The organism is Sutcliffiella deserti (assembly GCF_020037475.1).
Classification (GTDB): Bacteria; Bacillota; Bacilli; order Bacillales; family Bacillaceae_I; genus Sutcliffiella_A; species Sutcliffiella_A deserti.
In genome coordinates this window covers 403,701-461,371 of the sequence record NZ_JAIQDB010000001.1, presented here as the reverse complement: position 1 = coordinate 461,371, position 57,671 = coordinate 403,701, and the positions used below count along the sequence as shown (strand labels likewise).

59 protein-coding genes (2 of these 59 cut by a window edge) are annotated in these 57,671 nt (G+C 37.4%); 49 read left to right on the top strand and 10 right to left on the bottom strand.

Annotated features, from left to right (window positions below; genetic code table 11):
- On the top strand, window positions 1–219 hold the 3' portion of the coding sequence (gene pyc / locus K9B36_RS02215; RefSeq protein ID WP_223700366.1) for a pyruvate carboxylase. The gene continues 3,225 nt to the left of window position 1, outside the view; only the last 219 of its 3,444 coding nucleotides appear in the window; its start codon lies beyond the left edge, outside the window; the stop codon is at window positions 217–219.
- A gap of 241 nt (window positions 220–460) precedes the next feature.
- Here the strand turns inward: pyc and K9B36_RS02210 are convergent, their stop codons facing one another.
- Window positions 461–1,378 carry a COX15/CtaA family protein gene (locus tag K9B36_RS02210; RefSeq protein ID WP_223700365.1) on the bottom strand — a complete coding sequence of 306 codons (918 nt, stop codon included), beginning with the start codon at window positions 1,376–1,378 and terminating at the stop codon, window positions 461–463.
- Window positions 1,379–1,876: 498 nt separating this feature from the next.
- Here K9B36_RS02210 and cyoE point away from each other — a divergent pair, with 498 nt between their 5' ends.
- The 7 genes from cyoE (at window position 1,877) to K9B36_RS02175 (ending at window position 9,059) form a co-directional block, all read left to right on the top strand.
- Window positions 1,877–2,800 (top strand): heme o synthase, encoded by a 924-nt coding sequence (gene cyoE, locus K9B36_RS02205; RefSeq protein WP_223700364.1) that lies wholly within the window; start codon window positions 1,877–1,879, stop codon window positions 2,798–2,800.
- Between the two features lie 429 nt (window positions 2,801–3,229).
- Entirely contained in the window at window positions 3,230–4,276 is a 1,047-nt protein-coding gene (coxB, locus tag K9B36_RS02200) for a cytochrome c oxidase subunit II (RefSeq protein WP_223700363.1), read from the top strand.
- Window positions 4,277–4,301: 25 nt separating this feature from the next.
- Window positions 4,302–6,173, top strand: coding sequence for a cytochrome c oxidase subunit I (ctaD, locus tag K9B36_RS02195; protein WP_317889850.1), 1,872 nt, complete (start codon window positions 4,302–4,304; stop codon window positions 6,171–6,173).
- Window positions 6,173–6,793 (top strand): cytochrome (ubi)quinol oxidase subunit III, encoded by a 621-nt coding sequence (locus tag K9B36_RS02190; protein ID WP_223700362.1) that lies wholly within the window; start codon window positions 6,173–6,175, stop codon window positions 6,791–6,793. Before ctaD ends, K9B36_RS02190 begins: the two co-directional genes overlap by 1 nt.
- A gap of 6 nt (window positions 6,794–6,799) precedes the next feature.
- Window positions 6,800–7,129 carry a cytochrome c oxidase subunit IVB gene (gene ctaF / locus K9B36_RS02185; protein WP_223700361.1) on the top strand — a complete coding sequence of 110 codons (330 nt, stop codon included), beginning with the start codon at window positions 6,800–6,802 and terminating at the stop codon, window positions 7,127–7,129.
- 436 nt (window positions 7,130–7,565) lie between these two features.
- Window positions 7,566–8,480, top strand: a complete 915-nt coding sequence (gene ctaG / locus K9B36_RS02180) for a cytochrome c oxidase assembly factor CtaG (RefSeq protein ID WP_223700360.1) — start codon at window positions 7,566–7,568, stop codon at window positions 8,478–8,480.
- A 108-nt stretch (window positions 8,481–8,588) separates the two neighbouring features.
- Window positions 8,589–9,059, top strand: coding sequence for a DUF420 domain-containing protein (locus K9B36_RS02175; RefSeq protein WP_223700359.1), 471 nt, complete (start codon window positions 8,589–8,591; stop codon window positions 9,057–9,059).
- Between the two features lie 68 nt (window positions 9,060–9,127).
- Here the strand turns inward: K9B36_RS02175 and ytvI are convergent, their stop codons facing one another.
- Window positions 9,128–10,186, bottom strand: a complete 1,059-nt coding sequence (gene ytvI / locus K9B36_RS02170) for a sporulation integral membrane protein YtvI (protein ID WP_223700358.1) — start codon at window positions 10,184–10,186, stop codon at window positions 9,128–9,130.
- A 200-nt stretch (window positions 10,187–10,386) separates the two neighbouring features.
- Here ytvI and K9B36_RS02165 point away from each other — a divergent pair, with 200 nt between their 5' ends.
- A complete protein-coding gene (locus K9B36_RS02165) occupies window positions 10,387–10,719 on the top strand; it encodes an Asp23/Gls24 family envelope stress response protein (RefSeq protein WP_223700357.1) in 333 nt (110 codons plus the stop codon).
- Between the two features lie 352 nt (window positions 10,720–11,071).
- Here the strand turns inward: K9B36_RS02165 and K9B36_RS02160 are convergent, their stop codons facing one another.
- Window positions 11,072–11,428, bottom strand: coding sequence for a YugN family protein (locus tag K9B36_RS02160; RefSeq protein WP_223700356.1), 357 nt, complete (start codon window positions 11,426–11,428; stop codon window positions 11,072–11,074).
- Between the two features lie 290 nt (window positions 11,429–11,718).
- Here K9B36_RS02160 and K9B36_RS02155 point away from each other — a divergent pair, with 290 nt between their 5' ends.
- Window positions 11,719–12,132: a CBS domain-containing protein gene (locus K9B36_RS02155; RefSeq protein WP_223700355.1), complete on the top strand. Its 414-nt coding sequence runs from the start codon at window positions 11,719–11,721 to the stop codon at window positions 12,130–12,132.
- Between the two features lie 319 nt (window positions 12,133–12,451).
- Entirely contained in the window at window positions 12,452–13,504 is a 1,053-nt protein-coding gene (locus K9B36_RS02150) for a CAP domain-containing protein (protein ID WP_223700354.1), read from the top strand.
- A gap of 236 nt (window positions 13,505–13,740) precedes the next feature.
- Here K9B36_RS02150 and K9B36_RS02145 read toward each other — a convergent pair whose 3' ends face one another.
- On the bottom strand, window positions 13,741–14,106 hold the full coding sequence (locus tag K9B36_RS02145) for a hypothetical protein (RefSeq protein ID WP_223700353.1): 366 nt from the start codon (window positions 14,104–14,106) through the stop codon (window positions 13,741–13,743).
- A 16-nt stretch (window positions 14,107–14,122) separates the two neighbouring features.
- Complete coding sequence (locus K9B36_RS02140) at window positions 14,123–14,608, bottom strand: PaaI family thioesterase (protein WP_223700352.1); 486 nt, start codon at window positions 14,606–14,608, stop codon at window positions 14,123–14,125.
- Window positions 14,609–14,743: 135 nt separating this feature from the next.
- Here K9B36_RS02140 and ylbD point away from each other — a divergent pair, with 135 nt between their 5' ends.
- From ylbD to K9B36_RS02120, 4 genes are all read left to right on the top strand, one after another.
- Window positions 14,744–15,142, top strand: a complete 399-nt coding sequence (gene ylbD / locus K9B36_RS02135; RefSeq protein ID WP_223700351.1) for a YlbD family protein — start codon at window positions 14,744–14,746, stop codon at window positions 15,140–15,142.
- A gap of 15 nt (window positions 15,143–15,157) precedes the next feature.
- Window positions 15,158–15,397 carry a YlbE-like family protein gene (locus K9B36_RS02130; RefSeq protein WP_223700350.1) on the top strand — a complete coding sequence of 80 codons (240 nt, stop codon included), beginning with the start codon at window positions 15,158–15,160 and terminating at the stop codon, window positions 15,395–15,397.
- 167 nt (window positions 15,398–15,564) lie between these two features.
- A complete protein-coding gene (locus K9B36_RS02125) occupies window positions 15,565–15,996 on the top strand; it encodes a DUF2846 domain-containing protein (RefSeq protein WP_223700349.1) in 432 nt (143 codons plus the stop codon).
- 71 nt (window positions 15,997–16,067) lie between these two features.
- Entirely contained in the window at window positions 16,068–16,517 is a 450-nt protein-coding gene (locus K9B36_RS02120; protein ID WP_223700348.1) for a YlbF family regulator, read from the top strand.
- 35 nt (window positions 16,518–16,552) lie between these two features.
- On the opposite strand, the gene K9B36_RS02115 is transcribed toward K9B36_RS02120, so the two are convergent.
- Window positions 16,553–16,891, bottom strand: a complete 339-nt coding sequence (locus K9B36_RS02115) for a hypothetical protein (protein ID WP_223700347.1) — start codon at window positions 16,889–16,891, stop codon at window positions 16,553–16,555.
- A gap of 310 nt (window positions 16,892–17,201) precedes the next feature.
- On the opposite strand from K9B36_RS02115, the gene K9B36_RS02110 reads away from it, so the two are divergent.
- Complete coding sequence (locus K9B36_RS02110; protein WP_223700346.1) at window positions 17,202–17,477, top strand: YlbG family protein; 276 nt, start codon at window positions 17,202–17,204, stop codon at window positions 17,475–17,477.
- Window positions 17,478–17,569: 92 nt separating this feature from the next.
- On the opposite strand, the gene K9B36_RS02105 is transcribed toward K9B36_RS02110, so the two are convergent.
- Window positions 17,570–17,959 carry a DUF7147 family protein gene (locus K9B36_RS02105; protein WP_223700345.1) on the bottom strand — a complete coding sequence of 130 codons (390 nt, stop codon included), beginning with the start codon at window positions 17,957–17,959 and terminating at the stop codon, window positions 17,570–17,572.
- A gap of 123 nt (window positions 17,960–18,082) precedes the next feature.
- Between K9B36_RS02105 and K9B36_RS02100 the strand changes: the two genes are divergently transcribed.
- The 3 genes from K9B36_RS02100 (at window position 18,083) to coaD (ending at window position 19,836) form a co-directional block, all read left to right on the top strand.
- Window positions 18,083–18,403, top strand: a complete 321-nt coding sequence (locus K9B36_RS02100; RefSeq protein WP_223700344.1) for a hypothetical protein — start codon at window positions 18,083–18,085, stop codon at window positions 18,401–18,403.
- Between the two features lie 370 nt (window positions 18,404–18,773).
- Window positions 18,774–19,346 (top strand): 16S rRNA (guanine(966)-N(2))-methyltransferase RsmD, encoded by a 573-nt coding sequence (rsmD, locus tag K9B36_RS02095; RefSeq protein WP_223700343.1) that lies wholly within the window; start codon window positions 18,774–18,776, stop codon window positions 19,344–19,346.
- A 1-nt stretch (window position 19,347) separates the two neighbouring features.
- Window positions 19,348–19,836: a pantetheine-phosphate adenylyltransferase gene (coaD, locus tag K9B36_RS02090; protein ID WP_223700342.1), complete on the top strand. Its 489-nt coding sequence runs from the start codon at window positions 19,348–19,350 to the stop codon at window positions 19,834–19,836.
- A 192-nt stretch (window positions 19,837–20,028) separates the two neighbouring features.
- Here coaD and ylbJ read toward each other — a convergent pair whose 3' ends face one another.
- On the bottom strand, window positions 20,029–21,264 hold the full coding sequence (gene ylbJ, locus K9B36_RS02085; protein WP_223700341.1) for a sporulation integral membrane protein YlbJ: 1,236 nt from the start codon (window positions 21,262–21,264) through the stop codon (window positions 20,029–20,031).
- 305 nt (window positions 21,265–21,569) lie between these two features.
- On the opposite strand from ylbJ, the gene K9B36_RS02080 reads away from it, so the two are divergent.
- Together K9B36_RS02080 and K9B36_RS02075 are read left to right on the top strand one after the other, a co-directional pair.
- On the top strand, window positions 21,570–22,367 hold the full coding sequence (locus K9B36_RS02080; RefSeq protein ID WP_223700340.1) for a patatin-like phospholipase family protein: 798 nt from the start codon (window positions 21,570–21,572) through the stop codon (window positions 22,365–22,367).
- A complete protein-coding gene (locus K9B36_RS02075) occupies window positions 22,357–23,376 on the top strand; it encodes a SepM family pheromone-processing serine protease (RefSeq protein ID WP_223700339.1) in 1,020 nt (339 codons plus the stop codon). The genes K9B36_RS02080 and K9B36_RS02075 overlap by 11 nt, the downstream gene beginning before the upstream one ends.
- A 35-nt stretch (window positions 23,377–23,411) precedes the next feature.
- Here K9B36_RS02075 and K9B36_RS02070 read toward each other — a convergent pair whose 3' ends face one another.
- Entirely contained in the window at window positions 23,412–24,656 is a 1,245-nt protein-coding gene (locus K9B36_RS02070; RefSeq protein ID WP_223700338.1) for a nucleotidyltransferase, read from the bottom strand.
- A 162-nt stretch (window positions 24,657–24,818) separates the two neighbouring features.
- On the opposite strand from K9B36_RS02070, the gene K9B36_RS02065 reads away from it, so the two are divergent.
- The 5 genes from K9B36_RS02065 (at window position 24,819) to K9B36_RS02045 (ending at window position 28,742) form a co-directional block, all read left to right on the top strand.
- On the top strand, window positions 24,819–25,334 hold the full coding sequence (locus K9B36_RS02065; protein ID WP_223700337.1) for a YceD family protein: 516 nt from the start codon (window positions 24,819–24,821) through the stop codon (window positions 25,332–25,334).
- A 44-nt stretch (window positions 25,335–25,378) separates the two neighbouring features.
- Window positions 25,379–25,552, top strand: coding sequence for a 50S ribosomal protein L32 (rpmF, locus tag K9B36_RS02060; RefSeq protein WP_223700336.1), 174 nt, complete (start codon window positions 25,379–25,381; stop codon window positions 25,550–25,552).
- Between the two features lie 1,169 nt (window positions 25,553–26,721).
- The gene (locus tag K9B36_RS02055) at window positions 26,722–27,501 is read left to right on the top strand and encodes an enoyl-CoA hydratase/isomerase family protein (protein WP_223700335.1); all 780 of its coding nucleotides are present in this window, start codon (window positions 26,722–26,724) and stop codon (window positions 27,499–27,501) included.
- A 93-nt stretch (window positions 27,502–27,594) separates the two neighbouring features.
- Complete coding sequence (locus K9B36_RS02050; protein ID WP_223700334.1) at window positions 27,595–28,209, top strand: RsfA family transcriptional regulator; 615 nt, start codon at window positions 27,595–27,597, stop codon at window positions 28,207–28,209.
- A gap of 119 nt (window positions 28,210–28,328) precedes the next feature.
- Entirely contained in the window at window positions 28,329–28,742 is a 414-nt protein-coding gene (locus K9B36_RS02045) for a thiol-disulfide oxidoreductase DCC family protein (RefSeq protein WP_223700333.1), read from the top strand.
- A 434-nt stretch (window positions 28,743–29,176) separates the two neighbouring features.
- Here K9B36_RS02045 and K9B36_RS02040 read toward each other — a convergent pair whose 3' ends face one another.
- Window positions 29,177–29,674 carry an N-acetyltransferase gene (locus K9B36_RS02040; protein ID WP_223700332.1) on the bottom strand — a complete coding sequence of 166 codons (498 nt, stop codon included), beginning with the start codon at window positions 29,672–29,674 and terminating at the stop codon, window positions 29,177–29,179.
- A gap of 298 nt (window positions 29,675–29,972) precedes the next feature.
- On the opposite strand from K9B36_RS02040, the gene K9B36_RS02035 reads away from it, so the two are divergent.
- The 23 genes from K9B36_RS02035 to spoIIGA all read left to right on the top strand — a co-directional run.
- Window positions 29,973–31,319: an acetyl-CoA carboxylase biotin carboxylase subunit gene (locus tag K9B36_RS02035; RefSeq protein WP_223700331.1), complete on the top strand. Its 1,347-nt coding sequence runs from the start codon at window positions 29,973–29,975 to the stop codon at window positions 31,317–31,319.
- Window positions 31,320–31,521: 202 nt separating this feature from the next.
- Window positions 31,522–31,734 (top strand): acetyl-CoA carboxylase biotin carboxyl carrier protein subunit, encoded by a 213-nt coding sequence (locus K9B36_RS02030; protein WP_223700330.1) that lies wholly within the window; start codon window positions 31,522–31,524, stop codon window positions 31,732–31,734.
- Between the two features lie 34 nt (window positions 31,735–31,768).
- Window positions 31,769–33,310, top strand: a complete 1,542-nt coding sequence (locus tag K9B36_RS02025; RefSeq protein ID WP_223700329.1) for an acyl-CoA carboxylase subunit beta — start codon at window positions 31,769–31,771, stop codon at window positions 33,308–33,310.
- 169 nt (window positions 33,311–33,479) lie between these two features.
- Window positions 33,480–34,580 carry a 2-dehydropantoate 2-reductase gene (locus K9B36_RS02020; RefSeq protein ID WP_223700328.1) on the top strand — a complete coding sequence of 367 codons (1,101 nt, stop codon included), beginning with the start codon at window positions 33,480–33,482 and terminating at the stop codon, window positions 34,578–34,580.
- 43 nt (window positions 34,581–34,623) lie between these two features.
- Window positions 34,624–35,013, top strand: coding sequence for a DUF3397 domain-containing protein (locus K9B36_RS02015; RefSeq protein ID WP_223700327.1), 390 nt, complete (start codon window positions 34,624–34,626; stop codon window positions 35,011–35,013).
- A gap of 104 nt (window positions 35,014–35,117) precedes the next feature.
- Complete coding sequence (gene bshC / locus K9B36_RS02010; RefSeq protein WP_223700326.1) at window positions 35,118–36,746, top strand: bacillithiol biosynthesis cysteine-adding enzyme BshC; 1,629 nt, start codon at window positions 35,118–35,120, stop codon at window positions 36,744–36,746.
- A 573-nt stretch (window positions 36,747–37,319) separates the two neighbouring features.
- Window positions 37,320–37,751: a division/cell wall cluster transcriptional repressor MraZ gene (mraZ, locus tag K9B36_RS02005; RefSeq protein WP_223700325.1), complete on the top strand. Its 432-nt coding sequence runs from the start codon at window positions 37,320–37,322 to the stop codon at window positions 37,749–37,751.
- A 215-nt stretch (window positions 37,752–37,966) separates the two neighbouring features.
- On the top strand, window positions 37,967–38,908 hold the full coding sequence (rsmH, locus tag K9B36_RS02000; protein ID WP_223700324.1) for a 16S rRNA (cytosine(1402)-N(4))-methyltransferase RsmH: 942 nt from the start codon (window positions 37,967–37,969) through the stop codon (window positions 38,906–38,908).
- Window positions 38,909–38,937: 29 nt separating this feature from the next.
- Window positions 38,938–39,297 carry a cell division protein FtsL gene (gene ftsL, locus K9B36_RS01995; protein WP_223700323.1) on the top strand — a complete coding sequence of 120 codons (360 nt, stop codon included), beginning with the start codon at window positions 38,938–38,940 and terminating at the stop codon, window positions 39,295–39,297.
- 5 nt (window positions 39,298–39,302) lie between these two features.
- A complete protein-coding gene (locus tag K9B36_RS01990) occupies window positions 39,303–41,522 on the top strand; it encodes a penicillin-binding protein (protein WP_223700322.1) in 2,220 nt (739 codons plus the stop codon).
- Window positions 41,523–41,873: 351 nt separating this feature from the next.
- A complete protein-coding gene (locus K9B36_RS01985; RefSeq protein ID WP_223700321.1) occupies window positions 41,874–43,814 on the top strand; it encodes a stage V sporulation protein D in 1,941 nt (646 codons plus the stop codon).
- A gap of 271 nt (window positions 43,815–44,085) precedes the next feature.
- The gene (locus tag K9B36_RS01980; RefSeq protein ID WP_223700320.1) at window positions 44,086–45,555 is read left to right on the top strand and encodes a UDP-N-acetylmuramoyl-L-alanyl-D-glutamate--2,6-diaminopimelate ligase; all 1,470 of its coding nucleotides are present in this window, start codon (window positions 44,086–44,088) and stop codon (window positions 45,553–45,555) included.
- Between the two features lie 365 nt (window positions 45,556–45,920).
- Window positions 45,921–46,895, top strand: coding sequence for a phospho-N-acetylmuramoyl-pentapeptide-transferase (gene mraY / locus K9B36_RS01975; RefSeq protein WP_223700319.1), 975 nt, complete (start codon window positions 45,921–45,923; stop codon window positions 46,893–46,895).
- 1 nt (window position 46,896) lies between these two features.
- Window positions 46,897–48,246, top strand: a complete 1,350-nt coding sequence (gene murD / locus K9B36_RS01970; protein ID WP_223700318.1) for a UDP-N-acetylmuramoyl-L-alanine--D-glutamate ligase — start codon at window positions 46,897–46,899, stop codon at window positions 48,244–48,246.
- Window positions 48,247–48,406: 160 nt separating this feature from the next.
- On the top strand, window positions 48,407–49,507 hold the full coding sequence (gene spoVE / locus K9B36_RS01965) for a stage V sporulation protein E (protein ID WP_223700317.1): 1,101 nt from the start codon (window positions 48,407–48,409) through the stop codon (window positions 49,505–49,507).
- An 869-nt stretch (window positions 49,508–50,376) separates the two neighbouring features.
- Window positions 50,377–51,285: a UDP-N-acetylmuramate dehydrogenase gene (murB, locus tag K9B36_RS01960; RefSeq protein ID WP_223700316.1), complete on the top strand. Its 909-nt coding sequence runs from the start codon at window positions 50,377–50,379 to the stop codon at window positions 51,283–51,285.
- A gap of 106 nt (window positions 51,286–51,391) precedes the next feature.
- On the top strand, window positions 51,392–52,174 hold the full coding sequence (locus K9B36_RS01955) for a cell division protein FtsQ/DivIB (RefSeq protein WP_223700315.1): 783 nt from the start codon (window positions 51,392–51,394) through the stop codon (window positions 52,172–52,174).
- Window positions 52,158–52,844 (top strand): DUF881 domain-containing protein, encoded by a 687-nt coding sequence (locus K9B36_RS01950; protein WP_223700314.1) that lies wholly within the window; start codon window positions 52,158–52,160, stop codon window positions 52,842–52,844. The genes K9B36_RS01955 and K9B36_RS01950 overlap by 17 nt, the downstream gene beginning before the upstream one ends.
- Window positions 52,845–52,885: 41 nt before the next feature.
- On the top strand, window positions 52,886–53,602 hold the full coding sequence (locus K9B36_RS01945) for a DUF881 domain-containing protein (RefSeq protein WP_223700313.1): 717 nt from the start codon (window positions 52,886–52,888) through the stop codon (window positions 53,600–53,602).
- Window position 53,603: 1 nt separating this feature from the next.
- Window positions 53,604–53,972: a small basic family protein gene (locus tag K9B36_RS01940; RefSeq protein WP_223700312.1), complete on the top strand. Its 369-nt coding sequence runs from the start codon at window positions 53,604–53,606 to the stop codon at window positions 53,970–53,972.
- Window positions 53,973–54,077: 105 nt separating this feature from the next.
- Window positions 54,078–55,367, top strand: coding sequence for a cell division protein FtsA (ftsA, locus tag K9B36_RS01935; RefSeq protein ID WP_223700311.1), 1,290 nt, complete (start codon window positions 54,078–54,080; stop codon window positions 55,365–55,367).
- Between the two features lie 47 nt (window positions 55,368–55,414).
- Window positions 55,415–56,569, top strand: a complete 1,155-nt coding sequence (ftsZ, locus tag K9B36_RS01930; protein ID WP_223700310.1) for a cell division protein FtsZ — start codon at window positions 55,415–55,417, stop codon at window positions 56,567–56,569.
- A 530-nt stretch (window positions 56,570–57,099) separates the two neighbouring features.
- Window positions 57,100–57,671, top strand: the 5' portion of a protein-coding gene (gene spoIIGA / locus K9B36_RS01925) for a sigma-E processing peptidase SpoIIGA (RefSeq protein WP_223700309.1). It continues 358 nt past the right edge of the window; only the first 572 of its 930 coding nucleotides appear in the window; its start codon is at window positions 57,100–57,102; its stop codon lies off the right edge, out of view.

Below are 57,671 nucleotides of genomic sequence, written 5' to 3'. Positions count from 1 at the left end.
CCTGCACATATTGGAGCAACTATGCCTGGAACGGTAATTAAGCTTCTTGTAGAAAAAGGAGAAAAAGTTTCTAAAGGCGATCATCTCATGATTACAGAGGCAATGAAAATGGAGACAACAGTCCAAGCACCATTTAGCGGGACTGTAAAAGACATTTACGCTACTGCTGGCGAGGCGATAGCTACAGGTGATCTTTTAATAGAAGTGGATCGGATTTAAAAGGTAGTTTTAAGAAGACCCGAAAAGCTTATTAGTCTTTTCGGGTTTTTTTATAGAACCCATAAAAAAAGGCGAGGCCCTCTCCGATATGGAGAGGGCCTCGCCTTTTTTATTGGCTGAATTCGCAACAATTGTTTCTTTTTCTTAAGAGGGTACCAGGGTACCTTTCGTTACAATTGTTGCTGTTGTGCTCTTTACCTGTAAAATTCAGAAGTTATTCTAAATCTTGAGAAGAGCCTTTTTATTTGATTTTATGTTTATTAATTTTATTTCTCGATACAAGCATTAATAGATAGCTAAGTACTCCAAATAAACAGGAAATAATTAGAGCATGTAATAATGATATGAAAATATTCAATTTTGTAACTACAACTAGAGCGCCAGTTGTCGCTTGAAGTAATACAAGACTTGCGCTTATGAGCCATCCCTTATAGATGACAGGTTGGTGCTTGTACTTTTTGAAAGCCAGAATCGCTACATAAATAATCCATACTACAATTAATCCTGCAGCAGCACGGTGGCCCATTTGTATCCATTCATGCATTTGTGTTGGTATTCCAAGACCGTTTCGTGTACATGCTGGCCAACTAGGGCATGCTAAGCTTGCACCAACATGTCGAACAAGTGCGCCACTATATACTACAAGATAACAGTAGGTAATAATCCCGATAATATGAAAAGACATTCTACGGTCTATTATTAGGGATTCGGCATCAAATCGCTTGTCTGCTTCAAATATTAAAAGAGTAAGCAAAAACACAGATGCGAACGACACAAGAGATATTCCAAAGTGAAGAGCCAAAACGGCGGAGGATTGTGACCAAATTACAGCTGCCGCCCCAATTAGAGCTTGTAAAAGTAGTACAACAAAAGCAAGAATAGCTAAAAATTTCGTCTCTCTTTTATGTCCAATCACTCTCCAAGACCAAACAGCTAAAACAAGAACCATTATAGCTGCTATTCCTGATACAATGCGGTGGCTTAACTCTACTATAAGTGCGAAATCTATCGTGCTAGGAATTAATTCTCCATGACATAATGGCCAGGATCTTCCACAACCCATACCTGAGTCTGTTTTTGTTACCAGTGCACCTCCGATTAATACAAAAAGCATAACAATAGAAGTACAAACGGCGAACCACTTTAATAATTTATACAATTGATTCACCTTCTTAAAAAGAATTTATTACTCCCTTATATAAAAGTAGTAGTAGAAATGGTAAAATAGTAAACGTCCTCACAATACTACACAATCTCTGGTATATTGACAATATCCTTCGAAATTTACCAAGGGTTAAAAAACTATAGTAGAAAAGGTTGAATATTGTAGTGGAGTTTGCTAGAAATATATAAAGGATACCTTATGGTTCCTGCTTTTTGTAATAGCAAGCAGTAACATGTTTCATTATATAACGAATTTGCAACTGGTGGTAACATTCTACTTAGGTGACACAAATTATTCATATTTTCTTCAAATAAATTCACAATGTTTTAGGTAAATATGATTTAATATACAGAGAGAATGTTAGCAAACATCTTAATGTTTTCTAATAAAAAAAATGAAAGTGTACCTTAGTGGAAACGGATTCATAGCCGTTGCTAACATGTTTAAAATAGTGTTTTTAAATCTGCTCCAAGGTTCAAAGGAGGAATATAAATGGCAAATCTGAGGACGTTGGATCAAGCCTCTGCTTCCTTACCAAAAGATCTAGAAGTAAATTCTGCTTGGAAAGACTTCTTGGCTCTTATAAAAATAGGAATAGTGAATTCCAATTTTATTACAACTTTTACTGGTTTATGGTTAGCTCTATACTTTACCCAAAGTGGGTTTATAGCAAATATAGATATTGTTCTTCTTACCATTATTGGTTCCTCACTTGTTATAGCAGGATCCTGCAGCCTGAACAATTATATCGATCGAGATATCGATCATCTAATGACACGAACAAAAAATCGTCCTACTGTAACTGGTAGAATGAATCCCAAAGGGGCATTGTATCTAGGCATTGGATTGACAGTAGTAGGAACTATACTCTTGGCTCTAACAACCATTACAGCTGCAGTAATAGGTTTGATTGGCGCTTTCACTTATGTAGTCCTTTATTCCTTGTGGTCTAAGAGAAAAAATACTCTTAATACAGTGGTAGGAAGTATTTCTGGGGCAGTGCCACCTTTAATTGGTTGGGCAGCTGTAGATCCTAGTCTTTCCTTGATAGCATGGATCTTGTTCTTCATTATGTTTATCTGGCAAATTCCACATTTCCTAGCTATTGCGATCCGTCGCTGTGAAGAATACCGTAACGCAGGTATTCCAATGCTACCTGTAGTTCATGGTTTTAATATCACTAGAAGACAGATGCTTGTCTGGGTAGTATGCTTATTGCCTTTACCATTTTACTTATATGATTTAGGGTTAATCTTAGTAATAATTGCCACAATTTTAAATTTAGGGTGGCTGGCTTTAAGTATTGCAGGATTTAAGATGAAGGACCATATGAGATGGGCAACTTTAATGTTTGTATACTCCCTGAATTATCTGACGATACTCTTTGTCTCTATGATTGTAGTTACTATTTTTTAAAGCAGAGATAAACTAAAAACAATTTAGGGTTTGAATCATAAGGTTCAAGGGTGAAAGAAGGCAACCTGTGGTATAGTAACATATGGTAGGTGAACATCAATTACTGCAAAGAATATTATATTTTGCCTTTGTCCGCTCCTTGTGCGCATAAGTCATTTTCCGACAGATGTTTGGATAAAACCTCTGTCGGAAAATGCCTTATGCATATCAAGGCGGACATAGGTTTTTGTATTATTTCCTTTGTTGAATTGAAGTGGTGACACTTCAACCTAGATATTGCAGCTTGCTTGTAACGACATTTGTAATTCGAAGTTTGCAAGCCGCTAATGCATTTTAGGTTATGATTAGATTCTTTCTTTTCGGTTTGAAGGAATTTATCAATACATTCTACTTTACTTACTAAATATGAAAGAGGGGTTTGATTAAGCTATGAAGAAATGGCTACCAAATTGGCGAATTTTATCGCTGTTTAGTGTAATGACGCTATTCCTAGCAGGCTGTGGAAAACCATACCTATCTGTACTTCAACCGGTTGGTGAGGTAGCAGATATGCAAAAATCACTAATCTTGTTAAGTTCAGCAATTATGATTCTTGTAGTAGTGGTTGTTACCATTATTTTCGTTTACGTTGTTGTGAAGTTCCGTCAACGTGATGGAGAAGAAGAGCGCATTCCTAAGCAAGTTGAAGGAAGCCACAAATTAGAAATTACATGGACTGTTATCCCGATTTTATTATTACTTATCTTAGCAGTTCCAACTGTGTCTTACACTTTCCATTTAGCAGATGTAAAGGAAATGGATAATCAAGAGTCAGATGCTCTTGTTGTTGACGTTACTGCACATTTGTACTGGTGGGAATTCGAATATCCAGGACATGGAGTAGTAACAAGTCAAGATTTATATGTACCTACAGATGAGAAGATATACTTTAACCTTCAGGCTAGTGACGTTAAGCACTCATTCTGGATTCCATCTGCTGGAGGGAAATTGGATACGAACACGGATAACGTGAACCGTTTCTGGTTAGAGTTTGACTCAAGTCGTGTTGGTCAAGCAGAAAACCTTTTCTATGGAAAATGCGCAGAGCTATGTGGTCCTTCACATGCCTTGATGGATTTTAAAGTGAAAACATTACCTCGTGAAGAGTTTGATCAATGGATTGAGAGCATGCAAAATGTGGAACATTCCGCTGAATCTGCCTTAGCACAAGATGGGGAAGAAATCTTTGCTCAAAGCTGTTTACAATGTCACGCAATTTCAGGAGATCAGTCAACTGTAGGTCCTAACTTGGCTAACTATGGTGACAGAGAAATGGTTGCAGGTATCAAACCGAACACAGCTGACAATATTAAATCCTGGTTAGAAGATCCTGAAAAAATAAAACCAGGGAATAAAATGACTAATAACTACGGCAAATTAGATGAAACAGAAATTGATGCGCTTGTAGAATACTTACTTGAATTAAAAGTAGACTAGATTTTTTTGAAAGGGAGGTTACATTGTGAGTACGTTAGCACAAAAAAAAGGATTTGGCGCGACTGTATGGGATTACCTAACAACAGTTGACCATAAGAAAATCGCCATCCTTTACTTAATGGCCGGTGGATTCTTCTTTATCGTCGGTGGTTTGGAAGCGATGATTATTCGTATCCAATTAGCGATTCCTAATAATGAACTTATTTCAGCGGGTTTTTATAATGAAATCCTTACAATGCATGGGACAACCATGATATTCCTTGCAGCAATGCCACTATTATTTGCATTTATGAACGCTGCTGTTCCTTTGCAAATTGGTGCGCGTGACGTTGCTTTTCCTTTTATTAATGCACTAGGTTTTTGGTTATTCTTCTTTGGGGGAGTATTCTTAAACTTAAGCTGGTTTTTAGGTGGAGCACCTGATGCAGGTTGGACTTCATATGCCTCCTTATCATTGGCATCGCCTGGTCATGGAATTGACTTTTATGTTCTAGGTTTACAAATATCAGGTATCGGTACATTAATCGGTGGTATCAACTTCCTTGTTACCATTATTAATATGCGTGCCCCTGGTATGACTTATATGCGTATGCCTTTATTTACTTGGTCTACGTTTGTAGCTTCGGCACTTATTCTTTTTGCCTTTCCTCCATTAACAGTTGGATTAGCTTTAATGATGTTCGACCGTATGTTCGGTTCCGCATTTTTTGATCCAGCACTTGGCGGTAATACAGTAATCTGGGAACATTTATTCTGGATATTTGGTCACCCAGAGGTATATATCTTGATTTTACCAGCATTCGGTATTTTCTCTGATGTATTCTCTACTTTTTCTAAGAAACGACTGTTTGGTTATTCCTCCATGGTATTTGCAACAGTTTTAATCGGGTTCTTAGGATTCATGGTATGGGCTCACCACATGTTTACAACAGGTCTTGGCCCAATTGCGAATGCGATTTTTGCTGTAGCAACAATGGCTATTGCCGTACCAACCGGTATTAAAATCTTTAACTGGCTTTTCACAATGTGGGGCGGTCAACTGAAAATCACGGTTGCAATGCTATGGGCGATTGCTTTCATTCCTTCCTTTACTCTTGGAGGAGTAACTGGAGTAATGCTTGCATCTGCAGCAGCTGACTATCAGTATCACGATTCTTACTTTGTAGTAGCCCATTTCCACTACGTAATTGTTGGTGGAGTAGTATTTGGTCTATTTTCAGGTTTACATTACTGGTATCCAAAAATATTTGGTAAAATGTTAGATGAGACTTTGGGGAAATATACTTTCTGGTTATTCTTCTTTGGATTCCATTTAACATTCTTTATCCAGCATTTCTTAGGTTTAATGGGGATGCCTCGTCGGGTATTTACATTCCAAGCAGAACAAGGTTGGGATTTATCTAACTTAATCAGTACTATTGGTGCCTTTTTAATGGCTATTGCTACAATTATTCTTTTAATCAATATCGTTAAAACGCATATGAGCAAGCAAACTGTAGCTGGGGATGCATGGGGTTACGGCCGTACTTTAGAATGGTCCATTCCATCACCACCACCAGAATACAACTTTAAACAAACTCCACTTGTTCGCGGACTAGATCCTTTATGGATTGAGAAGATGGAAGGCAAGAAGGGAATGACTCCTGCAGAACCACTCGGAGACATCCATATGCCTAATGGTTCCATCCTTCCATTCATCATTTCAGCCGGATTATTTGTATCAGCATTTGGAGTTATGTACAGAACAGATTATGTTTGGGGATTGCCTGTAATGATTATCGGTTTATTGATTACATTTGGCGCAATGTTCTTCCGTTCAGTTCTTGATGATCATGGATACCATATTCATAAAGAAGACCTTTTAGCTGAAGATGACGACAAGGGGGCGAAGTTATAATGCATAGTGAAGAGAAATTAACTGCAGAAACTTTTCCTGCATCGCCTGAAAGGGCGACCCTTGAAGGGAAAAATAAATTTTTAGGATTTTGGCTCTTCCTTGGAGGAGAAACTGTCCTATTTGCTTCTCTATTTGCAACTTACCTTGCTTTAAAAGATTCTACAGCAGGAACATCTCCTTCACAGGAAATTTTCGATTTGCCGCTTGTATTTGCGGCAACAATGATTCTTTTGACAAGTTCTTTAACAAGTGTGTATGCGATGTATCACATGAAAAACTTTAACTACAAGAAAATGCAACTGTGGATGGGGATCACTTGGTTACTTGGATTATCGTTCCTAATCCTAGAAATTTACGAGTTCTACCATTATATTACTCATTATGGACACACATTTACTAGCAGTGCATTTGGTTCCGCATTTTATACTTTAGTAGGTACTCACGGTGCCCACGTAATCTTTGGTCTATTATGGATCGGTACTCTCTTAATCCGTAACATGAAACGTGGATTGGACTTGCACAACGCTCCTAAGTTCTATGTAGCTTCACTTTACTGGCACTTTATCGACGTTGTATGGTTATTCATCTTTACAGTAGTATACTTAATGGGATTGGTGTGATGACTGATGGCAAATCAAACTAATACTGGAAATCCAAAAGTAGATTTAGCATATCGTCGTAAAAAGAACAAGGAAGAGATGAAATATCAGGTTGTATCATTTGTAATGATGATCTTCCTTACGCTTTTAGCCTTTTTAGCGGTTGGAGCGGACATGTCCAAATTGTTTATCGTACCATTTATCATTTTATTAGCGGTGGTACAATGTGTTTTCCAACTTTATTATTTCATGCACATGAATCATAAAGGGCATGAAGCCGCATCTCTATTCTTATTCTCTGGACTAGCGGTTGGGTTAATAACAGTTCTAGCTTTTACGACAATTATTTGGTGGTAATATGTAAGCGGCAGCCTATTGGCTGCCGCTTTTCATTCGTTTTGGAAGGTATAGTATGTTTCAGTCGTGGAAATATCCACTAAGATAGCAGCGTCGGAGCTACAGGAGCCAAAGACTAACCCACTTTTCCTTTACCTTCTTAGTAAGCTTGAGATTAATGAATCACTAGCACTCTTCGTGTTTTCTTTCTTTCGATTTCGTACTGCTCAGTAGTTAGTACGTCTCTAAGCGAGCGCCGTGTACTTTTTTTTGTAGTTGTTTATAGGACTGTAAAGATACCGGCCCTTATCAACACCATTTGTCTAAATTACGACAATTAGCTACCTTCACCTTTACATCATCCCATCTCACATTGAAGGGGATCTTTTGCTGTAGTATAATATTTGTATGTACATTAGTTGATTCAATCAAGCATTACTAAAAATGAGGTGAATAAATGATAGGCAACCTTGATATGTTTGGATTTCAGGCATTATGGAGTCCTTTTATGCTGATCACAACGATAATAATAATTTCTTTGTATCTCTATATTACAGGAAATGGCCGCAAGCATTTTTCTGATACCGAAGAAATATCTAATAAGCAACGGACCTTTTTTATCGTTAGTTTGATTCTTTTCTATCTTGTAAAAGGATCGCCTATCGACTTGCTGAGTCATTTAATGTTAAGTGCCCATATGACTCAAATGGCTATTCTATACTTAGTGTTACCACCATTATTATTGATGGGCATGCCTGCATGGCTTTTACGAAAAGTAATAAATATGCCTATAATTAAGCCTGTTTTCAGGTTTTTCTCCAAACCTCTTATCGCTCTGGTAGTATTTAATGCTATCTTTTCGCTATATCATATACCAGTAGTATTTGATATTGTGAAAGTGGACATGACTCTTCATACAGCTTATACAACCATAATGTTTCTAGCAGCATTCATTATGTGGTGGCCACTTGTTAACCCTCTGCCAGAGGAACAGCGATTGTCAGGTATAAAGAAAATCGGATATATTATGGCTGATGGTATTTTATTGACACCTGCATGTGCTTTAATCATTTTTGCTACAGAACCCCTATATGCTACTTACTCAGAATTAACCGCATGGCTAGCAGCGTTAGAGTTATGTGTGCCAGCTGGTACATTGGCTGGGCTGGATCTAGGCGGTCCTGAATTGTTTAATGCTCTTCCACTTGTTGAAGATCAACAACTAGGCGGTATTATTATGAAAATCATTCAAGAGGTTATGTATGGCAGTATACTAGCATATGTATTCTTCCAGTGGGCACGTAAAGAACGTGAGAATGATGAACTTGAATTAGCACAAGCACAAGAAATGAATCCAAAACTTGTAGATTAATCTAAAGAGAAAACAGCAACAAATTTTGGTTGCTGTTTTCTTATGCAGGATTATTATTGCAAGCTTTCTAAAGAACATTTAACGAAGAACGTTTGAGAGGAGAAAACAATGGAAGGCTACACAGTCCCTATCTTACCAACTATAAGTACTATCTTTATAGTACTAAGTGCAATATTTGTCGCAATTGGCTGGTATTTGATTAGTAAAAGGAAAATCGAAGCTCATAAAAAAACGATGTTTGTTGCAGCAATTTTTGCGATTATATTTTTCATTATCTATTCTTCTAGAACTATCTTTGTAGGAAATACCAGTTTTGGTGGTCCTGATAGTATTAAAATATATTACACTCTCTTTTTAATTTTTCATATTACACTAGCAACAATTGGAGCAGTGATGGGTATTATAAGTCTTTGGACAGGTTATAAGAATAATCTTGCTAAGCACCGCAAATTGGGTCCTATTACAAGTGTTATCTGGTTTGCTACCGCAATTACAGGAGTAGCCGTATACTCATTACTCTATATAATTTATCAAGGTGGAGAGACCACATCAGTGTTCCGAGCGATATTAGGTTTTTAAAGTTATCTTTTGTTGAAATTTATCTTAGATAAGAATAAAAGGTGTTTGGATTTTCATCCAAACACCTTTTATATTTTGAAATTTGTTTTTATAATACCTGCTTCTCGGGCAGAATTAAATGCGATGAGAATGAGGGGACCTACTATAAACCCTAGTATACCGAGCAGCTTAAGTCCAAGGTACATTGCAATAAGAGTTGCCAGTGGTGATAAACCAATATGAGTTCCCATCACTTTCGGTTCAACAGTCCGACGTATGATTAATAATACAATTGCCAAAACAGCAAGCTGCGTTCCAATTCCTATCCCACCGGTAATTAAGTGAAATATTGCCCATGGTCCTAGAATTACGATGGAACCGATAATTGGGATAAAGTCAATAATCCAAATGACAAAGGCCATAATTAATGCTTTTTCAGGTGCTATTATTAGTAAACCAATGAAAGATACAACAAAAATGACTATACTAACTAAAAACTGTGCTTTAAAAAACCCAAATACTACATAGGATAATCTAGAGGTCATAAATTTAACTTTATCTGCTGTAGATTCCTTTAAGTGTGAGTATACTCCTAACTTTAATCGCGGCATGTCGATAAGGAATAAGAATAACGCAATTAGATAAACAATAAAACTTACTAAATAGTTAGGAATATCAGTAAAAAGGTTTTTTACATTTTGTATATTAAAAAGGTCCGTTAAGAATATCCGTAAGTCATAAAGAAATTGCTCAATTTGATTACTAATTTCCTCAACTACTTCAGGTGGTAGATCTTCAGATGCATTCGTCAGGTTTAATTGTATATCGCGCCATACTCGGTTTATTTCATTTATGTAGGAAGGCGCATTTTCTATAACATTAATTGCTTCGGTTATTACCTTTGTTGTAATAAAATAGCCTACAATTCCTATTGAAGTGACAAACAACAGAAATACAATGAAGACAGATAAGCTTCTTTTGAAATTTGCTCGTACTTGGAATAGTCTCACCAAAGGTTCAAGCATGAAAGCAGTGATTAATGCGACAATAATCGGAATTGATACAGGTAATATAAAATATCCTATTATACAAATTAATGTGATTATAATAAGAATGAATAAGAACTTTTTCGTGAACAGCGTTGACAATGGATGGCTCCTTTCTAATAGGCCGAAAGTTTAAAAAGGGAAAGTACTTTTATATTAATTATAGTATGTATTTTCTTGAAATAATAGTATTTAAAGAAATAAATATATAGTCTTTCCTTGCTTACAGGGTGGTTTTGTAATATACCTCAATAAAAAACTGGTAGCATTCCTACCGATCGTGAAGAATACAGGAGGCTTTTATGAAAATTAATAGTGATTCTGTCGGGATGAGTAATATTTTAATTCAGACCATAATTTCTATTTGCGTTTCTGAAATAAACGACATTGAACAGATTCCTCCTCGTTTATTTGGGAAAGTTTCGTTGTCTATCGTTCACAAAGAGGACAAAATGGCGAAAATTCAATTCATTAAAGAAAATGTTGTGTCTTTAGAAGTATTAGTTGCTGTAAAATACAACACTTCCATTCCGGAAAATTGTAAAATTTTACAAAAGTTGATAAAAGACGAAATTGAACTAATAACCGGGTATACTGTTCACTCAGTTAATATATCTGTTATAGGATTTATTTAACCGCTCTTTTCCTATAAAATTTCAAATGTTTTTTACAGGCTTATAGCATAACCTTTAAGAAAAGAGCCCTAAGAAAAAAACCTATTAGAAAGTAGTCAGATAACCATCTTTGGGAAATTGACCATAAAAAAAGGGAAACGCTTGTACTAGGGTACGTAAGCAATTTCACCTTTTTTTACTATATTGGCTGTGTTTATTTTCGCAAAAGATTATACTTTGCGACATAAAGAGCTGGAATATCTTCCTTTAGCCTGTGAGATCTCGCAACCTACAGCTTCCTTCTTGCAGGAGTCAATGCCTTTTACTAGGCACCTGTTAGAAGGGGAAGCGTCAAAATTAGCCCTTTATAAAACTATTTTAATAAATCCATTCGTTGTTTAGCTTGAGCTAATAATGACTTTGATGTAGCTACTACATTGGACGGAAAGTTTTCGCCTTCTCCATATTCCACACCATGCGGGTAATAATGTTTTCCGAGAAGTGGTGTCATTAATTTAATCATAGCGTGAGAGCCGCCGATGTCGCCTTCCACTGTGTAGCCAGAAAGACGTAAATAAAATGTATCGCCTTTGTTTTCAAACTTGCGATCAAATGTTACTCTTTCATAATCCCATTGCCCAGCGAGAACAAAACCAAGGTCCTCCATAATATCAGTTAAACGTGCTAGTTCAACTACTTCATTTTCAATTCCAATATTTTCAATTTTCATGTATGTACACTCCTTTTCAATCACTACTTACATTAGCGTCCTTTGACCCTTGGGAATTAGGTGCCATGAAGACTCTAAAAGTTAGATATTGTATCAAGCAAAAAATATGCCTTATTTAATAATAGTACGAAAGAAGCGAACTTTCAATAAGAGGTTATAGTAACTTGGTTTTTCCTAACCCTTTTTTATAAAAAAGTCATTATTTTGTAGAAAATGGTCAAACTAAGACTGTTGGAGAAGATATTCAATTTCTCTGCTACGTATCCTGTTCAAAAATACGAGGTGACCAGATGACAACTGTGCGTGAGGTAATGACACAAAATGTAGAGTATTGTACTCCGTTGGATAATGTGTATGAAGTAGCTATAAAAATGAAAGATTTAAATGTAGGTGCTATTCCTATCGTCGAAAATGATCAGCTAGTTGGAATGATTACAGACAGAGATCTAGTTGTACGTGGTATAGCGGAAAAACATGCCGGTTCCAATTCGGTTACCAATGTGATGAGTGACCATCTTGTCACGATTTCTCCTGATGCTACTGTCGAAGATGCAGCACATCTAATGGCTAAACATCAAGTCAGAAGGCTGCCTGTGGTTGAGGATGGAAGCCTGATTGGCATTCTTGCCTTAGGTGATTTAGCTGTAAATCAGGGTTCAGATGACAGTGCTGGAGATGCCTTAAGCGACATCTCAGAAACTTAGCAACCAGAAAGAAAAAACTGCAGCGCTTAAACTTTGCACTGCGGTTTTTTTTTATGTTTCTCAACGCAATTGATTCTAGAGTGTGGTTTACGGTTCTTAAACCTCTAATTAAATTTGCACCTTACAAGGAACAGAACATATATCTTGTGCTTTTCTATTTAGTCATATTTTTAAAACTATAATCTAAATACTTTTTTTTATGTATGTATTAGAACATAATAGGGTATAAAAAATAATAATCTATTATATTATTATTAAAAATTGCATTATAAGAAATTCTAGCAAATATATTAATAGAAAGGGGAGAGGGGTGCAAATAATGAGAGGACTTATCATACTTTTATTTTTAGCATTTTGTTTATATTTATTTGTTAATGTGGAACCTCAACAGATTGAACAATTAATAAGCAATGAAACCAACGATAAAGTAGAAATGGTAAATGAGGAAGAACAGACAGTTATTCAGTCAAAAGTTCAATCAAGTAATACAAGGGCAGGTCTTTCAACTTTTATCGGAAAGACGGCAGATGATGTAATCGAAAACTTCGGTGAGCCTAATCGAAAAGATTTATCTGCCTATGATTACGAATGGTGGATTTATAATCAAGACCCAGAAAATTATGTTCAAATTGGAGTAGAAAAAGGGGTAGTGGTAACAGCGTTCACTACTGGAACAGTGAATGACAATCTCCCATTCCAAATCGGAAGAACTTATGAAGATCTTGATGAAGAATTTTCTTTTGCAGATTCAGTCACAGTCATGTATGAAGAAGGTTCTTATAGATTCCAGATAAAAGAAGAAGAGCTTTCAACTAGGCCGTTAATTTCAGTTGGTGATGTCTTTGTACAACTTTATTTTGACGATGTTGAAAACACACTTTCCAGCGTCCGCTATTTAAATGCAGAAACGCTTTTAAAGCAAAGACCTTATGAATTAGTATATCGTGGTCCATTGCTTGAACCGAAAGAGTTATCCGAAGAAGAATGGGCAATCGTAGAAGAAGGTACGGCCAAGCAAATTATTGATCATACTAATATTATTAGGAATCGGTTTAACCTAGCATCAGTTGAATGGAATGAAGACACATCTGCCGTAGCATATTTACATAGTAAGGATATGAAAGAAGGAAATTACTTTTCTCATACATCCCCTTCTGCTGGAAGCCTCTCCGATCGGTTAATGGAGGGAGACGTATCGTTTCGTTATGCAGGGGAGAATATAGCTGCGAAATATGTAGACGGCATAGCAGCAGTCGAAGGTTGGTTAAACAGTGAAGGTCATCGTAAAACAATGCTGAATGAACGATTTACGCACTTAGGCGTCGGGGTATATGAGAAATATTACACACAAAACTTTATTGAAACTTGGTAAGAATGTGTAAGCGGCCTTGTTATTTTAAAGGATCTGTTAAAGTTGTGTACTGATAATAACACTATCTCAGAGATGATTGGAGCAAAAGATGGAGACTCCAGCGGGGAGATAGCGGTAGGCTGGAGACTCCACAGACGCAGTGCGATGAGGCTCCAACACCTTCCAATGGTAACGCGTAGCCTTTTGCGGAAATCAACAGAGGCGTTTAACACAGCCGTTTTCATAAAGGACACCCCTCAATCATGAGGGGTGTCCTTTTGTACTTCTCCAGCATAAAATACATCTTTGTTCCATGCTCCATAAATATGAACATGGTCTCCTTTCTGTATAGAGGGTGGGTCCCATGCCTCGGTAAAGGGTTGTTGCCATACTATAGTATAAGAGCGGTGTTGATCTCTTAATTTTATGGTGGTGACCATCAAGAAATAATTATAGAAGTAACGTTTCTTTATCGTAGCAATATGACAAACTTCGCCTGAAACTCGTGCCTCAAGCTTAATTGAGCCAAGTGATTTCCATTTGGTTCTTTGTTTTGCAAATTCTTTTCTTGTTATCCAGTAAAAATATATTAATAAGGCAGGAATCACTATTGCTGTAACCATATAAAAGAATTCCTTTCTATCTTTTCTTAGGAATGATAAAGAAGCTGCCTGTTGCGTGGGCAATTAAAGTATGATCACTACGGTATACTTTGCCCTCCATGACGAGAAGTTTAGAGCCTTGATGAATAACACTTGCGACACAATCGAAATGGGTTCCTATTCCTTTTGCAACATAATTAATTTTCATTTCTGTCGTAACGGCCGCCTTGTCTTCGGGAATTAATTTAAAGGCAAGTGTCCCCATTGCAGAGTCCAGTAGTGTAGCAGTTATACCGCCATGCAATATCTCTAAGGAATTTTGAAGTAATTCTGTATTGGGAATGGTCATCTTTAAAATATTAGGTTCTTGAAATTTACTGGTAACGCCCATTAAAGCGCCAATATGGGTTCCGTTTTCCCCCGTTTTTTTTCTTTTCATACTCTCTAAGAATAAAGCAGCTACTTCTTGTTCTTCTTCTGTTGCATTTTCTAAAAAGCTTGTCCATTGGTGAGATAAATCCATACAAAATCCTTCTTTCTAAAACAGTTTATCTTTATTCTAACAAGGAATGTCCTGGAAAGAAAAGAAAAATAGGCGAACGCTTTTTCATTTCTTTCAATAAAATACACTAGGCATATGTAGGAAAGAGGTGAGAGAATGGCAACAAAAGAAAAGCACCCTAGTATTGATAAGTTTAAGGAATTTGTGAAAAAACATCCAAAATTGGCTCAAGAGGTAAGGGATAAGAAGAAAACTTGGCAGGTTATATTTGAAGAGTGGTACCTACTCGGTGAAGAGGATGAAAGTTGGAAATCTTTCAAGGATGAAAATGCTCAAGATAAAAATGAGTCAACCGAAAAAAAATCTGATGTGATTCCTCTAATTTTACAATCCTTAAAGAATATGGATGCGAATCAGATGCAGTATCATATATCGAATGTCAATTCTGCAATAGGAAATATCCAACAACTTCTGCAACAATTCATACCAGGATCGTCCAAAGGCAATACTCCATCTCAAGGTGCCAAAAATCCTTTTTCATTTCGAAAAGATTAGGAACGGATGACAAATATGAGAAAAGATGTTTATGACTATATTCAAAAGAAAAAAACACTAAAAACCTATTTGAAAGAACAACCAATATGGTACAGAACACTAACAAGGAATCCAGAAAAACTAAATGATTTTGAACTTTCTTCTATGCATTACTACAAACAAACCATTCCACATAAAGTGGAAAAATTTCAAGACTCTGTTCAAATGGCATCGATGATGGTTCATATGTTTCAAACCATGAAGAATATGGACTAAATGTATGAAGGCTCCTTTTTAATGGCGATAGCTACACTTAGCTACTGCCATTGCTAAAGGTTAAAAGCAGCAATATGTCGAACGAAGACACTTTTTTTGTATACTATCTAGAATAGAAACACCCGTATCCTCCCAAACTAAACAAAAATAACGGGAGGAGCTTTTTTATGAAAAAAATTTCATGTGTCTTTGTATGTTTAGTATTAATGCTTTTAGTAGCTTGTAAAGAGGATCAGCAAAAACCAGAAGCTAATGTTGCAACCGCTCATCAAGAGGCTTCGATCTATGTGAAAGAGGTTAGTGCTGTTACAAAAAAGCCATTAACGATGACTGTTCATCATCGGACGAAAAATCAGCAAGTTTATGTCGAATGCATTGTAGCTCCTGATTTTCATTTTACAGAAAAAAGAAAAAAGAAAAAATACGGAGAAGGTCATTTAGATGTTTACCTTAATAATAAAAAGATTGGCGTCTTTTCACAAGGAGCATTTATTCTAAAAGACCTGGAGAAAGGAAAACATAGTGTCACAATGAAGCTTATTCACAATGATGAGACCGAATATGGAATTGCCGAAACTTTCGAGGTGAATGTTAAGTGATAAATCCTCTATGCTTCATTATACTTCCGTGATAAAACATGGTATGATGGAAAACGGAGGTATATTCTAAGATGATAACTACATTTGAGCATGTCCAAATAGTAGACAAAGCAGAAGAATTAGCGAAAATGGTATGGCAATCAGAGCTAGCTGAAAATTACCATCGTTGTTTAAATAAAGTTCAACAAGATAAAGAGGCACAAGATTTAATAAGTGCTTTTCATAATATGAAAGACCGTTTTGATGAAGTGCAACGCTTTGGAAAGTATCACCCGGATTATCGTAAAGTTACATTAGAAACAAGAGAATTAAAACGTAAAGTTGATTTGCAGGAATCCATCCATGCCTTCAAACAGGCAGAGGATGAGATCCAAAAAACTCTTGACGAAATTAGTGTGATGATTGGTAAAGCCGTTTCGGAGAATGTGAAGGTTCCGACCGGAAATCCATTCTTTGACTCTCTATCGAGTTGTGGCGGTGGCTGCGGCTCTGGTGGTGGCTGTGGTTGCAAAGCAAGTTAATATAGGTTATCGAGACTACATTGCTAGTCTCTTTTTTAAGTTCTCTTTCTTAATCGAATACAATCCGGACAAAGATTTCCACAACAGAACATTTTTTCTTGAGGCACATAAAAGCGGTGCCGGTAGACGAACTGTGGTGTTGCATCCTGACGTACGAAATTGGTTTCAACGGTAACTCGCTTCTGAAACATGGCTTGTTTTGAACAAGCCGAAATAATGGAAAAGCCATGATCATCCCAAGCCGACACATCGGTCTTATTCACTTTTACATATAAAAAAGGTATGCCGGTTATGTTCTTGCGATAACAGCTTTCTACAAGTTCGCTTTGACTTAATTTTGTTAAAAAAGAGGACCATATCTCCTGAAGCTCCATAAGAAATTCTCCCTCCTTTATTAGCAGGTTTTAATATATGAAAGGGAAAGCGGAGTGTAAAGAAAACAAGTAATATATGATTTTTCACATATTTTAGGCTGTTTATGTATGTTATCTTCTACATATCCATGCTAAAATAAGTAAAAAGGATTGTAAAAGAAAATACTATAAGAATAATATACGATAGCTCTAGTGCTATTTCTAAAAAGAAGTGTTGATGAATCTTCTGTACTGCTGTGATTAGCTGAGCCTTTTGCGTAGTCTAACAGCGAGAAATAAGTCTAGAATTATTAAAAGGGGTAAAAAACGTATGCTGACACAAAGACAGGGCATTGTAGTATGGTTACATTCGTTAAAACAAGCCAAGCTTTTGCGACGTTATGGCAATGTCATTTATATATCAAAAAAATTAAAATATGTTGTATTTTATTGTGACGCAGAAGAATCTGGCATTTTGGTGGAGAAGTTAAATAAGCAATCCTATGTGAAGAAGGTGGACGTCTCCCACAAACCTTCCATTAAGACTCATTATGAAAACTCTAGACCAGATAAAGCCAAAGAGTATGATTATAAAATGGGACTATAATCCCGATAGGATAAAAGCAGTACAGTTTAACTTTTATGTTAGACAGTGTACTGCTTTTTTTGTTGAGGGTAATGCCTTTAATAAGGTTCGTGTTATCTGAGTGCTGGAATATAATGGTTTAACCGTAGGATGCCTGTAATGTACTGAAAGAATAATTCCTTTTCTGCAAAAGTAGTAGAGGGCTTTATGTCCATCTGGATAATTTGTTTTTTTAATGAAGCTGCAAGTGCTTCAAATGCTTTAACCCTCTTATTTGGTTGATAATGGGGATTTGGAATGCCTTCAAGGCAGATATATATTGCTTGAAAATCACCAGGAGTTGTCGGTTTCATTACGGCAGCTAAGGATGTAACCTTTTTGCCCTTTTTTTCAGTATGAAACATTATAAGATGCTGTAAACGTTCATTATTGTATTTTGCTAATTCCATTAGCTCGTATATATCAGAATAGCCTTCACCAAGTTCTATAAAACGTTGAATCAAGTTCATTTCTCCTTTTCATAAACAAATTTAACCTAACACTATAATTAGAATCACGGTTTTACTTTAACACTTCTTGCATAAAAATAGAAGAACAATACAGAAAGGTTGAAAGGAGGATTGGGTATGCTTTGGATATTCATAAGTGTACTTGTGGTTTTGTTAATCGTTTTCTTTCACGATCATTTTCTTCAAAGAAAATCTTCTAAAGATAAGCCGTTACCTTTAAATGGCCTTCTTGTTTCAGGAGCATTGTTTTACCTTTTATCTAATGGATTTATCACAGAAGAAGAGGGAAATGTGCTAGAACAAAAAAGTTTAGATGAGATTGAAAATTATATCCTGGACAAAAAAATACTAACCAAACAAGAATGGGTGGACCTATGTCTAACCAAGACAAATTCAGTCGCTTTGGAAGAGGTCGGTAAAGATATCCCCTATATGTAAAATATGAATAACACCTTTATTAAGATTCACTCAACAATAGGCTGTGGCGCATTTAAATAAAGTGCGTAACAAAAAAACCCTGCATGGATACCCATGCAGGGTCCTTCTATCCCCTGAACTTTTTCAGGTTAAGAAGGCAAAGGGAGAGGAGAAACCGGAGGAAGAACTTATGGGGAAACGTAAGCCTTCTCCGCGGTTGGCAACAACATCACACGAATAGATGTTGTTATTGCTAAGTATGAACCAAATTAGGGAAAGCTATACACCGATTAGCATATTAGTTTTATTTGGAATAAAAGCTTTTGAAATTAATGTCGAATATGATAGGATATTGGTAGTCGAGAACAAGAATAGAGTAGTGGTGAAATTTATGAGAGTAGTATCTGGAAAATTAAAAGGTAGACAGTTGAAAGCGGTTCCAGGCATGAACACCCGACCAACGACTGATAAAGTGAAAGAATCTGTGTTTAACATAATAGGTCCTTACTTCGATGGAGGGTTAGCGTTAGATCTTTTCGGTGGAAGTGGCTCCTTGGGGATTGAAGCACTAAGTCGTGGTATCGATAAAGTAATATTTGTTGATAAAGATGGAAAAGCAATTCAAACCATCAAGCAAAACATAGAAGCCTTTAACCTGGAGTCGAGTGTAGAAATTTATCGTAATGACGCTGCGAGAGCCTTAAATGCCCTACAGAAGCGTGAGGTTGCATTTGACTTAATTCTACTCGATCCACCATATAAAAGGCATCAGCTGGAAGACCTGATACATAAAATTAGTGATTATCAATTATTGAGTAAAGAAGGCTTGATAATGGCTGAACACAGCAAAGAAGTTGAATTGCCTGTAGATCTTGGAACGTTCACTAGAACGAAACAAGAGCATTACGGTCTCACGGTCATCTCAGTCTATAGATTTGCGGTAAAAGATGAAGGGGGAAATTAAGGTGGCTACTGTTGCAGTTTGTCCGGGAAGCTTTGATCCGGTAACTTTTGGACACATGGATATTATTAAAAGAGCGTCAAAGGTTTTTGACAAAGTTTATGTTTGCGTATTAAATAATACATCAAAAAAACCATTGTTTACAGTAGATGAAAGAGTATCCCTGCTTAAAGAAGTTACAAGAGAATTTGGTAATGTGGAAGTAGAAGATTTTCACGGATTATTGATTGATTATGCCAGAAGCAAAAAGGCAAGTTCTATTGTAAGGGGCTTGCGAGCGGTATCGGACTTTGAATATGAAATGCAAATAACTTCTATGAATAGAGTGTTAGACGAAAGTATCGAAACACTTTTCATGATGACCAATAATCAGTATTCCTTCTTGAGCTCAAGCATTGTTAAAGAGGTAGCGAAATACAATGGAGCCGTTTCAGAATTGGTACCTCCTATAGTGGAAGAGGCACTTAAGGAAAAGTTTCAAGAGCAAACTTAAGAACGGAAACCAACCAGCACAAGGCTTACATGTGCTGGTTTTTTAAAATGCTTTTTTAATAATCGGCAATCGTAGACTTCACTATCCTATTCACTTGATTTGATTTTGCTACATCGTTAACCTTCATTTCAAATACTGTTCCGATTATTCTCCTTCAATATTTTAAGCCAACATTAAACTTCATGTATCATTCTAAACTCGTACATTGTTATTTCTTTTGAAATATATCATTATATAAATCCAAAGCATCCCTACGGTGAACACTGGTCCGTATTTGCTCAGTAGTAAAAGAGAGTGTTCCCAGAAGCCAGCAGTAATATATGGAGCAAATACGGGAAGATCGACTGCTGTATTTTCTATTCCGCCCAATCTTCTATCAAGAGGTTTCCATGCTACAAAAGTAATTAAAGCAGCAAAAAAACCATGTATGATTCTAGCGAAAAAAAATGGTTTAAATTTAATATCTGATTCTGCTAAAATACTAGCCACTTGTGCTTGTACAGATAAGCCGCTAAAAGCTAGAAAAAAGCTAGTAACGATGATTTGATCCATTAATGATACATCCAAAACTTCACTAGTTAATTTACCTCCTAAAGTAATTTCAAATATACCCGAGATAAAAGGAATACTTAGTTCGGGGGAAAGATGAAAAAATTGAAAAAATATACTTACGAGGGTAGCTAATAAAGCAGTGAAGTGTATTAGAGATAACATACTATTTAGTACGGAAAATAATATTAGAAATCCTCCTACCATTAATAGTGTTTGGACGGAAGAAAGGACAGCATCTCCTAAAAGCTTGCCAAGAGGCTTATGGTTTTTAATTCTAGTTTCATGAAGCTGCCTAAACGCTCTGCGAAAAAAAGCTTTTTTAGCTCCTTTGTAGGTTTGCTCTTTTTTGTTATCTTTATAATAGGGTCCGTAAAAGCGCATCACTAAGCCGACACATACATTGCCTAAATAATGAGCTAATGCCAGGATGATTCCTACCTTGGCATTATGGAAAAAGCCTACGGCAATTGCACCAAATATAAATAATGGGTTTGAGGAGTTTGTAAAAGAAACAAGACGTTCTGCTTCATAAGCAGTTATTTGATTTTCTTGGCGAAGTCGAACCGTTAACTTTGCCCCAGATGGATAGCCTGATGCCATTCCCATCGCCCATACAAACCCGCCAACACCCGGGACGCGGAAAAGAGGTCTCATAAGCGGCTCTAATAAAACACCTATAAAAGCAACTACCCCAAAGCCTATCAATAGCTCACTAATAATTAGAAAAGGTAATAAGGACGGGAAGACGATTTCCCACCACATGGTAAGTCCTCTTAAACTTGCTTCAAAAGAAGCGCGCGGATTGAGAATAAGCGATAAAGCCAATAGGGATATTATAAATGCAAAGAATAGTGTTTTTAACTTTGAGTAGTTCACTCATGTAGCCTCCTAATTAAACTTGGAAAATAGTTAAAGTGCTAAAGGAGCTCTTGAATTGAAGACTTCTTTTAGTACAAGTATGAGTAGGTTTTTGATAGAATGTTATTAATTACCTTAGTCAAATAGAATGGTTTGTCCATCTTACCTTTCAATATACGTGGTTGAGGTAGAGATTTAGAACAAAAATCCCCTTAAATTTGTATGGTTTGTTCACGATAAAAAGGAGATTGGCGTATAATATAACAAGTAAGAATAGATTTAATAATGAGGGATAATGGCTTTAACAAGCTTGAGGTGATAACTTGAGAGAACCGAAAATTGGAGTCGCACTGGGGTCCGGGGGTGCAAGAGGATTTGCCCATCTTGGTGTGCTGAAAGTACTACAAGAAGAACAAATACCGATAAAGCTAATAGCAGGTAGCAGCATGGGTGCATTAGTAGGTAGTTTCTTTGCTATGGGCCATGAGATGGACCGGCTATATAAAATTGCGACCGCTTTTAAAAGAAAATATTATTTAGATTTTACTGTTCCTAAAATGGGGTTTGTCAGTGGTAACCGGGTCAAGGATTTATTGCGGATGTTTACCCAAAATAAAAATATTGAAGATCTGTCCATTCCATTGGCCATCGTAGCTACAGATATAGAGAGAGCGGAAAAAGTCGTTTTTACGAAAGGTTCAATAGCAGATGCGGTTAGAGCTAGCATTTCCATCCCAGGCATATTTGTGCCTGAGAAGGTTGATGGCCGATTACTTGTTGATGGAGGGGTTATAGATCGTGTTCCCGTTAGTGTTGCAAAAGACATGGGGGCGGATATTGTCATTGCAATAGACGTATCCAATGTTAAGACAAATGAACCTATTGATTCTATCTTTGATGTTATTTTACAAACAATTGATATTATGCAAAATGAGCTTGTTAAGAAAAGTGAATTAGAAGCCGATGTCATGCTGCGTCCTCCAGTTGGACATTATAGCTCACGGGCTTTTACAAACATTGAGGAAATTATCAGGATAGGGGAAGAAGAAACAAAAAGATATATTCCCTTAATTCGAAAGAAGATTGAGGAGTGGAAGGAGAAACAGCAGGATGAAGAATAAATTTTATTTAAATTCCCTTATTATTGGGATTATTATTGCAGTTGTTTTGAATTTCATCACCTTGCCCTATTATGTTACAAGACCGGGGGATGCTCAAGACCTTAGCCCATTAGTAGAAGTGGAAGGTGGTAATGAGGGGGCAGGTAACTTCATGCTTACTACTGTTAAGATGGGTAAAGCCAATGTATTTACGTATGCTTTCGCAAAGTTTAGTGAATATCAAAACATATATCCGATTAATCAAATTCGTAGTGAAGATGAATCGGATGAAGAATACTCCTACAGACAGTTACATATGATGGAGAACTCTAAAGAAACAGCAATTAAAGTTGCTTATGAGAAGGCAGGTAAGGAAGTAGAACTATTATCAAGAGGAGTTTACGTTTTTACTGTTCTTAAAGGAATGCCGGCTGAAAACAAATTAGCAATTGGCGATAGAATCACCCATATTAATGGCGAGGAGACTTCCACCTCAGAGATTTTTATGGAAAAAGTAGGCGAAATGGAAATTGGAGACACTATTGAAGTAACATATGATCGTAATGAAAGGGAAGAAACAACGGAAATTAAACTTGGTGAACATCCGGAAAAAGCTGGCGCGCCGGGTATAGGAATAAGCTTACTTACCGATTATGAAATCTCTACTAATCCTTCAATTACCATTGATACAGCCCAAATTGGCGGACCATCAGCGGGCTTAATGTTCTCCCTTGAGGTGTATAATCAATTAGTTGAAGAGGATATAACCAAAGGATATAAGATTGCCGGAACAGGTGCCATTAATGTAGATGGAGAAGTGCAACGTATCGGCGGCATCTCACAAAAAATTGTTGCAGCCGACAATTCGGGTGTGGATCTCTTCTTTGCTCCAAATGAAAATGGTGCAGAAAACTCTAATTACGAAGAAGCCTTAAAGGCCGCAGAAGATATAAATACAAAAATGAAGATTATACCAATAAACACCTTTGACGATGCCATCAATTATTTGGACTCATTAGAACCCAAATAAACGAAAAGAACTCCCCATAATTAAATGGGGAGGTTTTAGTTCTGAAATTTTTGTTTTTCTTTATCATAACGGATTGGCGGTTTTGAATACTCTAATTTCATCCAATCACTGCGAGCGGGCTCATGGAATTTCATTGCAAAAGTGTTTGTGGCACGGATATCCATATCAAGCATTTCACTTTCAAGGGCAGAAACCTTTGATACCAATGGAAGACCAAGATCCTTTTTCGTTTGTTTTAAATAAGCTTGGCCTTTTTCTGACATGCCAAGCAGTCTGATATAATCGCTTTGTTTGTTTTGGGAAACCTTTTGCATCTTTTCTTTGTTAGTATTCGTCAAAAGATGAGTGCACATTCTTTGGAGTCTCGTCCAGGTGTAGCGTTTGGTTTTTAGTTTGGTCATAAATTCTACATAATTTTTGCTTTCTTTCATGCATTGTTGTAACCTGTATTCTAGTCCTTCTTCCACTTCATAAATTTCTGAGAGTTCAGAAGCAGTGCTACACAATACTCGGTATTTAAGCAAATCAAAATAATCTTCCCAACGATGAAATCCGCCTGTGCTTTTAAGATAATGCGATAAAAGCTGATAGGTGCCATTTGGGACATATTGACCGACGGTATTAATATTCCCGTTGTTTTCAAATAAAGCTTTCCGAATACTCGTTGCACTGGCAATGGTCGAAGAGTTAAACTCCGGATCGTGATAGCCGGCATTTGTTCGTTCGATCGTAAAAGCATGTAATGGACTATGTTGTTCTTTAATGGCTTTCACATAGTGGTAGCCTAGAATATTATTTGGTTTTGTTAGATCTAATACATGAACATCTTTTGTAAGGGTAGAGAAGGCTAGGGAAGCGGCTTTAGGGAAACTGTTACCCTCTTGACTAAAGGATTGTACCAGGGTATCATACTCTTCCTTTTTGTCATTCATTAAATTAATGGTACGTTCAAAGTCTTTAATATTCCCTTGTTCGCTTCCAAAGCAGACTGTTTCACAGTTTAAACCTGTCAAAATCGATATAGCTCCACTTGCAAACAGTTCTGCTTTTTGAGTGGCAAACGCATAAGGTAATTCTATAACAATGTCTACACCATTTATTAAAGCCATTTTTGTACGCGTCCATTTAGAAACAAGAGCAGGTTCTCCGCGCTGTAAAAATTGGCCACTCATTACAGCAATGACTACATCTGCATTTGTCATTTTAATGGATTCTTCTAAATGAAACATATGTCCATTATGAAAAGGATTATATTCTACAACTACTCCTAGAGATCTCATTTTTTGCTCCTTATTTAAATTATATATTTTTTCAGCTATTTTTTATAAGATACTTGTTCATAATAAACGAGTATGTTTATAATTATAGTGTAAAGAAAAAATATTGACAAATAAACGCGTGAAAGCTATAATTACTTTTGTTGCCTTGAGGTGAATATTTTGTTGAAATGGACATTATTCGAGTTAAACCAGTTACAACATAAGGGTTTAGAAATCGATGAAACAGTTGATGTAAATGATATTACGACAAATAGTGAAATTCGATCTATTGATCCAGTTCACGTAATTGGTAGAGCTGATTTAAGTTCTAAAAAAGTTACATTTCATTTAACAGTGGAAGGTAGCATGGTTTTACCTTGTTCACGTACTTTGGTTGATGTGGACTATCCTTTTACAATTAAAACAACTGAAACATTCTTATTTCAGCCTGCAGAATACGAAAGTGACGATGAAATTTTGCATATGGTCGAGGGAGATGTGATCGACTTATTACCAATTATTCGTGAAGCTATCATTCTTGAAGTACCGATGCAAATATTCAGCGAATCTCCCGATAAGGAAGAGGCTGCACCTCAGTCTGGTAAAGACTGGGACGTCATTTCAGAAAAGGATCAAACAACTAAAGTTGATCCTCGACTTGCCGGACTGGCTAAGTTTTTTGAGAAGGACCAAGAGTAAACATCGCTTAAGTGATTGTTGCTCGTTTTAAGGAGGTGGGAAGAATGGCTGTACCTTTTAGAAGAACGTCTAAAACTGTGAAGAGAAAGCGTCGTACACACTTTAAACTACAAGTTCCTGGTATGGTAGAATGCCCAAGCTGCGGTGAAATGAAATTAGCACACCGTATTTGTAAAGCATGTGGTACCTACAAAGGAAAAGAAGTAGTAAATAAATAATAAAAAAAGCACAAGGCTTCATGCCTTGTGCTTTTTTTATTTATTGTCCACTTAAAGTTGAGCCTTCACAAATAAAAAGTATATTATGAAGTTTATTCTATCTAACGGCTAACGCCTGCGGGAGTCTTCCTAAAGCACTATCTCTTTGCAAGGAGTCTCCGCCTTTCAATCGATCCACAGCTGGGATTCTTAGAATCGCATGTTGCTCAGTTGAAACAATAATCCATAGGTTGGTTAAGGAATACCTTTCTATTAAGAGACATCCACTTGTACATGGAACTTTGAAAGGTCTCTTTGAACACCGCTGTTACTCTCCACGAAAGGCTCCGCGTCCGCGGAGTGCTTGGGAAGCCTCCTCGGCTAAACGCCTGCGGGGTCTACCCAAAGCACTATCTCCCGCAGGAGTCTCCGCCTTTCGTTCCGATTCACAGCTTGGTTACTTATTACTTAGAATCGAATGTTACTCATTTGAAATAGAAATCCATAGCTAGTAGGTAAAGTGAAATCTTTCTATTCAAGGGATCTTCATAAGTAGAAATTCCTCCATTTAAAAAGTAGAGAAATTCATCGCATATAAAGTGCTCCCCCCTGTGAATTGGAGTGGAAGGTGATCGACTCCAGCGGGAGATAGCGGTAGACGGGAGACCCCGCAGGCGCAGCAAGGCCACTGAAAAACTGAAAACATATAGTTTAGGTGGATTTTAGCTGTGGATTGGAGCAAATGGCGTAGACTCCAGCGGGGGAGTAGCGACAAACTTGAGACCCCGCAGGGCATAGCCCGAGGAGGCTCAAGGTCGCCCCGCGGAAAGCGAAGCCATTTGCGGAAAGTAACAGCGGTGTTTAACCAAAACCTAAAATTATGTACTTTTTCAGTGGCCACGGCGCAGCCGAGGAGGCTCCCGCACCGCCCCGCGGAAAGCGAAGCCATTTGCGGATAGTAACAGCGGTGTTTAACCAAAACCTACAATTATGTACTTTTTCAGTGGCCACGGCGCAGCAGAGGTTGCTCCCGCTCCGCCCCGCGGAAAGCGAACACCTAGAACGGAAAGGAACAGGGAGTTCTAAAGGAACCCAACTACTTCAATAGATCTTCAATAAAAAACTTATTCACCTCTGCACTCTCTTCCTATAAAATTAAATCAAACAATAAAAGGTGGCTTACAACAATCATGGATACCCAAAAAGTGATTACTTATAAAGATGAAAATAATATATATTGGTTCCAAATCAATCGTCCGAATACCCGAAACGCAATTGATTATGATGTTATGAATACACTTCAAGAAGTAATTGAAACTGTTAAAAAAGATCCCTCGGTACGTGCCCTTATTATTACAGGTGCTGGAAACAAATCTTTTTGCTCAGGCGGAGACTTATCGGTATTTCATGCCCTATATACAAAAGAAGAAGCTTATCACATGCTATCAAAAATGGCTAATATCTTATACTCTCTTATGGTGCTCCCTCTACCTACATATGCCATTCTAAACGGTACTGCAATCGGTGGAGGGTGTGAGATTGCTACTGCATGCGATTATCGTTGGGCAACAAATAAAGACGTTAAACTTGGTTTTGTACAAGGAAATCTCGGTATCACTACTGGGTGGGGAGGAGCCAGTATGCTTTTTGAAAAAATGCCTATACCCATTGCTTCAAGATTACTAATGTCCAGTAAGATATTTTCTGCTGAAGAAGGGGAAAAATTGGGGTTTATTCAAGAAGTTTTAAACAGTAATGGTGACGGTATTGATATAGGTGAAAAAATCACCAATGACCTCATCACTTCTCCACAAGTTTTGAGAGGCTACAAGGAAGCGTTAGTCTCAAAATGGAACCAGACAAACCTTAAGGAAAGAATTCAAAAAGAAGTGGAAAATTGTTCGGTTTTATGGGAAATGGATGAGCACCATGAAGCAGTTGCACAATTTCTCCAAAGCAAGAAAAAATAGAAGAATAGCTATCTTTTTACTTTGAGTTTTAGTCTATCTATTCTACTACACGCATATATATAGAATAAAAATGTGTGTTAGGGGTGATGCGTTTTGTCTACCGTACGTCAAGATGCCTGGACTCAGGATGAAGATCTATTGTTGGCCGAAGTGGTTTTACGATATATAAGAGATGGAGGCACGCAGTTGACGGCCTTTGAAGAAGTGGGAAAAAAGCTTTCCCGAACATCTGCTGCATGTGGTTTTAGGTGGAATTCATATGTAAGAAAACAATATAAATCTGGTATTGAGCTTGCCAAGAAACAAAGAAAAGAACTTAAGAAAGAACAGTCTCTAAACCTACCGGAACCAGTGGGAATTGATTATAATAGTCTGAATAGCAAATTTCAAGGAGATAATCTTACAATCTCTGCAGTAATCAGTTACTTAAACCACTTAGAGCAACTTGAAAATGAATATACTAAGTTGAAAGAAGAAAATTACACACTAAAAAGAAAAATAGAAAACCTAGAAAAAGAAGTTCAAATATTAGGAGAAGCAAAGCTAGAACTGGAAACCTCGATGAGTCTTGTGGAAGAGGACTATAGGGCACTTATTGAGATAATGGAAAGAGCTCGAAAAATGGTTGTGTTGCAGGATGAGGAAAAAAATAAAAAAGTAAAATTTCAGATGGACAGGAATGGAAACCTCGAGAGAGTTGAAAAATAAGAAGAATGGAAGAGGGCCATAGGGGCTCTCTTTGTCTTTACACTCGCGTTTAATCCTATATAATAAAGGTATAAAACTCTACAAGATTGTTATTCCTTTTAAGTGAGGTTTCTTATACTATGTCGAATAATACTTCTTCCAAAGATAATGTGCTTTTATTTGATGGAGTCTGTAATATGTGCAATTCCTTAGTGATTTTTGTGATGAGTAATGATAAAGAAGGAAAATATAAGTTTGCCTCTTTACAATCTGAATCCGGACAAAACCTTTTATCAAAGTTTAATCTTCCCACTAATGATTTTAATAGCTTTATTTATATCATCGGGGACAATTATTATACTAAATCCACAGCGGGGTTAAAAGTGCTAAGAGGATTAGATGGTTTTTGGAAATGTTTATATCCACTAATTTTAATTCCTAAGCCTATAAGAGATGTTGTGTATGCTTTTATTGCAAAGAACCGTTATAGATGGTTTGGAAGAAAGGAACAATGTATGCTTCCAACCCCTGAGATGAAAAAGAGATTCTTATGAAAGTCTCTTTGATTGTTATGGGCTTTTTCCGCATAGATTGTTGTATGCAGGATAGTTTGAGGGGTTTTTGGATAAAGGAAGACTACTGTTAGCCAGCCTGCATGATTATAGTTAGTAAGGAGAGTATAGTGACTTCCCAATCAAGAAAAGGTTAGGAAAATAAACCGTTTTTCGGTGATATTTGGGTAACGGACTCAGTTTTCCATGGGGTACGCACGGAACTCACGTTTGAAGCACCAAAGAGCCTCGAGGCTCACACTTGGATTTCACTTCAAGCACCATGTGCAGATTTACAAGCAACAATAAATTCGAAAAAGGGGAAGTGCGCAGTTTGTGCACTTCCCCTTTTTCGTTATACTCATTTTATTGCTTCTAGGTCAGTTGTTTCTTCCTTTAGAAATTATTGCCGATACTTTCTATGCACTTAAGAAAAATCACTCGGCTGCATCTAGATTAGTTGATTGTGGACGTTCCTGTGCTGTAACCCCATCTGGATACCATACAAGCGGGTTTTCACCAAGGTCCCGTTCTACATCATAATTTACCGTTGTGAAGCCCATCCGATTCCAGAAATCTGCTGATTTAACACGTGGATTAGTTTTGATTGGAAGGCCATAGCCCTTAGCAAACTCAACAAGTTCTTTTCCGAACCCTTTTCGTTGAAAGGAGGATAATACTTCGAGTTTCCATAACTCCAAATACTCCTGCTGAGGTTCAAAATATTTATCAAGTTCTTTAGATACCTTGTATAAACTCATCCGTGCAACTAATTTTTCTCCAAAGTAGATCCCGTAAAAAGGCGATTCGCTGTCATTTTCGATAATATTGGCTTCCAAATCCTCCAGCATCGAAAGTTCTTGAATTCCATATTCTCTAAATTGTTTAAACTCTTCTAAAGTTTTATAGTTAATGGATAACTTCTTAACTGTCATACTTTTTCCCCCTCATGTCTCTCTTAAATACATTGTTGATCTTTGATAAAGCCTTCTATTTATCATATTATTTCAATTGCGCTATTTTAATAATAATTATATAACAAAAAAACAAAAAATTCTGCAATGAATTTCGAAAGCGTTTGCAAAAAAAGAAGGGAATGAAGGAATTATGTAGAATTTATAGAATGTTAGAGGATTTTATGTAGAAAATTACGTCGGAATGAGACGTTGTAGAAATTAATTGTGCAACTTATCCGGCAATTTAAGCTTTTCTATCTAGAAAGGGGATGACCTCATGCAAAAAATACTTATTGCCAATCGGGGAGAAATAGCAGAAAGAATTATTAGAACTTGCAATCGGCTGGGTATAGAAACAGTGGCTGTCTATTCAGAAGCTGATAAGGATCTACCATATGTTCAGCTGGCAACTATTGCGAGACATATTGGAGAAGCACCACCGCAAAAATCTTATTTAAATGTAGAACTATTGCTTAAAATTGCTAAAGAAGAAAACGTGGATGCCGTTCATCCGGGTTACGGCTTTCTTAGTGAAAACGGGCAATTTTGCGAAGAGCTGCAAAATGCAGGTCTGACATTTATCGGCCCCTCAGTAGATGTTATTAGACTGATGGGGGACAAACTTTCTGCAAGGAGAGCTATGATTCAAGCTGGAGTTCCGGTGGTTCCGGGTTCAGAACAACCAGTTGAAACATTTGAAGAAGCGTGCAAATTAGCAGAAGAGATCGGATTTCCAGTCATGCTAAAGGCGAGCGGCGGCGGCGGTGGCATTGGTATGCATCGCTGTGAGAACAAAGAGGATATTGAAAAAACATTTGAGCAAACAAAAAAAAGAGCGAAGGCATATTTTAATAATGAAGATATGTTTATCGAAAAATACGTAGGAAACGCCAAACATATTGAAGTGCAGATTTTTGGCGACAGTTTGGGAAATGTAGTACATATGTATGAAAGAAACTGTTCTGTCCAAAGGCGCAATCAAAAAGTAATTGAGGAGGCACAAAGTCCTTCGATAAGTGAAAAGGCAAGAAAATTAATTTGTGAAGCCGCAGTGTTGGCAGCCAAGCAAGTTAAATATGAAAATGCAGGTACAGTTGAATTTATTATGGACGAAGAGGAAAATTTCTATTTCCTTGAAATGAACACAAGATTGCAAGTGGAGCATCCTGTAACTGAATCTATAACAGGGCTCGATCTTGTAGAATGGCAACTTCATGTAGCAAAAGGTGAGAGTTTACCGTTAGGGCAAGAAGAGATAACAAGTAAAGGTCATTCGATTGAGTTTAGACTCTACGCGGAGGATCCTGTTACATTTTATCCTTCTCCTGGACTGATAACGGAGTGGCAACTTCCAGAGAGTGAAGGTGTGCGTATTGATAGTGGATATGGTCCAGACCTTAAGGTAACTCCCTTTTATGATCCGATGATAGCTAAAATTGTTATATCTGATAGCAGTCGTGAACAAGCAATTGAACGAGCTAAAAACTATTTGGAAAAGGTTAAGGTTTCGGGAATAAAAACCAATCTTCCTTTCCTAAAACGAGTGTTAGAAACAGAAGATTTCTTCAAAGGAAATTACCATACAGGATTTATTCAATCTATGAAGCCGATTATCAATCAATAGTTAAGTCTGCTTTTGCAAGGATTGTTGTATTTGCTCCTATTGTTATAATCCGTATCAAATGTTGCCGTAAAAGCAACTGGGTATTACAGATAAATAACACAGTGAAAAATCCAATTGCCGATTTTTTACGAGCTTACAGCAATAATATTTTCAAAAAGAGCTATAGGTAATCAACACCATGAAAATTTAGGAGGAACTAGTTATGAAGAAAATTGAAGCTTCAATGGCAGGTACAGTTTGGAAGGTATTAGTGGAAACAGGAGATGAAGTTACTGCTGGTCAAACAGTAATGATTTTAGAATCTATGAAAATGGAAATCCCAATTGAGGCGGCAACGGAGGGCAAAGTAACTTCCATCCTGTTTGCTGAAGGCGATTTTGTGAATGATGGAGATGTACTTCTAGAGCTAGAATAAAACAACAACAATAGTATGAAAGCGGGGAATCCTCATGATTAAAACAAGTGATCTGGATCAACAATTTCAGGAGACAGTAGATAATATTAAAAGTGGCGGCAGTGAAAAATACCATGAAAAGCTAAAAGAGCAAAATAAATTGTTTGTTCGGGACCGTCTAGCTCTTTTATTCGATAACGGGGAGTACGTAGAAGACGGCCTGTTTGCGAATAACAAAGCGGAAGGGTTGCCGGCTGATGGAGTGGTAACGGCCGTAGGGAAGATAAATGAACAAACAGTTTGTGTCATGGCCAATGATTCAACTGTAAAAGCAGGTTCTTGGGGAGCGAGAACGGTAGAGAAAATCATCCGTATTCAGGAGACAGCAGAAAAGTTGATGGTTCCGATACTCTATCTTGTAGATTCAGCAGGAGCTAGAATTACAGATCAACTAGATATGTTTCCAAACCGTCGTGGAGCAGGGAAGATATTCCACAATCAAGTTAAGCTTTCAGGCATGGTCCCGCAAATTTGTCTCCTATTTGGACCTTCTGCCGCAGGAGGAGCGTATATTCCTGCTTTCTGCGATATCGTTGTGATGGTAGACGGGAATGCTTCTATGTACTTGGGATCACCTCGAATGGCAGAAAAAGTTATTGGTGAGAAAGTGACATTAGAAGAAATGGGTGGAGCAAGAATGCATTGCTCCGTAAGTGGTTGTGGAGATGTGCTGGCAGCAACAGAAGAAGAAGCGATTCAACATGCTCGAAGATATCTTAGTTATTTTCCAAGCAGTTATCAGACTAAATCAAAAGATACAGATTCCATCGAACCAAAGGTGGGAAGGGACTTATCGGATATAATTCCGGTTAACCAAAACGCTCCGTTTGATATGTATGAAGCAATCGACCAATTAATTGATAAAGACAGCTTTTTTGAAATGAAAAAATTATTTGCTCCAGAGTTAATTACAGGTTTTGCTCGAATCGATGGGAAAGTAGTTGGGATTATTGCAAACCAACCAAAAGTTAAAGGTGGGGTGCTCTTCGTCGATTCGGCTGATAAAGGGGCAAAATTCATTCAGCTGTGTGATGCTTACCATATTCCACTGCTTTTCCTGGCTGATGTACCAGGTTTTATGATTGGTACAAAAGTAGAGCGGGCAGGTATTATCCGCCATGGTGCCAAGTTAATTGCTGCGATGAGTTCGGCGACTGTTCCAAAGATTTCCGTAGTAGTAAGGAAGGCTTATGGAGCTGGTTTATATGCAATGGCAGGTCCCGCATTTGAACCTGACTGTTGCATTGCGCTGCCTACCGCCCAAATAGCGGTTATGGGGCCAGAAGCAGCAGTAAATGCAGTATACTCAAATAAAATCAATCAAATCGAAGACCCAAAAGAAAGAATTGCTTATGTTCAAGAAAAGCATCAGGAATATAAGGAGCATATTGATATTTATAAATTAGCCTCTGAATTAATAGTAGATGATATTGTTCCTGCAAAAGACTTGCGAAATGTGTTGATAAGTCGTTTTCATCATTACTCAAGCAAGCAGTTGACGTTTAGTCATCGTAAACATCCGGTTTATCCTGTGTAGAAAATCTACTAAGTTGCTGACTCTTTAATAAGAGTCAGCTTTTCTTTTTCAATTGCCTCAGCTATCGATGAGCTTGTTGAGTGGGCATTTTAAGTGAAGGCTCTGTTAAAGTTGCCTGTTAATTATAATGCTATTCTAGCGATGATTTGAGCAAAAGGCGGAGGGCCCTGTGGAACGCGCAGCCTTTTGCGGAAATCAACAGCGGCGTTTAACGCAGCCTAAGTGGAAAACAACAGTGTTTTTAACGCATCAAAAAATAAAAAAGTTTTTATTAAAACTAGTACAAAAAAACGGTAAATTGATACAATATAAGGAACTAGGTGAAAAGAAGGGGATATTGATGAAAATAGGGATTGTAGGTGCTGGTGCCATAGGTCTTTTTTACGCATATCAATTGTCACTTAACTTTCCTGTAACTTTATATGTGAAAAGGGAGGAACAGCTCCTAGAACTACAACAAAAAGGAATAAAGCTTTATGGTAACGAACAGTTTACAGGAGAACAAACTGTAAGGGTTAAGCAGCTTCATTTAAATGACAAGCTAGAAGAAGAGGTTATTATATTAGCTGTAAAACAATATGCACTTAAAGACCTTATGACAGCTCTAAAAAATTGCAGATCAGATCAAACGGTGCTGTTCTTGCAAAACGGGATGGGACACCTCAAATTACTGAATTTAATTTCAACTCAACGAATCCTATTAGGAGTTGTGGAGCATGGGGTGAGAAAAATTGACGATACTTCAGTACAATGGACTGGTAAAGGGAAAACGAAAATAGCCGAATATGAAGCAGGGAATTCACACTCTCCTTTTTTAGAAGCATGGAATAGAAGCTTATCTGCTAGTTTTCCACTTGAAATCTGTTTAAGTTATGAAAAAATGTTAAAAGAAAAACTAGTAGTGAATGCTATTATAAATCCTTTTACCTCTATCTACAGGGTGAAAAATGGAGAATTGCTTAGCAATCCCTTTTTTTATCAGGCAATGGAAGCCTTATATGAAGAACTCTCCTTTTTAATACCAAAAGAATCGAAGGAAGATATGTGGAGTAATATAGTGAGTATTTGCCGGAATACAGCAGGAAATTGGTCGTCTATGCAACGTGATATTGAGTATGGAAGGGAAACAGAAGTGGAGGCAATATTAGGGTATATATTATTTCTTGCAAGGGAACAAGGAGAAAAAACACCCCTTACAGAATTCATTTATACAATAGTAAAAGGCCTTGAGGTGAAAAGTATAGAATCATTCAAAGATGCTAAGAGGTAATAAAAGAGAAAACATTATAGGTTAAAGAGAGAGGTAGAAGGTAATGTCTAATCTATTTGCAGGCTTTTTCGCAACAATTGTGACTGTTCCCGTTTTTGCGATGTTAATATTCTATGTTTGTGCAAGGTATTTGACGAAAAATAATAAAAGATCGTTTCATGTGGCAATAGATACCTCTACTTTTTTCTTCATCCTGTCTGTTCATTTTTTAGTAATTAACATTTGGGGGCAATCCTATTTATGGATCATTCTGATGCTGCTTGTAGGAATCGCCGCACTTATGGTTGTAACTCACTATAAAATAAAGCAAGAAATTAATTTCAGACGAGTATTAAAAGGGTTTTGGCGATTTAATTTTTTATTGTTTTTCTTTGCCTACTTTTGCCTGACACTATTAGGTGTGATAAAAAGAATTTATGAGTCGTTTGTATAGCATGTTGACTTAGATACCTTTAAGCAATATTTTTTGAAACGAAAGAAATCAGTGCTATACTCATGTAGATATGTCCATTTGAACGATTAGAAAGGAAGTACTTTATGAATATAGTAGAATTATCGCTTCCTACTATCAATAAGTTTTCATCTGCTTATTTATCTGAAGAGGAAAGCATCCATCGTTTTTTTACTTATAATCCATTTTCCGAAAACACATATGAAATTAGAAAAAATGCTCTCACACATAGAAGCTTTAGAAGAGATGAACTCTCCGATCATTTATTAGGCTTTAATGAGAAATATCAAGCTGGTGAACAAACATTACATAATATTGAAAAGTTACGCAGGGATGATGCATTAGTGGTTGTTGCGGGGCAACAGGCAGGCTTATTAACTGGACCGCTTTATACTATTTCTAAGATAATCAGTATCATTAAGCTTGCGGAAGAACAAGAAAGCAAATTGGGAGTTCCTGTTTTACCGGTGTTTTGGATTGCAGGTGAGGATCATGATTATCAAGAAATCAATCATATAAATGTTCCCCAAAACAACAATATTGAAAAGATTGCTCTACATATGAAATCTGCAGGGAAAAAGATGATATCTGAACTTGATTTTCATAAAGGCGATATTCAGGAGTGGGTTAATAAAATACTCCATACCTATGGTGAAACTCCCTATACGAAAGATATTAAAGCGCTTTTAAATCAATCGGTAGAGTCTTCTTCGAGTTTAGTCGATTTTTTCGCACATTTAATCACTAACTTATTCAAGGGAACCGGACTTATTTTGGTTAATGCATCAGATCCAGGACTTCGTAAGCTGGAGACCCCTTATTTTCATACATTACTTTCAAAGAATCGGGAAATTACTGCCGAAGTAACAAAAAGCCAAAACAAACTGGTGGATTTAGGACATACTCCCATGTTGGAGGTTCAACCTGATTCCATGAATATTTTCTATCACTTGCATGAAGAAAGAGAATTGCTTTACTGGAATGAGGCTTCACAGACTGCAATTACCAAGAATTCATCCGTGGAATTTAGTCTTGAGGAATTGTATGAAAATATTGAAAAACATCCAGAACGTTTCTCGAATAATGTAGTTACGCGCCCGATTATGGAAGAATTCTTATTTCCTACACTTGCTTTTATCGGTGGACCTGGAGAAATTAGCTACTGGGCCGAGTTGGAGAATGCCTTTAAAGTTGTAAATCTTGAAATGCCTCCAGTAGTGCCCCGACTTAGCTTTACAATCGTTGAGCGTCATATTGATTCCACTATTAGAGAATTAGGTGAAAATTTAGAAGGTATTCTCAAGGAAGGCTTAGAGGATAAGCGGAAAGCATGGTTGGCGGAACAAGAGCTTGATGAAACGGTGAGTCAAATGGAACAACATATGAAGGAATATCTAGAGGTGCACCATAAGTTTAAGGATACGAGTAAGGTGCTCATGCCGCATTTGCAGTCTAATTTTGAAAAGAACTGGAACTTGATTGATAGGCAATTTCTCTATATTAAGCGTCTACTTGAACGCTCAGCATATGAAAAGCATGAAAATATCATGAAGAAATATCATCGTGTTGAACTGGCATTAGTACCAAATGGAATTCCTCAAGAGCGAGTATGGAATATATACTATTATTTAAATGAGTATGGACTCGATCTAGTTAATCGACTTTGTGAAATACCAATGAAGCATAACGGCAAACATAAAGTTGTATTCATTTAGACTCTATTCGGAAAGCTCATTGCTAAAGTCCGTAAGGCAGTTTTTTTCCTGCCCGATTAATCGTAACACCGAGTTGCGGCTTTACTCCCAGAAAAGAGCACGAAACGGGAATTAAAACGAGATATAGAAGCGGTAATCTGTGAAAAAACAGTTACCAATAAGCAAAGCAGAGAAGCAACTAGATTTGGTTGCTTTTTTGTTTTGCTTTTTTTTGTTTAGGTTGTGTGAAGTCAGCTGATGATTGGAGCAAAATGGGGAGACTCTAACGTCCGACCGAGGTATTTAACATAGACTTAAAAAAATTTTTTAATTTAAATTTTGACATTTCAAAAAAATGGAGTGCCATTAAGGGGCATATGTTGAAGAAAGATAGGTGATTATGTTTTTTGTTAGTCAAGAATAGCCACGTTAGTGCCAAATTCGTCCTTTTGTCAGAAAATGTTGTAAAAAGATGAAAAACGAAAAAATATTAGGCTTAAAGGATTTTCTTTTAGGGAAGAGAATAGTACAATATAATAAGTGGTGATAAGTGGGGGATTGTGGTGAGAAGTAGAGGAAAGGTGGAGAAGCTGTATGTTCATGGGGGAATATCATCATACTATTGATATAAAAGGGCGTATGATTGTTCCGGCTAAATTCCGTGACCATTTAGGCGAAGCCTTTGTTCTAACAAGAGGACTAGATAAATGTCTTTTCGGCTACCCACTATCAGAATGGAAGACTGTTGAAGATAAGTTAAAACAGTTACCACTTACTAAAAAGGATGCACGTGCTTTTACACGGTTCTTTTTCTCAGGGGCTACAGAGTGTGATTTAGATAAGCAAGGCAGGGTAAATATTGCCTTGCCACTTGTTCAATACGCTCAATTGGAAAAAGAGTGTGTAGTAATTGGCGTATCAAACAGAATTGAGATTTGGAGCAAAGAGAACTGGAACCTATTTGTGGAAGACTCAGAAGATTCCTTCGCTGAAATTGCAGAAAACCTCGTAGACTTTGATTTATAAAGGCTTTCCGTATCATTTTTTGCGTTTGCGCCGGTTACCACCACCTACATTTAATAAATATAGCAAGGCTTATAACAATAAAGAGATTTTATAAAAAGGGTTAATTATATCTCCCGTAAGCTTAGTTTGGATAAAAGCACTTAACGGTGGAAAAATTAGTTAAGGAATAAACATCATTCGAGAAAAACAGCTTTGAGCTAGAAAGGCGGTGGAAAATGTTTCACCATGTTACAGTGCTTTTAAATGAAGCAGTAGAAGGTCTTAACATTAAAGAAGATGGTATTTATGTAGATTGCACCCTAGGAGGAGCAGGTCATAGTTCAGAGATAGTCAAAAAGCTTTCTGATAAAGGGAGGCTTGTAGCTTTTGATCAAGATGACAGTGCGATAGAACATGCAAAAGGGATACTACATAATTATCTCGATCGTGTCATCTTCATAAAAAGTAATTTTAAATATTTGAAGCAAGAATTAAACGAAAGAGGTATTACCAAAGTAGATGGTATACTATTCGATTTAGGAGTATCTTCGCCTCAACTTGATACACCCGAGCGAGGGTTTAGTTACCACCATGACGCACCGCTGGATATGAGAATGGATACTTCAAGTCCATTTAGTGCTTATGATGTCGTAAACGAGTGGCCTTATGAAAAGTTGGTGCGAATTTTCTTCCAATATGGAGAAGAAAAGTTCAGCAAACAAGTCGCAAGGAAAATCGAAGAGTATCGAAAAAATAAGCAGATCGAATCAACTTTTGAGTTAGTAGAAATTATTAAGGCTGGGATACCTGCTCCTGCAAGACGTACAGGCGGCCATCCTGCTAAACGAATATTTCAAGCTATCAGAATAGCTGTGAATGATGAATTAGGTGTTTTTGAAGATGCGATTCATCAAGCAATTGACGTTTTAAAGCCAGGCGGAAGAGTAAGTGTCATTACATTCCATTCCTTGGAGGATAGAATGTGTAAAGTTGCTTTTAAGGAAAAAAGCCAACTGCCTCAGTTGCCCCCAGGCTTGCCCATTATACCTGAAGGCTTCGAGCCTATATTAAAACTGATAACACGAAAACCTATTTTACCAAGCGAGGGTGAATTAGAAGAAAATAATCGTGCTAGATCTGCAAAGCTGAGAATTGCTGAAAAGGTTAGAGATAAGTAAAAAACAAAAATGGAATTGGGGGAATGGAAGTGAGTAACTTAGCACATAAAATCCAAAGACAACATGAGGAACGTCGGCAGGAAGCACCTAAAAAAAGTCCTGTTATCAAAAAACGCTCAAAGATAACGCTTGGGGAAAAAGTGTTAGGGTATATGTTTATTGGGGTGCTGGCATTTGGATCTATCCACATTATTTCGAATAATAATACAATCTATCAGGTTAACAATGAGATACAAATGTTAGAAGGTTCAGTGGCAACTCAAATTAATAAAAACCGTGAACTTGAGCTACTAGTTGCTGAAGAGAGCAGTTATGAGCGAATCTTAGAAAAAGCTAAGAACCTTGGGCTTTCATTAAACGAAAACAATGTGAAGAATGTTAGGAATTAGATGCTATGCCCAACATTATTCATAAAAAAAGAATTCATCTAGGAGCCGCATTTTTACTTGTAATCTTTGCGTTGCTCTTTTTTCTATTAATAGGACGTTTTTTCTATTTACAAGCAACTGGCGAAGTTAAAGGGCACAATATGGCTGTCGCTGCAGTCGAAAAATATAACGTTAATAAACATATTGAGGCAAGTAGAGGGACGATATATGATCGAGTAGGTGATCCGATTGCGGAGGATACCCCTTCATTTAATTTGGTAGCTGTTCTGGATGCCTCTTTAACCACCAATGAAAAGAAACCACAACATGTGGTTGATCCAAAAGAGACAGCAAGTAAATTAGCTCCCATTCTCGAAGTGGAAGAAAGTGAGCTTATAAAGATTCTTACAAAGCCAAAGAAGCAGGTTGAGTTTGGTTCAATTGGACAAGACCTTTCTCCTTCTATCAAAACACAAATTGAAGAACTTAAACTACCTGGAATAACTTTTCTGGATGGAAAAAAACGTTTCTATTGGAACGGCGTATTTGCTAGTCATGTTATTGGTTTTGCAAGACCAAATGATAAAGGTGAGGTAAGTGGCGTAATTGGGTTGGAGAAAATGTTAGAAGAAGAACTAATAGAGCAGGATGGCAACTATACAGTAAAAACGGATAGTAAAGGTACCATTCTTCCTAAAGATGCAAATGTATCCTATGTGCCTGCTATTAATGGGAAAGATGTTCATTTAACATTAGACAAAACCATCCAAACTTTTCTAGAAGAAGCAATGAATGAAGTGAATGAGAAATATAGTCCAGAAAAAATAATGGCAATTGTGGCGGATCCTAAAACAGGCCAAATTTTAGCGATGGGTTCACGACCAACATTTGACCTTAACACACGCGAGGGTCTCACAGCTAACTGGAACAATGACACAATTTCATATCGATATGAACCTGGTTCTACAATGAAGATATTTTCCTTAGCGGCTGCTGTGGAGGCTGGTGTTTATAATGGTTCTGAGCTTTATCAATCAGGTTCATATAGGCTTCCAAATGATCCTATCCCTATAAATGACCATAATAGTGGAGCGGGATGGGGATTGATTTCCTTTGACGAAGGAGTGCAACGGTCATCCAACGTAGCTTTTGCCATTCTTGCAGATAGAATGGGAACTGAAACGCTGCTTGACTATATAAAAGCTTTCGGAATGGATCAACCAACAGGGATTGATCTACCAGATGAGGCAACAAGCAATATTAACTACCACTATCAACGAGACCGTATCTCTACTGCATTTGGTCAAGGTTCTGCATTCACACCAATTCAGCAAATTCAAGCCGCTACAGCCATTGCAAATGACGGTAAGATGATGCAGCCATATGTTATAGATAAAATAGTAGATCCAAATACAAATGAAATTGTGCTTGAAAACAAGCCGAAGGAAAAAGGGCAACCTATTTCACAAGAGACTGCCAAGAAGGTAAGATCTATACTAGAATCAGTAGTGAGCTCTGAGAACGGTACCGGACGTCCCTATGCAATTGACGGATTTACTGTTGCAGCAAAAACAGGAACCGCACAAATCCCTAAAGCTGGTGGTGGTTATTTACATGGCCATGGGGAATATATCTATTCAATAACAGGAATGGCACCCGCTGACGACCCTGAGCTTCTTATCTATGTGGCGGTAGAAAAGCCAGAGATTGCTCAACATGAAAACGGTGCAGGTCCAGTATCAGGAGTTTTTAACAGTGTTATGCGCAGAAGCTTACAATATTTAAGTATAAAACCAGAGAAGACTAATGAAAACGAAGAGATAAAGAGTGGGATAAAAGTTCCGGATTTAATTGGACAAAACGCCGCAAATATAGTTTCTGCAAATGGTGGGGAAGATTCATTGAACTATGTAATGCTTGGAAAAGGCTCCAAGGTAATCAAGCAAATCCCTGAACCAGGTCAATCGGTAATTAAAGCAGAACGAGTATTATTATTAACGGAACAGGCACCACCAATTCCTGATTTAACAGGCTGGAGTTTAAGGGATGTTAGAAAATTAACCAATCTACTAGAAACAAAACCTAATATAATTGGTAATGGCTACGTGCACAAACAAAACATTGCTCCGGGCACTAAAATAAACAAAGAGGATCATCTTATCATTGAGCTGAAATCTAACCGACCTCTTCCTGAAAGTGAAGAAGCGGAAGACATGAGCGAAGAAGAAAGAGATGCAGAGAGTTGACTTTTTATCTAATCCGAATTTTTTTACTTAAGGAAAAGAGCTCGACATCACGATTATAACGGGTTGTACCGATTAACGTAAAAGAAACAACTAATGCGGTAACACCTCTAATAAAGGCGATATTGCAAAAAGAAATATTCATTTCTTTTTGTAATATCTGCCTTTTTTTTCTTCTGTAGGTTGGGTTTGCATAAAATCTTTCTGAATTTATCTCTGCTAAAAAAGAGCAGGTATGTTAATCTCTATTCCGCCAATTGCTCTCCTACTTTAAACACACAGCCATTTATGAAAGTTCTATCCCGTCTTGTACAAGCATATATTACTACGAATATTAAAGGAGGTTCATATGTTATGCGCGTATCTCATGTAACGGTTCGGAGAAGGTTAACTATCGTTTTGCTTACAGGTATTCTATTATTCAGCATCATAGATCTGCGTCTTGGGTATGTACAATTTGCACTTGGAAACATGTTAACGGACCGAGCAAAGGATTCTTGGAGTCGTAACATCCCTTTTGAGCCAGAACGTGGAGACATTCTTGATCGAAACGGTGTGCCTTTAGCAACTAACATCAGTGCACCTAGCGTGTTAGTTGTGCCACGGCAAATAAAAGACCCTAACCAAACAGCTGAAAAATTAGCAGCTGTCTTAAATATGTCAACAGAAAAATTGTACAAGCAGATTACTAAAAATTCTTCGATGGAAAGGATTAATCCGGAAGGGAGAAAAATTTCGCATGAAAAAGCTAAAGAGGTTCGTGCTTTAGACCTTAAAGGCGTCTATATTGCAGAGGATTCAAAGAGACATTACCCTTTTGGAAGCTATCTATCCCATGTCCTTGGTTTTGCTGGAATAGATAATCAGGGGCTAATGGGACTTGAATTATACTATGAAGAGCAATTAAAGGGTGATAAGGGGCATGTGCAGTTCTACTCGGATGCAAAAGGACGTCGTATGCCTGATATTCCTGATGACTATGTTGCTCCTGTAGATGGGTTAGATCTTAAATTAACGATAGATTCACAAGTACAAACCATTATTGAAAATCATTTAGATTTAGCATATGAACAATATAATCCGGATGGAATTATTGCGATTGCAATGGATCCTAAAACAGGTGAGATTCTTGCGATGTCTAGTCGTCCCGACTTTGACCCTGCTGAATTCCAAGAAGTTCCACCAGAGATATACAATCGTAATCTTCCTGTATGGAGTTCTTATGAACCAGGTTCGACCTTTAAAATTATTACTCTTGCTGCTGCATTGGAAGAAAACAAAGTGAATTTATCGAAAGATACCTTTAACGATGCAGGAGCAGTAAATGTTGATGGCGCAAGACTTCGTTGTTGGAAAAAGGGTGGGCATGGTCACCAGACTTTTCTAGAAGTAGTTCAAAATTCATGCAACCCTGGTTTTGTAGAATTAGGGCAACGATTAGGAACAGATAAACTTTTCGATTATATTAAATCGTTTGGCTTTGGAGAAAAAACGGGCATTGACTTACAAGGTGAAGGAAAAGGAATTCTTTTTAAACCAGAAAATGTTGGTCCCGTTGAGCTTGCAACAACAGCTTTTGGGCAAGGTGTGTCGGTAACACCTATTCAACAAGTAGCTGCCGTAGCTGCTGCAGTTAATGGTGGGATTTTGTATACACCTTATATTGCGAAAGAATTTGTAGATCCAATAACAGGGGAGGTTGTATCTAGAAATACGCCTACCGAAAAAAGAAGGGTAATCTCCGAAGAAACCTCGAGTCAAGTTCGTTACGCACTTGAAAGTGTTGTTGCTCAGGGTACTGGTCGGAATGCTTTTGTGGAAGGGTACCGAGTCGGAGGGAAAACTGGTACGGCCCAAAAAGCGTTAAATGGTCGCTATATGGAAAATAATCACATCGTTTCTTTTATTGGATTTGCACCAGCTGATGACCCGCAAATTGTCGTGTACCTTGCCATTGACAACCCTAAAGGTACCGTTCAGTTTGGTGGAGTTGTAGCAGCCCCAGTTGTTGGGAATATAATGGAGGAAAGCCTAAATGCACTTGGTGTTGATAAGAGAAAAGGACAAATTGAAAAAGAATTAAAATGGCCGGATGTACCTCTAGTAGAAGTTCCTGATTTAAAGGGAATGTCCAGAAAAGAACTAATTCAGCAGCTTGTTACCCTTAAACTGGACATAAGTGGAGACGGTGAAACCGTTGTGCAACAATCTCCACAACCAGGAACAAAAGTTAAAGAAGGGTCTACTGTTCGGGTGTTTATGTCTGGTTCAAGTAAAAGTGAGAAAGACCAGTAAAATAAACGAAGAGCCTTTCTAAAGCTCTTGGTTTATTTTCTCTAAATAGGATAGAATGGTGATAGAAGGAAATTATAGGCGATCCTACCATTCTGATTCTTTTTGGCAAATCAGTTATAAATCAACCAAGTGCTTACCGAATAATACTTATAGAAAGGCGCTCAGCTCTCTTGATAAGTAGTGTCCATATAGTATAAACTGTCACTAAACTCTTTTGTTAATCCTACGTTCTTGAGCTTGCGTTTTCCTATGTAGAGGGGAATGATTCCTTATGAAACTCCAAAATTTAATAAAGTATTTACACCGTTATCAGGTATCCTCTTCCATAAATCCAGAGATCACTTCTGTTGTAATGGACTCCCGAAAAGCAAAACCGGGCAGTTTATTTTTTTGTATAAAGGGGTATACGGTAGATGGTCATCAATTTGTTGAAGAGGCGATTCAAAATGGTGCAGTGGCAATTATTGCAGAGCGGGTCTTACATGTTTCAATTCCTGTAATCGTTGTACCGGATACCAAAAGAGCGATGGCTATTTTGGCCGACATCTTTTATGGTCAGCCGACACACAAAATTCATATGATTGGGATAACTGGGACGAACGGTAAGACAACCACTTCACATATTATTGAATCTATATTCCAAAAACACGGTCAAAAAACAGGGTTAATCGGTACAATTTATATGAAAATAGGAAATCAGACGAATCCAGTTCGAAACACTACGCCTGACGCACTGACGTTACAAGAGACGTTTCATCATATGGTACAAAGTAACGTTGAGACAGTTGTAATGGAAGTGTCGTCTCATGCCTTGCATATGGGACGTGTGTATGGGTGTGATTATGATGTAGCTGTTTTTACAAACCTGACTCAAGATCATTTAGATTATCATAAAACGATGGAAGAGTACCAGTTTGCAAAATCCCTCTTGTTTTCCTCTTTAGGTTATTCCTATAATTTAGAAAAACCTAAATTTGCCGTGCTAAATGCAGATGATCCTGCTAGCGCATGCTTTTCACAGGCTACAGCGGCACAGGTTATTACGTATGGAATAAAAAACCCTAGCGATATTATGGCTGAAAATCTCGAAATGACTGGAAAAGGTACAAAGTTTGACTTAGTTTATGACAATAAAATCATTCCTATTCAGTTAAAATTAGTGGGTGAGTTTAGCGTGTACAATGTTCTTGCTGCGATTGCTGCTTCGCATGTATCAAATATCCCTATGGACACCATTGTGTCAGTTGTAGAAGAGATGGAAGGTGTCCCTGGCAGATTTGAAGTGATTGATGAAGGTCAGAATTTCACGGTAATCGTAGATTATGCCCATACTCCTGATAGTCTTGAAAATGTATTAAAAACAACTAGGACCTTAGTGAAGAATAGAGTAACATGTGTGGTAGGATGTGGAGGGGACAGAGACCGGTCCAAAAGACCTTTGATGGCAAAAACAGCAGTAATCCATGCTGATCGAGCGATCTTTACATCTGATAATCCTCGCACGGAGGATTCCAATCAAATTTTCTCTGATATGAAATCAGGAGTGACAAACAGGTCTTATGAAATTATAGAAGACCGAAGAGAAGCGATTTTCACGGCGATTAGGGAAGCTAAGGCGGATGATATTGTTCTGATAGCAGGAAAAGGACATGAAACGTATCAATTGATAGGCAATCGTGTTATAGAATTTGATGATAGAAAAATCGCACGAGAAGCCATATTCTCCAGAAATGATTCATAAACTATATATGGTTTGAGCCTGAATTAAAACCATTCACTTTTACCTGCCGATAAGTCGTGAAAGCCACGCAATAATTAAAGAAAAATCTAACAGTCATTAGAAAAAAATAAAAAACATAAAAAAGTATTTGCATGTTGCCGAAAAAAAGATAAAATTTACTTTTGGCAAGTGTTTATATTCTGGTAAAACTACTACCGGTATTCGGGTAGGTATATTACAAAGGTATTTGAAACCTAAAGGCAACTGTCCCTCATTTTATAGGAAGTCAGCATAAAACGTTTGTTTCTGTTATAACCCCTATTTCTATAATGATGCTTTTGGTGATAATACCTCTAATCCCGATAAAAAGAGAGGAGGGAATAGCGATGCAGCAACAAATCATTCTTTTTGCAATCGTTATGTCATTTTTAATAACAGTTCTATTATCACCAATATTTATTCCCTTCCTACGCAGATTGAAATTTGGCCAAAGCATTAGAGAGGAAGGGCCACAGTCACACCAAAAGAAAACAGGAACTCCCACAATGGGAGGGTTAATGATTTTATTATCTGTTGTAGTTACTACACTTGTAATTACCGGACAATTCGCTGAAACGTCAGTGGAAACCTACCTACTGCTTTTTGTTATGGTTGGATATGGTCTTCTTGGCTTCTTGGATGATTTTATTAAAGTCGTATTGAAACGAAACTTAGGATTAACTTCCTTGCAGAAATTGATTGGGCAGGTCATTATTGCAGTTGTCTTTTATCTTGTTTTTATTCAATTTGAATTTTCTACCGCCGTTTCTATTCCTGGAACAGCCATTTCCTTTGATCTAGGGTTTTTCTATGTACTTTTTCTAATTTTTTGGCTTGTAGGATTTTCTAATGCTGTTAATCTTACAGACGGTTTGGATGGACTTGTGTCAGGTACTGCTGCCATTGCCTTTGGTGCTTTTGCCATTTTAGCATGGAATCAATCACAGTTCGAAGTTTCTATCTTCTCTGTAGCAGTTGTAGGGGCATTATTGGGTTTTCTAGTTTTTAATGCACATCCAGCTAAAGTATTTATGGGGGATACTGGTTCATTAGCATTAGGTGGTGCCATTGCCACAGTTGCGGTTTTAGTAAAACTTGAAATCATTTTAATTATTATAGGCGGGGTATTCGTTCTCGAAACACTTTCGGTAATTATTCAGGTACTCTCGTTTAAAACTACTGGAAGACGAGTGTTTAAAATGAGTCCATTGCATCACCACTATGAGTTAGTTGGATGGTCAGAGTGGAGAGTAGTCGTTTCGTTCTGGACGGTAGGGCTGCTGTGTGCAATGCTAGGAATTTATTTAGAGGTGTGGATCTAGTATGAAATTAATTAACCAATATAAAGGTAAAAACGTGCTTGTTCTAGGACTTGCAAAAAGTGGAACAGCAACCGCAATTTTATTACATAAAATAGGAGCCAAAGTAATTGTCAATGATCGCAGTCCAATGGAGGGCAATGAACAGGCAAGGGATCTTCAAGCAAAAGGGATGCAAGTAGTCTGTGGTGGTCACCCTTTGAGTATATTTGATCAACAAATTGATGTTGTTTTTAAAAATCCGGGAATTCCCTATAATAACCCTATAGTGGAAGCTGCTATCGCAAAAGGGATTCCAGTATTAACAGAAGTGGAGCTTGCCTATCAGGTTAGTGAAGCAGAATTTATCGGCATTACAGGATCAAACGGAAAGACGACCACGACGACGCTTATTAACGAGATACTTGAACAAGACAATCAAAACCCTTTAATAGCAGGGAATATCGGAAATGTTGCAGTAGAAGTAGCTCAACAAGCCGATTCTAGTAATATTTTGGTTACAGAGCTTTCCTCCTTTCAACTAATGGGAATTCAAACGTTCCGGCCAAGAATTTCGGTAGTGCTCAATATTTTTGAAGCACACCTCGACTATCATGGAACAATGGAAGATTATGCAAAAGCGAAAATTGCAATCATGGAGAACCAAACTTCAAAAGACTATGCTGTTGTTAATGCAGATGACCCGCTTATCATGAAATTGATAAAAAATCAAAATGTAACGATTGTTCCATTTTCGGTATCAAAGAAGGTAGATGGAGCTTATCTGAAAAATGAGGCTATTTATTTTAATGATGAAAAAATAATAGATATAGACGAAATTGTTCTTCCAGGAAAACATAATCTTGAAAACATTCTGGCTACAGTTGCAACTGTTAAGCTTAAAGAAGTTTCAAACAGATCGATTATTAAAGTGCTTACCAGCTTTACTGGGGTTAAACACCGTTTACAATTCGTTGAATCCATTCAAAAAAGAAGATTTTATAATGATTCTAAAGCTACAAATATACTAGCGACTCAAAAAGCGATTTCAGCTTTTAATGAAAACGTAATTCTGCTTGCTGGCGGATTAGATCGAGGAAACGAGTTTGATGATCTTCTACCGTACCTTCAAAACTTAAAGGCAATTATTACTTTTGGGGAAACAGCAGAAAAATTGGAGAAAACTGCTAGAGATGCTGGAATAAAAGAGATAAAACGTGTCGATAATGTGGAAAAGGCCGTTCCGGTCGCTTATGAAATGTCAAATGAAGGTGATGTAATTTTATTGTCTCCCGCTTGTGCTAGTTGGGATCAATATAAAACATTTGAACAACGAGGTGACATTTTTATAAACGCCGTGCATAAGCTTAAGTAAGGGCTTGGCCAAATTGGAAAAGGCTTTGTTCTAATAGTTGCCTGTAATGCTTCTTTGTGGGGCTGGTAACTTGTGAACAAAGCTTTTTTGGCTAATAGAGGAAAGTGTGATGTTACATAATTTCCTCATGCTCTAATATAAGTCTCAGAGGTGTTCCACATTGTTGAAAAAGCGATCCACTCCTGATTTAATTTTAATATTAACGACCCTGACTTTGTTAACCGTAGGACTAATAATGGTTTATAGCGCTAGTGCTGTTTGGGCCGATTATAAATTCAATGACACCTTTTTCTTTGCAAAAAGGCAGCTTCTATTTGCGGTGCTTGGGGTTGTTTCAATGTTTTTTATTATGAATGTGGATTATTGGACATGGAGAACCTGGGCAAAGATGTTAATCCTCCTTTGTTTCTTCTTACTTATTCTAGTGCTGATTCCTGGTATAGGGATGGAGCGCAATGGTTCACGAAGTTGGATCGGAGTAGGAGCGTTTTCTATTCAGCCCTCTGAATTTATGAAGTTAGCGATGATTGCTTTCTTGGCTAAGTACCTGAGTGAAAACCAAAAGAAAATTACATCTTTTAAGAAAGGGCTTGTTCCGAGCCTTGGACTAGTTTTCTTAGCTTTTGGTATGATCATGATGCAACCTGACCTTGGTACGGGTACAGTAATGGTTGGGACATGTATTGTAATGATTTATGTAGCAGGGGCAAGAATAAGTCATTTTGTTGGATTGGGTTTAATCGGTGTGGCGGGATTTGTTGTTTTAATATTATCTGCCCCCTATCGTATAAAAAGGATTACATCTTTTTTGAATCCTTGGGAAGATCCTTTAGGAAGTGGCTTTCAAATTATTCAATCATTATACGCCATTGGTCCGGGTGGGTTGCTTGGATTGGGATTAGGTCAAAGCAGGCAAAAATTTTTCTACCTGCCTGAACCTCAAACTGATTTCATTTTCGCCATTCTTGCAGAGGAACTTGGCTTTATTGGCGGAACTTTTGTTGTGCTATTGTTCACTCTGTTATTATGGCGCGGCATTCGCATTGCGCTTGGGGCACCTGATCTCTATGGAAGTTTTCTTGCTGTTGGAATAATTGCAATGATCGCTATTCAAGTATTTATTAACGTGGGAGTGGTCACTGGGTTAATGCCGGTAACCGGAATCACTTTACCTTTCTTGAGTTATGGAGGTTCATCTTTAACATTAATGCTATTAGCTGTTGGTGTATTACTTAATATCAGCAGGTATGCAAAATATTAGTAGGTATTCAATATTCGATAAAGAGATCGATTCTTTCTGCAAGAGAAAGAATCGGTTTTTCTTTTTCTTTTGCTCTGTAAAAGATGGATAATAATAGCTCTAAAGCGATGAATGTACCAAAAGGCGAAGGAACAGTCCGAGGCCACTGATAAAGTACATAATTTTAGGTTTGTGTTAAACACCGCTGTTACTTTCCGCAAATGGCTTCGCTTATCCAGAGGGCGACCTTGAGCCTCCTCGGGCTATGCCCTGCGGGGTCTCAAGCTTGTCGCTACTCTCCCGCTGGAGTCTACGCCATTTACTCCAATCCACAGCTAGAAGCCACACAAAACTATATGTTTTCAGTTTTTCAGTGGCCTCGAACAGTCCTATTGCCCCGCCAAAAGTGTTAGAGGTGTTTAACGCAGCTAAAAACTAATAGAATATTACAAAGCATTTTAGTTGTGTAACAGTTAATAAAAATTTTATTACAATCCCTTGATTTGATTGCACATCCCTATATGGGGAGATAGTATATAGATATTATGGTTAAATGCAGCAATCTACAGTACTGAAAATAATATTCTAGAATGATGTTAAGAAGGTTTACAATGCTAGTAGTATGGGTATAAAATTTAATGGTCTTATCAATTATTAAATACATACAATGTTCTTTTAGTAGAATAACACCATTGATGGGCTAATGTGCCATTCTTTTTTCTACTGCATATATTAACAGAGAAAACTAAAAAGTTCACAACTATCACCCGGTATTTTAAACCAACTATCTAATTGAGTAATAGATGCGTTTTATTATTAGTGATTTGAGATCTTGTGGTGGAAACAACAAAAAAACTGAATGTTGATAGAACGTGTATATAGGAGGGCTTATGGAACAGTTAGTAGAAGAATTACAAAGAGCAGAAGTGGGAAAAGTGTTGGCGAATGAACTTTTAGCCAACCATACAACGATGAAAATAGGCGGACCCGCCGATATATTGGTTGAACCGAGCGGCTTGGAAAAACTTCAGGAAACGATGAAAATCATCCATAAATATAAGGTGAAATGGACTGCGATTGGTCGGGGCTCCAACCTTCTAGTCTCTGATTTGGGGATAGAAGGCGTTGTGATCAAACTTGGCAACGGAATGGATCACTTAGAAATAAAGGAAAATGAAGTGATTGCTGGCGGAGGATATAGCCTAATTAAACTTGTTACGATTGTAAGTAAAAAAGGGCTTACCGGTTTGGAATTCGCTGGAGGAATTCCAGGTTCATTGGGCGGAGCGGTCTATATGAATGCAGGAGCACATGGTTCTGACATATCAAAGGTGCTAAAGAAAGCACATATCCTATTTGAAGATGGGGAAATGAAATGGTTGACTCCTGATGAATTAAGGTTTTCCTATCGAACTTCTCTACTTCAAAAAGAGCGCCCGGGTATTTGCTTAGAAGCGATTTTAAACGTAGAAGAAGGAAATCGTGAAGATGTAGTTAAGCAACTGCAGAAAAATAAAGACTACCGCAGAGATACCCAGCCATTTAATTACCCTTGTGCAGGAAGCATTTTCCGTAATCCTTTGCCAAAATATGCAGGTCAATTGATCGAAGAAGCAGGACTCAAAGGATATACCATCGGCGGGGCAAAGGTATCAGAAATGCATGCGAATTTTATTGTAAATGACAATAAAGCCAAGGCACAGGATGTAAAGGATCTAATTGATTATATTAAAAAAACAATCTTAGAATTATATAATGTTAATTTAGAAACTGAAGTCGAAATAATAGGAAGAAAATAGTATTTTAAACCTCTTTTTTTCACCCCATATGTGATATAATTATGCTAGAAAATCAGTGCATAATAACAGCATGCATTTGCCATGCGGTGGGGTGAAAACGTAATACATGGAAAAAGGGAAAGTTGTTACATTAGAAGATCGTGTTCCTAAATTAAAAGAGCAGAGAAAACAAAAGGCTAACAGGAGATTGATATTCTATTTATCCTTATTTTTCATACTGATATCTTTAATAATTTATTCGCAATCCTCTTTAAGTAAAGTTTCCGATATTGATGTTAGTGGAAACCGTCATGTAACAGATGAAGAGATTATTAAACTAAGCAAGATTACTAGAGAAACAAGTATTTGGCGAGTGGACGAAGAAAAAGCATCCATTTCCATCCTACAGCATAAAGAGCTAAAAGAGGCCGAAGTCAATAAGGTATTTCCGAATAAAGTGAATATAACCGTTGGTGAATACAATCGGATTGCATATATTTTCGAAGAGGGTGCTTACTATCCAGTAATAGAGAACGGGAAGATATTGGAAGCGGTTGGACAAGACGCCTTACCAGATGACGCCCCATTAATGATGAACTGGAAGGAAGGGAATAAGGTCGAGGAATTTATCAGTGAACTTATGAAACTTCCCGATTCGATAATTTACGCTATTTCAGAAATACATCACACTCCAACAGATATCGATCCATACCATATAACTTTATTTATGAATGATGGCTATGAAGTTAGTGCTACGGTTAGAGATTTTTCTGCTAAAATGACAAACTATCCTTCGCTTGTCGCGGAGTTGGATCCAAATCTAAAAGGAATTATCAACATAGAGGTTGGGACTTTTTTTAAACCTTACGAATCAGTTGGAGATGAAGAAACAGATGAAGGTGAACGGTAAACACGTTGTCTTATCCTTTGTTTGTCTTGTGCTTGGATTCATCATTTCCTACTCGTATCAATTAACTCAAGAGGAAGATAATAAAGGGACGGACAAGCAATGGGAGCGAGACTATTCCATTCGAGAAACACTCATCAAAACAGAAGAACGTACGTTAGAGTTACAGCAAGAACTGCAAAAAAAACAAGAAGAAGTTTCATTGATAGAAGAAGAACTTGCTGAGGGTGAGCAGTTGTTGTTCAATCTTGTTGAAGATGTTGAAAAGCTTCGCATGTACACCGGTAAAGTGAAGGTGCAAGGGAGAGGGGTAGAGGTTACACTATCTGATGCTTCTTATGTTCCATCCCAAGAAAATGTAAACAACTACATAGTTCATGAAAGTCATGTCTTTAATGTGATGAATGAGTTGTTTATTTCGGGTGCGGCTGCCGTTGCCATTAATGGCCAACGTATAACAAAAAACTCCTATATAATATGTAATGGCCCAGTGATTACAATAGATGGTAATCAGTTCCCGGCACCCTTTGTCATAAGCGCTATTGGGGATCCCGAAGTACTTATTCCTGCGCTTAATATTCTAGGTGGAGTAAAGGACCAATTGGTAGCAGATAACATTACAGTGAAAATGATTGAAAAAGAGACAATAATTCTGGAGCCTGTCATTCAATAGATCAAATGGGCCGTATTTTTGGGTAAGGATAGGTGTTCTAGGTGAACAAACGGAAATTTAGTTTCGCTATTATTACAATGATTGTAGGACTGATGATTGCCGTCCAATTTCAAACAGTGAAACAACCCATCGTTCGCGATACCCGTGATACATGGGAGATTAGAAGCGATTTAAAGAGAGAGCAAGAAATACAGTCACACATCATAAAAGAAGTGAGAAAGTATGATGCTACCTTAGAAGAGTACAAAAGGGAACGAAGCGAATCGAAGGAAGTAGTCATTCGTGATACATTAGAGGAGTTAAAAAAAGAAGCGGGTTTAACAGAAGTAAGTGGGCCAGGCATTAAAATGACGGTTAACCCCTTATTTGGCGAAGAAATGTTAGGTCAAGTGCAAGGGAATATTTCCGCAGAGCTATTAAGACGTTTTATTAATGAGATAAACTCTTATGATAGTGAGGATATTTCAATAGCTGGTCAGCGTATTGTAAACAATACAGTGATAAGAGAAATAAATGGAAGAACAAAAGTAAATAATGCATGGATACCAAATTCAAATTTTGAAATAATTGTAATTACAAGTGATCCTTCAAAATTGTATAACCGCTTGCAAGTATCCAGAGCTATGGATGAGTTTGCAATCGAAAATCTACTTCTTGAAGTTTCTACTCCAATTAATCATGTAACAATTCCAGCATATGATGAGTCCCTCCGGGTTAAATATATGGAGCCGGTGAAGGCTGAAGAGGAGGGAACATAAGATGTGGTTACCACTCTTAGGGCTTTTGGTAGGAATTGTATTAGGTCTGTACTCGGAAATTAGAGTTCCAGATGAATACTCAAATTATTTATCTATTGCAGTTCTGGCAGCACTAGATACATTATTCGGAGGAATCAGGGCCCACTTGCAAAATAATTATGATGATAAAGTATTTGTCTCTGGTTTTTTCTTTAATATATTACTTGCTGCAAGTTTAGCTTTTCTCGGTGTCCATCTTGGTGTAGACTTATATTTAGCTGCAGTTTTCGCCTTCGGTGTAAGGTTATTTCAAAATATAGCTGTAATTAGAAGGATATTATTATCCAAATGGTCCATTTCTAAAGAAAAGACGAAAAAAAATAGTTTATAAAAAAGGGAAAACATAATATGTGTGGAATACTTTCTAATATAATATGTTTTGCAATTTGTTGTTCTATATAATTTATTGTTGAGTAGTAGAAGGAGGTGCCATAGAATGAACAGCAATGAAATTTACGTAAGTTTAGACATCGGTACATCTAGTGTTAAGGTAATCATTGGCGAAATGGTAAATGATACTTTAAATATTATTGGAGTCGGTAATGTAAAATCAACCGGTTTACGAAAAGGATCAATAGTAGACATAGATGAAACAGTTCATTCCATTAAAAAAGCAATTGAACAAGCAGAAAGAATGGTAGGGATGCCTATTAACCGGGTAGTAGTGGGGGTTACGGGCAATCATGTCCAACTCCAAGATTGTCACGGTGTAGTGGCAGTTTCCAGTGAAAATAGGGAAATTGCTAACGAAGATATTGCAAGAGTTATAGACGCTGCTCAAGTTTTCTCCATTCCTCCTGAGCGTGAAATAATTGATTGTATTCCTAAACAATTTATTGTAGATGGATTAGATGAAATTAATGACCCGCGAGGCATGCTTGGCGTTCGCCTGGAAATGGAAGGAACCATTATTACTGGTTCTAAAACAGTACTACATAATTTACTCCGTTGTGTGGAAAAGGCGGGGTTAGAAATTACAGATATTTGTTTACAACCACTAGCTTCTGGATCGATTGCTTTATCCAAGGATGAAAAGAACCTTGGGGTGGCATTGATTGATATTGGTGGAGGATCTACTACCATCGCTGTATATGAGGATGGATTTCTTAAGGCTACCAGTGTCCTTCCTATCGGAGGGGAATATATCACTAAAGATATTTCCATCGGATTGCGTACTTCAACTGAAGATGCTGAAAAAATCAAGCTGAAACATGGACATGCATTTTATGATCATGCTTCGGAAGAAGAGGTTTTTAGTGTTCCTATAATAGGCAGTGATCAGCATCAGCAGTTTAGTCAATTAGAAATATCCGATATAATTGAAGCTAGAATGGAAGAAATCTTTGAACTCGTAGAACATGAGATTAAAAGATTAGGTGTACGAGAAATTCCAGGTGGATTTGTTCTAACTGGTGGTGTTGTTACAATGCCCGGTGTGTTAGAATTAGCACAATTAATACTTAATAATAATATTCGTAAAGCTGTACCAGATTATATTGGAGTAAGAGAGCCTCAATACACCACTGGAGTGGGTCTAATTCAATTTGCATATAAAAATGCAAAGCTTCAGGGTAGAAAAATCGAGAGTACCTCAGCTTCCGTAGATCATGGAGAAAAACGTAGTGCTAAACCAACACAACAAAAAGGAAAGCAAACTAAACCCGTAAACGAAGAAGAAAAAGTTGGAACAAAAGTAAAGAAATTTTTTGGTCTCTTCTTTGAATAATAGTTTTAGAGTTTGTTAGTACTTTCTTAGAATTAGGAGGAACAGTCATGTTAGATTTTGATACTAGTATCGATCAATTAGCTACCATTAAAGTAATCGGAGTAGGTGGAGGCGGAAATAACGCTGTAAATCGTATGATAGAGCATGGTGTTCAAGGCGTAGAATTCATAGCTGTGAATACAGATGCCCAAGCATTAAATCTCTCTAGAGCAGAGGCGAAAATGCAAATTGGAGGCAAACTTACCCGTGGTCTAGGTGCTGGAGCGAATCCAGAAGTAGGAAAAAAGGCTGCCGAAGAGAGTAAAGAGCAATTAGAAGAAGTTCTAAAAGGTGCGGACATGGTATTCGTAACAGCTGGAATGGGCGGAGGAACTGGTACTGGTGCTGCACCTGTTATCGCTCAAATTGCCCGTGACTTAGGAGCTTTAACAGTAGGAGTTGTAACAAGACCATTTACTTTTGAAGGTCGAAAACGTGCCACACAAGCTGCTGGTGGAATTGCAGCAATGAAAGAAGCAGTGGATACTTTAATTGTTATCCCTAATGATCGTTTATTGGAAATCGTTGATAAAAACACACCGATGCTTGAAGCATTCCGTGAAGCAGACAACGTATTACGTCAAGGTGTACAAGGTATTTCCGACTTAATAGCAACACCAGGATTAATCAACCTTGACTTTGCCGATGTGAAAACTATTATGTCTAACAAAGGTTCTGCATTAATGGGAATCGGTGTAGCGACTGGTGAAAATCGAGCAGCAGAAGCGGCTAAAAAAGCAGTTTCCTCACCACTTCTCGAAACTTCAATCGATGGAGCACAAGGGGTATTAATGAATATTACGGGTGGTACGAATTTAAGTCTTTACGAAGTTCAAGAAGCAGCAGATATTGTTGCAAGTGCATCTGATCAAGAAGTAAATATGATCTTTGGTTCTGTAATTAATGAAAACCTTAAAGATGAAATCGTAGTTACGGTTATTGCTACAGGTTTCACTGAAGCAGAAATCAACCATACCAAACCAGGTGCACGTCCTGTGTTCGGTGCTCAAAAATCGCCAGTACAGCAAAAACGCGAAGTGAAGCGTGAAGATCCTGTTCAACAACAGGAGACAACACGTCAACAGCAACCTCAGCAACAGCAGCAAGGTGAAGAGACTTTGGATATTCCAACGTTCTTGCGTAACAGAAATCGTCGCAGATAAACAATTCATTTGGTAATTCCCATGATACTAGAAAGAGTGCCAACTCTTAATGATTTGGCGCTCTTTTTGTGTGGTTTTTTCTCGTATTATCGTACTAAAACTACTCAGTTTTAAGGAAATAAGTAATTACCCAATCATTAATACTTGCTCAAATCCAATTAAATTCCCCCTTTCCACTCCCTGCCCCTTATTAAAGTCTATCAATGGAAAATCCATTCCTTTATATATTGCCCCCCGACAAATAAGCAAAAAAACCTTCAAAAATTGTAAGCTAGCATCGGCACAAAGCGACAGACTTTCTCAGAGATAGTAATATATACTAGTTTCAAATACAAAGACTCTTGTCGTAAATATTGTTGTAGCTTCCCGTAAAAAATCGGCAACTGGATTTTTTACTGTCCTACCCAGACAAAAAAAGAGTGCCATATTCAAACGACAACTATGAGCATGACGTGATAGATCCAACATGCGTAAAGGCAACAAAGTATACGGAAATAGTCAATACAAAAAGGTATAAATGAGGGAATGACTTGACAGTTTATTTAGATGCCATCTGGCTCTTAAACTTTGCTTTTGACTTTCTACTGTTAAAAATTACTTGTCTTATTTTAAAACGCCAGGTTTCTGTTTGGAGATTAATAGCGGGAGCATTTATAGGTTCCTTGATTGTCGTTTTGATGTTTACTCCCCTGCAAATGATCGTGACGAATATGATGGTCAAGCTTGCTTTTTCACTTTGTATGATTCTAGTAAGTTTTGGTTTTCACCGACTTCGTAATTTTGTAGAAAATCTGACTGTATTCTATATAACGACTTTTACTGCCGGTGGAGGAATGTTTGCTATACATTACTTTTTAAGAGTAGATCATCAGTTTGCAAATGATACCATCCTAACATTATCAACAGGACTTGGCGATCCCGTGTCTTGGATGTTTGTAATCGTTGGATTTCCTCTCCTTTTGTACTTATCAAAGCAACAATTTAACACTGTTGAAACAAGAAAATTCCGGTACGACCAATTAGCTGCTATTACAGTAAGTTTGAATGAAGAAGACATTGTCATTTCAGGGTTGATAGATAGTGGTAACCAGTTGCAGGATCC

Coding starts and splice junctions, on each gene's coding strand:
- K9B36_RS01980 (WP_223700320.1), top strand. CDS start 44,086: ATGAAACTCCAAAATTTAATAAAGTATTTACACCGTTATCAGGTATCC.
- K9B36_RS02045 (WP_223700333.1), top strand. CDS start 28,329: ATGTCGAATAATACTTCTTCCAAAGATAATGTGCTTTTATTTGATGGA.
- K9B36_RS01985 (WP_223700321.1), top strand. CDS start 41,874: ATGCGCGTATCTCATGTAACGGTTCGGAGAAGGTTAACTATCGTTTTG.
- K9B36_RS02075 (WP_223700339.1), top strand. CDS start 22,357: ATGAAGAATAAATTTTATTTAAATTCCCTTATTATTGGGATTATTATT.
- rsmD (WP_223700343.1), top strand. CDS start 18,774: ATGAGAGTAGTATCTGGAAAATTAAAAGGTAGACAGTTGAAAGCGGTT.
- K9B36_RS02190 (WP_223700362.1), top strand. CDS start 6,173: ATGCATAGTGAAGAGAAATTAACTGCAGAAACTTTTCCTGCATCGCCT.
- ctaG (WP_223700360.1), top strand. CDS start 7,566: ATGATAGGCAACCTTGATATGTTTGGATTTCAGGCATTATGGAGTCCT.
- ftsZ (WP_223700310.1), top strand. CDS start 55,415: ATGTTAGATTTTGATACTAGTATCGATCAATTAGCTACCATTAAAGTA.
- ctaF (WP_223700361.1), top strand. CDS start 6,800: ATGGCAAATCAAACTAATACTGGAAATCCAAAAGTAGATTTAGCATAT.
- ylbD (WP_223700351.1), top strand. CDS start 14,744: ATGGCAACAAAAGAAAAGCACCCTAGTATTGATAAGTTTAAGGAATTT.
- K9B36_RS02035 (WP_223700331.1), top strand. CDS start 29,973: ATGCAAAAAATACTTATTGCCAATCGGGGAGAAATAGCAGAAAGAATT.
- murD (WP_223700318.1), top strand. CDS start 46,897: ATGAAATTAATTAACCAATATAAAGGTAAAAACGTGCTTGTTCTAGGA.
- K9B36_RS02055 (WP_223700335.1), top strand. CDS start 26,722: ATGGATACCCAAAAAGTGATTACTTATAAAGATGAAAATAATATATAT.
- K9B36_RS02155 (WP_223700355.1), top strand. CDS start 11,719: ATGACAACTGTGCGTGAGGTAATGACACAAAATGTAGAGTATTGTACT.
- K9B36_RS02150 (WP_223700354.1), top strand. CDS start 12,452: ATGAGAGGACTTATCATACTTTTATTTTTAGCATTTTGTTTATATTTA.
- K9B36_RS02100 (WP_223700344.1), top strand. CDS start 18,083: ATGCTTTGGATATTCATAAGTGTACTTGTGGTTTTGTTAATCGTTTTC.
- K9B36_RS02140 (WP_223700352.1), bottom strand. CDS start 14,608: ATGGATTTATCTCACCAATGGACAAGCTTTTTAGAAAATGCAACAGAA.
- rsmH (WP_223700324.1), top strand. CDS start 37,967: ATGTTTCACCATGTTACAGTGCTTTTAAATGAAGCAGTAGAAGGTCTT.
- K9B36_RS01955 (WP_223700315.1), top strand. CDS start 51,392: ATGGAAAAAGGGAAAGTTGTTACATTAGAAGATCGTGTTCCTAAATTA.
- murB (WP_223700316.1), top strand. CDS start 50,377: ATGGAACAGTTAGTAGAAGAATTACAAAGAGCAGAAGTGGGAAAAGTG.
- K9B36_RS02110 (WP_223700346.1), top strand. CDS start 17,202: ATGCTGACACAAAGACAGGGCATTGTAGTATGGTTACATTCGTTAAAA.
- K9B36_RS02160 (WP_223700356.1), bottom strand. CDS start 11,428: ATGAAAATTGAAAATATTGGAATTGAAAATGAAGTAGTTGAACTAGCA.
- K9B36_RS02040 (WP_223700332.1), bottom strand. CDS start 29,674: ATGACAGTTAAGAAGTTATCCATTAACTATAAAACTTTAGAAGAGTTT.
- K9B36_RS01990 (WP_223700322.1), top strand. CDS start 39,303: ATGCCCAACATTATTCATAAAAAAAGAATTCATCTAGGAGCCGCATTT.
- bshC (WP_223700326.1), top strand. CDS start 35,118: ATGAATATAGTAGAATTATCGCTTCCTACTATCAATAAGTTTTCATCT.
- rpmF (WP_223700336.1), top strand. CDS start 25,379: ATGGCTGTACCTTTTAGAAGAACGTCTAAAACTGTGAAGAGAAAGCGT.
- K9B36_RS02165 (WP_223700357.1), top strand. CDS start 10,387: ATGAAAATTAATAGTGATTCTGTCGGGATGAGTAATATTTTAATTCAG.
- coxB (WP_223700363.1), top strand. CDS start 3,230: ATGAAGAAATGGCTACCAAATTGGCGAATTTTATCGCTGTTTAGTGTA.
- K9B36_RS02115 (WP_223700347.1), bottom strand. CDS start 16,891: ATGGAGCTTCAGGAGATATGGTCCTCTTTTTTAACAAAATTAAGTCAA.
- K9B36_RS02145 (WP_223700353.1), bottom strand. CDS start 14,106: ATGGTTACAGCAATAGTGATTCCTGCCTTATTAATATATTTTTACTGG.
- K9B36_RS02175 (WP_223700359.1), top strand. CDS start 8,589: ATGGAAGGCTACACAGTCCCTATCTTACCAACTATAAGTACTATCTTT.
- mraY (WP_223700319.1), top strand. CDS start 45,921: ATGCAGCAACAAATCATTCTTTTTGCAATCGTTATGTCATTTTTAATA.
- K9B36_RS02120 (WP_223700348.1), top strand. CDS start 16,068: ATGATAACTACATTTGAGCATGTCCAAATAGTAGACAAAGCAGAAGAA.
- ftsA (WP_223700311.1), top strand. CDS start 54,078: ATGAACAGCAATGAAATTTACGTAAGTTTAGACATCGGTACATCTAGT.
- K9B36_RS02130 (WP_223700350.1), top strand. CDS start 15,158: ATGAGAAAAGATGTTTATGACTATATTCAAAAGAAAAAAACACTAAAA.
- K9B36_RS02070 (WP_223700338.1), bottom strand. CDS start 24,656: ATGAGATCTCTAGGAGTAGTTGTAGAATATAATCCTTTTCATAATGGA.
- mraZ (WP_223700325.1), top strand. CDS start 37,320: ATGTTCATGGGGGAATATCATCATACTATTGATATAAAAGGGCGTATG.
- cyoE (WP_223700364.1), top strand. CDS start 1,877: ATGGCAAATCTGAGGACGTTGGATCAAGCCTCTGCTTCCTTACCAAAA.
- K9B36_RS02025 (WP_223700329.1), top strand. CDS start 31,769: ATGATTAAAACAAGTGATCTGGATCAACAATTTCAGGAGACAGTAGAT.
- K9B36_RS01950 (WP_223700314.1), top strand. CDS start 52,158: ATGAAGGTGAACGGTAAACACGTTGTCTTATCCTTTGTTTGTCTTGTG.
- K9B36_RS02125 (WP_223700349.1), top strand. CDS start 15,565: ATGAAAAAAATTTCATGTGTCTTTGTATGTTTAGTATTAATGCTTTTA.
- K9B36_RS02015 (WP_223700327.1), top strand. CDS start 34,624: ATGTCTAATCTATTTGCAGGCTTTTTCGCAACAATTGTGACTGTTCCC.
- K9B36_RS01940 (WP_223700312.1), top strand. CDS start 53,604: ATGTGGTTACCACTCTTAGGGCTTTTGGTAGGAATTGTATTAGGTCTG.
- K9B36_RS02030 (WP_223700330.1), top strand. CDS start 31,522: ATGAAGAAAATTGAAGCTTCAATGGCAGGTACAGTTTGGAAGGTATTA.